The organism is Polyangium fumosum, assembly GCF_005144585.1.
Taxonomy (GTDB): domain Bacteria; phylum Myxococcota_A; class Polyangia; order Polyangiales; family Polyangiaceae; genus Polyangium; species Polyangium fumosum.
Genome location: NZ_SSMQ01000046.1, coordinates 57,672 through 101,510, shown reverse-complemented (window position 1 = coordinate 101,510; position 43,839 = coordinate 57,672). Strand labels below are relative to the sequence as shown.

Here is a 43,839-nt window from a genome sequence, read left to right as displayed (position 1 = left end):
CCGCATGCCCGAACTCCTCCTGTGCCCACGCTTCCGCCGACGAGGCCACCTCTGCATCCAACATCTCCCTCGCTAAATGTCGTCAGAGGGGGGGAATGTACCGATCGGAGATGGAACCAATGCTCAGGCCAGGGGCTGGACCCAGGGTTGAAAAACTGCGCGGTGCGCAGTTTTTCAAACAGGCCGACGAAGAAGCCGGGGCGCCAGCCGAACCCGCAGCGCGGCTGTCTCAGTGGGCAACGTCGCTGCTGGTCTTGACCGGGCCTGTTCGATGAGCTGCGCACCGCGCAGTTCATCGAGCTTGGGTCCAGCCCCTGGCTGGTCCGGGTGCAGGGGCGGACAGCCCCTGCTGGGGCCTGGGGCAAAGCCCCAGCGAACCTTCCGTCAGGCGAGCACGACGGACGGGTTTGCCGCAGCGCTGGCCCGCTCGGCGCGCATCTTCGCGAGCTCGTCCTGATAGAGCTGCCGGAGCGACGCGATCTCGGCCGGGAGGGTCTCGGCGCTGAGCCCTGCCGTCGGCCGCGCTTTGAGCACGCGGATCCGCACGTGGCCCGGATCGCTCGTCCAGCGGCTCGGCGGGTGCAGATCAAACGCGCCGTCGATGACGACGGGCACGATGGGCGCGCCGCTGTCGATTGCCAGGAAAAACGCGCCCTTCTTGAAGGGGAGAAGCTCGTGGGTCTTCGCGCGCGTGCCTTCCGGCGAGATGAAGACCGTGAGCTTGTCGCGCTCCATGCGCTTGCAAGCGGCGGCCATCTGGCGGCGGCTCCGGGCGCTGTTGCGCCTGTCGAGAAAAACGAAACCGCAGAGGTACATCGTGAGGCCGAGGATCGGGTAGTAGAACATCTCGCGCTTGACCGCGGCGACGCTCCCGCTCGGCATGATCGACGCAATCAAAAACGAGTCGAGCAGCGACCCGTGGTTGAACGTCGCTATCTTCATGGTGTTGGGGTCGAGGTTCTCGGCGCCCTCGACGGAGACCGTGACCCGCGCCAGCCAGAGCATCGATCGCCCCCACGTCCGCACGATCCACGGCGACAACGTGCGTGAAAAAAGGCCCAAGGTCAGCAGCGTGATCGTCGAGCCCACGATCCCGATCCCGATCCCACACACCCAGCTCGCGAGGAGCTGCCAGAAGCGGCGCATCCGCGGATGCTTTCACGGATGCGAGGGCAAAAACACCAAGAACGGCATGGGTTGGCAAAAAAGTTACTTTGCCACGGCCTACGAATGAGGAGAGCGCGACCGACCCGAACCGGTACAACTCTCGCAAGGCGGCCGGGCGTGCGACAGAAGCAACCAGGAGGAGCTCGGCGGTCCATCGCGCTCGAGGCGTTCCGGCAGAGGGGGGCAACCATGGCAAGCAAGCAGCAGGCAGCCGATCAGCAAAGCCTGTTCACCGATGATTTGTTCTACTTCATCCTGAGGCTCCGAAAGTCCCGTATCCGGTCGGTCGCGGAGCGCGTGCGGCGCATGTATCCGGACGAGTCGCCGGAGCGGCAGGCGCGTCGTCTCATTGCATCGACCTCGGCGATTTCGTTTGCCGCGGGCGGCCTCGTTCATGCGCCCGCCGCCGTCCCTGGGTTCGGTATCGTGTACGAAGGCCTGGGGTTCGTCGCTGGCGCATCCATCCTTACCCGGATGCACCTTTACCTCGTCCTCGAAATAGCGCTGCTCTTCGGGAAGGACATCGACCAATCCGAGCGTGTGAAGGAGCTCGTGGCCGTGCTGGCGGCTTGTGCCGCCGGCGCCGCCGCGCCGGTGGCTGTCGCGCTGACGTTGAATCCGGCCTTCGCCGTGCCTGCGGGAGCGCTCGCCGCGACGGCCGTCACCCAGGCGATCGGGGAATCGGCGATCCGCCGTTACAAGCGCGCGACGGCGCCCGAGGCGGCCCCGGTCCCCGCGCCCGCGAGGGGATGACGCGGCCAAGCGCTTCGGCGAGGGATCCGCACCGGGAGGGAGAGCGGGCGAGAGGCTACGCCTGCTCTTTCCGCAGCACCAGGAGGCCGCGGGAGCGGTCGGAGGCGGAGTCCTTGTCGACGCAGGCTTTGTACATCCGCTCGACGGGGCACTTCCAGAAGCGGGTGTACTTGCGGGGATTGACGTCACCCACGGTGAGCTCGCCGGTCTCCGTGTCGTAGTCGGCCAGGAGCGCGAAGTGACCGCCGCCGAGCGCGGTGTCGTGCGCGATGTTGACGTTGAAGTTGAGCAGGTGGATGTCCTGCGGATCGGAGGCGGCGCGGGCCATCTCGTTCTTGAACCAAGAAAGCGTCGCCTCGGGCCGGTCGAAGTGCACCACCCGCACCGAGACGGGCAGCTTGCTGGTCCGCATCAGGCGCAGCGCCGTGTCGTAGGTCTCGGCCAGCGTCATCCCGTCGTCGAGCACCGACGAGACCGGCAGCCGCGTGGCGTAGAAGATGTCATCGATCGCCGTGGGAAAGCCGAGCACAGTGAGCCCGTAGGCCAGCGCCGTGACGTTGCAGCAGCGGATGGGCTGCTGGAACTCGACCATGCTGATGCGTTCGAGATCCTTCGACGACTTCGGCGATTCGATCATTTACGGTCTCCTCCGGCTGCGAACTCTGAAAAATAGATGGGAAGGCGCGCGAGTATCACGGAGCGGGGCCGTCGTCGTCAAGAGGCGCGCGCGCGGGGAGCGCACCCCGATGGAATCGAGTCGAAGCGGAGGTCCCTCGACCTCCGACAGGAGGTCCCTCGACCTCCGACAGGAGGCCGGTCCTCCCCGTCAGGAAGTCGTCGGCCTCTGCCCGGAAAGCCTCCACCTCCGCCCCGAGGTCGCCCTCCTCCGCCTGTTGATGCTCCACCCCCCGGAGGAGCGGACCCATCTCCCCCAAAGGGTGCCCCCCTCTCCCCCCGGAAAATCGTTCCTCTCCGCCAGGACGTCCCCCGCCTCCGCCACGACGTCGCCGACCGCCGGCAGGAGCGCATGTATCCCCGAAAGGACGTCCCCCGCCTCCGCCAGGAGCTCACCCACCGCCGCCCGCAGGTCGCCGCTCCCCTGCCTGTACCGCCTCTCCACCATTTTGTTGCCAAGGTGCGCATACCCCTACGGTTCCGACGTACACATCCGAGGGAACACCACTCAGGAGCAATCATGGCGCACGTACCTGCATCGCAATTTACAGGGAAACTTTCCATCGATGCCACCGCGGCCAAGGACATCCTCTTCGACCTGGCGCCGGGGGCCGGGCGAATGCTCAAGCACGCGCAGGAGGGGATCCAGGACGTCCTTATCGAGCTGCCCAGCGCGCTGACGAAGTACGCCGCGACGCTCGGCGTCTCGTTCGAGATCGTCGCGCGTATCGCGACCTCCACCACGAACATCAAGCTGCTCGAAGAGCAGCTCGGCGATGCCCGCAAGCTGGTCGAGGTCCTCGAAGAGAGCATCGCTTATCACGAGGATCAGCGCGAAGCCGAGTTCTCGCAGCTCGCCGAGACCGTCAAGCGCACCGCGGCCCGGAAGGACCCCACCGTCGAGGCTGCATTCGAAAAACTGCTGAAATACGTCGCGCAGGTCGGCGTCAAGGCCGCGGCCACCCGACGCAAGAACGAGGAGGCGGCCCGAGCCGCAGCGGGCAAGGCAGACGACCACACGCCCTGAATGCCGAGGGGGGGCGAGACCTTCGCCCCCCGCTCCCCCCATCAAAACAGCGTGAGCTGCTTCTTCCGCGGATCCGGCCCCTTCTTCGGCAAATCCGCCGTCTCCTCCGTGACGAGCCGCTCCTCGATCTCCCGCAGGAACGGCGAGGCCTCCGTCGCCGCGGGTTTGCCGTGGCGAACGCGTTCACGCGCGTAGGAGAGGAAGAGGCGCTCTCTCGCGCGCGTCATTCCCACGTAAAAGAGCCTGCGCTCCTCGGCCACGTCGGCCTCGTCCTCGCGGCCTTTGAATCGCAAGGGCAAGAGGCCGTCCTCGCAGCCCACGACGAGCACCACCCGGAATTCGAGGCCCTTCGAGGCGTGCAGCGTGAGCAGCGAGATCCGATCCGCCCGCGGATCCCAGGTGTCCACCTCCACCTCCAGCGCCACCTCCAGGCGAAACCGCTCGGCGTCCTCGCCCGATCGCGCTGCAATCGCGAGCAGCACCACGAGCGCCGCATCGACATCGGCCTCCCCGAACGCCGGCGCCTCCACGCCCTCCTCGGGCGCAGGCGCGAGCGGGGCCGTTTCCTCGGGCCCCTGCGGCGCCGCGATCTCCTCGCGCACGCGCGCCGCGGCCGTCTGGAGCGAAGGGCCGAGCGGCGCGCCCGGCGTGGAGGTCGCGACGAACGACCGCACGATGGCCATCGCGGCCGCCCGCTCCAGCACCCGATCGTGCGTGCGCCGCTGGAAGGGCATGCCCGAGCGGCGCAGCGCCTCGACGAGCGCGTGGGATTGCGCGTCGGTCCGGTACAGGATGGCCACGTCGCCGAAGGCGTGGGTCCCCTCCCCGTCCTCGGGCCCGACGCGGCCCGTATCCATGGAGAAGAGCGAGGTGCCGCCGACGAGGCGCTCGATCACGTGCACGACCCACTCGGCCTCGGCGCGCTCGGTCCGCGCCTCGTGCGTCACGATGCGGCTCCGATCCTCGATGAGCGGGCGGAGCACACGCTCGCCGACCGTCGGCGAGGGCGCGATGACGCCAAGGGCCGCATCGACGATCGTGCGTGTGGAGCGATAGTTCTTGCCGAGGCGCACCACGCTCGCGGCGGGATAATCCTCCCGGAACCGGAAGAAAAACGAGACGTCCGAGCCGCGGAACCCATAAATGGCCTGGTCCGGATCGCCGATCGCGCAGACGTTCTGCGGCTCGCCCGCGAGGAGGAGCAAGAGACGGTATTGCCGTTCGTCCACGTCCTGGAATTCGTCGACCGAGACGTGCACGAATCGCTCGCGCAAGGCCACGAGCACGTCGGGGCGGGATTCGAGGAGCTCCACCGCGAGCGTGACGAGGTCGTCGAAATCGACGAGGCTCCGCGCCGCGAGCCCCTCCTCGTACGCGGCCCAGGCGCGGTCGAGGTCGCTGCCCGGGGGATACTCGTCCGGGGGACGTTGCAAGGCCTCGGCCCGGCGCGCCACGCGCCGCTTCCATCGTGAGATCGCTGCACAAAGCTGCGTGGCTTTGCGTTCGGTCACGGAGAGCGCCTGCGCCACGAGCTGGACCCGCTCGCGCTCCCCCGCGATGCCGATCTCCGCGCGGTCGCCGTATTCACGCAGGATCAGGAGCCCGAGCGCGTGGAACGTCATCGCCGGCACGCGCGCGCCCACGTCGCCGAGCAGGACCACGAGCCGCTCGCGCATCTCGTCGGCCGCGCGGCGCGTGAACGTGATCGCCAGGATTCGCTCGGGCAAGATGCCCTGATCCTGGACGAGATGCGCGATCCGATGCGTGAGCGTGCGGGTTTTTCCCGTGCCCGGCCCCGCGACCACGAGGAGCGGCCCCCGTACGACCTCGGCCGCCGCGCGTTGATCGGGATCGAGGCCGTCGAGGAGCGAGGGAGGGGCCTCCGGTGTCGTGGGCTCGACCCGCGGCGCGAACAGCGACACCGCGGGCCCCTCTTCCGTGCCTTTTTTCTTGCGGCCAGGTTTGTCGGCGGCGGCGGCGCGCGCCGGCTTTTTCGAAGGCGGCGTCGGGCGCGGTTCGTCCTCGAAGAGCAGCGCGACCACGGGGCGGCGCTTGATCTCGTCCGGCGAAAAGAGCCGGATCGTCCCGTATTCGCCGTCGTAGCCGGCGTCGCGAATCACGCGCCCCGCGCGCATCCGCGCGATCCCCTCCGACAAGAGCGACGAGCCCGCCCGCGTGATGTCTTCGAGCGGCGCCTCCTCCAGAATGAAGAGCTCCGGCCCGAGCCGGGAGAGCAGCCCCCGGTAGCTCTGCTCCACGACCTGGCTCGACGGCCCCACGGACGAGAGCTCGGCGAGGACCTCCGGCAGCGGCACGACGCTGCGAAAATCGGGGGCGTTCTCCGGCCTGTACCCCTCGTCGCGATCGGCGAGCGTCTCGACACGGCTCAAGACGCCCACCGTGACGGGCCGCCCGCAGGCCGGACAAAGCTCGCCGCGCGCGAGTGTCTCCGAGGGTTCGAGGCGCACGCCGCACGCCCGGTGCCCGTCGAGGTGGTATTTGCCCTCCTCGGGGAAAAACTCCATCGTCCCGACGAACCCCTCGCCCGTCTCCAGGGCGCGGCGGAGCGAGAAGTAATCGATCGGACCGTCGAAGACCGTGGTCTCGCGCCCGAGCTTGGGCGGCGAATGCGCGTCCGAGCTCGACACGAGGCGGTAGCGGTCGAGCCGGGAGAGCCGCCAGTTCATCGCCGGGTCCGAGGACAAACCGGTCTCCAGGGCGAAGACGTGGGGCGCGAGGTCCCCGTAACACTCCTCGACCGCGTCGAACCCGGCCTTCGAGCCGAGCACGGAGAACCAAGGCGTCCAGATGTGCGCCGGCACGAGGTAACTGCCCGGGCCCGACGCGAGCACCATCTCGAGGAGGTGCCGCGCGTCGAGGCCGAGGATGGGCCGGCCGTCGGCGCTCAAGTTGCCCACGCGGGCGAGCGCCGCGACGAACCGCTCGGCGGCTTCGAAATCGGGCACGTAGACGAGGTGATGCACCTTCCGGACGCGATCGCCTTTCTTGTAAATGGTCGAGATCTCGACCGAGAGCATGAAGCGCACGGTCCCTCGGCAAGGGCCTTCGAGCCGCGCCGAGACGGCCTGCTCGATGTCGCTTTGCAGCCGAAAAAGCCCTGGTTCAGCCGGCACGAGCTTCTGCTTGAGCTCCGCCATCCACGCCGGATGCGTGAAATCCCCGGTGCCGACGACGGTGATCCCCTTGCGCCGCGCCCACCAGGCGAGGTGAAACAGATCACAATCGGAACTCGTGGCACGAGAGTATCGCGAGTGGACGTGGAGGTCCGCGTGGTATCGCATGTTTGTCCTTCGGGAACCCCTTACGCCGCACTTAGTCGAGATCCACGGCTTCGTCAAGCCATGGGTGTTCGAAATGGTTTGGCACCTGGAACCCCAGGTTTGGCCCCATGGAACCGGCGGCCGCGGCGGTTTCCCGGACGGACCGGTCGCTCCCGACGTTGGCGCGCAGCGGACGAGGACGACGAGGGCCGTTGTGAAAGGCGCGCTTCCCTGGTACGCACGAAAGGAGGTCCGGATGAGCGACGATCGATACCACCGCCGCCTCTTCTTGTTCCTCGGCGTGGCGAGCTTCTTCGAGGGGTTCGACACGTTCGCCCTCACACAGCTCCTGCCCGCGATCCGCGCCGAAATGGGCCTCTCGCCGAGCGACGCGGGGTGGCTCGTCGGGGCGATCTGCGCCGGCTCGATCCTCTCCTACGGCCTCGTCCGGTACGCCGACCGCGCCGGGCGGCGCGGCGTCCTCGCCTTCACGATCCTCGGGTACGCCGTCTGCACCGCGCTCACCGCGCTCGCCCGCGGGCCGTTCACGTTCGGCGCCGCGCAGATCGCCGCGCGGTTTTTCCTCATCGCGGAGTGGGCCCTCTCCCTCGTCGTCGCCGCCGAGGAGTTCCCCGCCGATCGCCGCGGCCTGTACATCGGCGTCATCAATGCGCTGACCGGCGTCGGCGCGATCGTCTGCGCGGGGATCACGCCCGCGGTGATCAGCTCCCCCCTCGGCTGGCGCGGCATCTACGTGCTCGGGACGGCGCCGCTCTTCCTGCTCGCCGTCGCGAGGCGATCCCTGCGCGAGACACGCCGCTTCACCGAGCAGGTCGAGGGCACGAGCCTCGCGAAGAGGCCGTTCACGCAGATCCTGTCCCCGCCCCATCGAAACCGGATGCTGCTGCTCGCGGTGATCTGGATGCTCACCTACGCGTGCACCACGAACGCGATCATGTTCTGGAAAGAGCACGCGATGGGGGAACGTGGCTTCACGGAGGGGCGCGTGGGGCTTTACATCTCGATCGCCGCCATCGCCGGGCTGCCGCTCGCATTCATCTCCGCGAAGCTGCTCGACACCCTCGGCCGACGCGGCGCCGCCGTCCTCATTTATCTCTCGGTCGTGGCGGGCACGGCCGGTTGTTATCTCGGCAGCTCCTCGGCGGTCGTCCTGATCTCGCTCGTGTTCGCGATGGGCGGCATCACCGCGACGGCCTCCGTGCTCGCCGCCTACAACACGGAGCTCTTTCCCACGGAGCTGCGCAGCGACGCTTTCGGGTGGTCGAACCACCTCTTCGGCCGGACCGCCCAATGCGTCACCCCCGTCCTCGTCGGGTACGCCGCCGAATCCGTGGGATGGGCCAAGGCCGTGTCTTCCACCGTCGTCTTCCCGGCGCTCGCCCTCGCCCTGATCCTCCTCACGATGCCGGAGACGCGCGGTCGCGAGCTGGAAGATATCGCCTGAATCGCGTGCTATCGTGCGCGCATGGCCGACGCGCCCGATCCCCCCGCGGAGACGAGCCCCCCCGGGCGAGGTGAATTCAAAGTCCAGACCTATGGCCCGGCCACGCGGGCGCTCGCGGTGGCGTTGCGCCTCGCCGCCCTCCTCAACGTCCTTTACGTCGCCGCGCACATCGCCACCGATATCGTGACCGGATCGAGGACCGCGCCGCCGCTCGCCGTCGCGCTCGGCATCACGTTGTTCTCCGGCGGCCCCCTCCTCCTCGCGCTGCTCCTCGGCCGAATCCATCGCGGCAAGGTCAAGATCGAGGCCCACACGCTCGCGCTCACGCTGCGCCGGGAGCGATTCGAGATTCCCTTCGATTCCATCCAGGCCATCCGTCCGTGGCGCGTGCCGCTGCCCGGTTCGGGCCTCCGGCTCGTGCTCGGCTCGAATCGCTCGTTCCAGCGCCGCCTCGTGCTCCGTGATCCCGCGCGTTTGCTCTCGGCCCTCGGCGAACACCTCCCCGCGGCCCGCGCCACGCTCGATCACCCCGCCCTTCGTTTCGCGGAGGCGCGGCGCACGCACGGCCGAAGGAGCTTGCTTTACCTGGTGGCGAAATACGGGCTGATCCCGCTCGCCCTGGCGATCGTCCTTTTCCGCCTGCACCAGTACATCATGTATGGCGGGCCCTTCGGGCAATATCACCTCTTCGGCCTCGGCCCGTACCTCGGCGCCTTCCTCATGCGATGGGTGGGCGTGCTCGGCGCGCTCGTCGTGTACGCGGGCCTCGTGCGTATCGTCGTGGAGGTGGTCGCGCTCGGCGCGACGTACCTGCTCCCCCTTCGCGCGAAGGGCCTGCGCCGCGCCGCGGAAATCCTCACGGACATCGCGTATTTCGTGCTGATCCCGGCATACGTCCTCGTGCACCTGCTCGCCTGATGCGGCGACCCCTGATAGCCTCGGGGCCATGGGTGAAACGACGGAAGGTCCGTACCGCGTTGCCTCGCCCGGGAGGCCCCATGGGCCCGAGGCGGAGGCCGCGGCCGCGTCGGAGCTCGCGCGGCGGGCCATGCGCCTGAACAAGCTCGTCATCGTGCCCTGCATCCTCCTCGGGCTCGGGCTCGGCATCGTGGGGTATTTCCTGCTGCGCCAGCTCCAACTCGAGCTCATCGGGCGGCACATCCCGTGGGTCACGGGCGTGCTCGGCGTGGCGGGGCCGCTGAGCGGGTCGTTTTACGTCGCCGCGCGCGTGTCGGCGTTCCTCATGGCGCGGCGGCGGGGCCCGTGGATCGAGGACGTCGCGGCGCGGTACGGGGTTCCGGTCGAGGCGCTCGAGGATTACGTGGCTTTGCTCTGAACCACCACGCGTGCCCGAGGAGGAGCGCCGCGAGCGTGAGCAACGCAGGCGCGCGCAGGTGCCCGAACGCGACCATCGGCGTCACGAGACGTGTGCCACGCGGGACGTCAGCGGCGAGCGTGTCCTCTTCGTCGAAGCGTGTCCGCGCGAGGATTTCGCCGTCGGGCGCGACGACGGCCGAAATGCCGGAGTTCGTGGCGCGGACCTGCGGCAGGCGTGTCTCGATGCTGCGGAACGCGGCGGAGACGAGGTGAAGCCTCGGGGCACGCCCGTCCGGAAACCATGAGTCGTTCGAAAGCGTGACGATGAGATCCGCGCCCTTCGCCGCGGCCTCGGCGACGAACCCGGGGAAAAGGACGTCGTAACAGATGAGCGGCAGCGCGGTGAGGGCTTCGTGCCCGGACGAACCCACCCGCACGACCTCCGGTCCCGGCCCCCGCTTCCAGTGCCCCGCCCAGGGCATCATGCTGCGCAGCGAGGGAGAATCGAGCACCGGCGGGACCCACTCGGTGAATGGAAACAGCATGTGCTTGCGGTACGAGGCGCGCTGCACCTTGCCGTTCGCGTCGTTCGTCAGAAAAAACGCCGCGTTGAACTCGTCGTCCCCTTCGCTCTCGTACGATCCGAAGACCAGCGGGACGCCCGTCTTCGCCACGTATGCGCCGATTTCCTCGTCGAAGGCCGCGCCTGCTTCGCTCTTCGGCGCGCCGAACGTCGTCGGATAGACGGTCTCGGGCCAGACGAGGAGGTCGAGTCGTTTCTGGATGCGAATCATGTCGGAGAGCTTGACGTGCGCGTCGAGAATCGTGCGGACCGTCTCGAAGGCGCCCTTCTCGGCGCGGAGTTTGTCGTAACTCGTGATGTTCGCCTGGACAATCCCGACCGCGATCGGAGGGCTGCCGTTCGTCTCGGCGAGCGCCGCGCGCCGCGCGCCGCCAACCCCCACGCCGGCGAGGACGGCGAGGACGGCGAGGGCCGCGGGCGCGGCCGGAGGGTCGAATCCGCGCGCCTTGGGCGCACGCGCGAGGCGCACGATCGAGAGCGCGAGGCCCTCGTTCACGAGGAGCAGGAGGAAGGAGAGCCCGTGCGCGCCGACGATCTCGGCCCCCTGGCGCAACGACGCGGCCGGGTGGAGGCCAAGCCCCACGGTATCGAAAAAGAGCTTGGGGAAGACGAGCTCGACGCCGACGTACGCGGCCGCGGCCGCGAGGGCGGCCCGGAGCGCGGGGTGCGGCCTGTCGGCGCGGCGCACGGCGAGGCGCACGAGGGCAAACACCACGAATTGGGGTTCGAGCACGGGCGCGAGGAGCAAAAAGAGGGGCCAGACGAGGCTCGGCGAGGTGCCCGCGTACGAGGCCGCGGTTTCGGGGAACCAGGGAAACACGAGCGCCACGGAGAACACGCTCATCCCGAGGCCCGAGAAGAGCGCGTCGCGAAAACGCTCGGCGCGTTCGAGCGTGAGGAGCCAGGGTACGAACGTGACGAAACACGCGAGGTACGACGCGCCCGCCGTGCGGCTGCAAACGCCGAGCAGATACGCCGAGGCGAACGCGCCGAGCGCGAGGACGAGGAGCCGATCCCGGAGGCGCTTCGAGGTCCAGAACCGGCGCAGGCGCTTCGGGAGGGGGCGCGCGCTCATGGCTCTTCGTCCGCGGATTTGTCTTCCTCGACGCCGGTTTGTCCGGGATCGGCATTCGAAGGGGGGCCCTGTTCGTCGCGGTCCGCGTAGGCGTCCGCCGGGACCTCCAGGGTGGCGAGGGGCAAACCCTCCGGGGCCATGTTCGGCGGGACGACACGATCGGTCGGAAGGGGGATCACCTTGCCGCTCGCGTCGACGAGCTCGTAATCGGGGTGGTAGAGCAAGATGGCTTCGAGCATCTGGCCCTTGTCGGTCGCCTGGTAATGCCGCACGTAGCCGGGCGGCAGCGGAAAATCGTCGGGGACGACGAGGCCCTGCTTGATCCGTTTCGTCCCGGGCGCGGGGAACGCGTGAATGCCCGTCTTGCCTTTGGCTGCGGCCCCGGCAGGATCGGCGCCCTCCTCGGCAATCACGTCCGAATCGTCGGACGCGGAAGGTTCGTCCGGGGAATCCTCGGCTTCCGGATCCGGATCCTCGGTGCCGATCGCGCGGGTCTTCGGCGTGGTGTCCGCCGCGGGGGCGGCTCGCGCGGCCAAACGGAGCGTCGGCGCGCCCTGGGGTCGCGCGGGTGCGCGGGCCTCGGTGGTTTGTCCGGATTTCGCCGTCGCACCCGAAGCCACCTCGGCGGGCGTCTCTGTGGTCCATTTCCACGACAGAAACGCGAGGACCCCTGCCGCGACGAGGCCGAGGGCGATCGGCCCGAGGGGAAGACCGCCCCGCCGGAGCTCGACATGAACGACGCCGTCCCGGTCGACGGACCGGCGGACGGCTCCACGCGAGCGTTCGGCGGGGCGATGGTTCGTCATGGATCGATCAGGGGGCGAGCGGATGGAAGAGCGCGTGCGCCCAGCCCGCGCGCTCATGGCCGAACCGGTTCCAGATCGGGTTCTTGCCGCCCACGATCTGCGCGCCCGAGTACTCCGGCGCGCCCGAGCCGGAGCCCGTGCCGCCGAGGAGGCCCACGTAAATGGTGGCGCCCGAGTACGTGGGGTGCGTGTTGTCGGAGAGGATGTAGTCGAAGCTCGTGCCTGCGCTCTCGTAATGGCTGTTCGCGTCCCGGATCGTGCCGCGCAGCGTGCTCGTGATACGTTTCACGTACGCCTCCTCGGTTTCGCCCGGGATGTAGCGGAGGCCGTCGACGTCGACCTTCCCGTCGCCGTTGGAATCGTAGTCGGCGCCCATGTACTCCGCGAACGCGTCGACGCAGTCGAAGCCATACTGCGCCGCGAACTTGCATGCGCGGTAATTGCTGCGCGCCAGGCGCGGGAACATGGCGTCTTGCTTGTTGATCTTCTGCCCCGTCGACGCCTCCGTGCAGCTCGACATGCCGTTGTCGGCGTCGTAGCCCGGATAGTAGAGGTTCATGATCATCTTCTTCTTCGTCGCGGCGTTCGCGTTCGCGTTGATGAACTGCATCGCGAGCTCCTGGTACTTGGTACAGTTCGCGAGCGCGGTGTCGAGGACGCCGTAGTTACACGTGCCGCTCTGGTCGGCGAAGCTGTCGCGCGCCTGCAAGAAGTCGTTGCCGCACATCTCGAACGTGACGACGCGCGTGTTCGCCGCCTGCATGTGCGACTTCTCGTTGACGATCTTGTTGTTGTAGATGTCGTCGGCCTTCGCGCCCGACTTCGTGCGGCGGATGACCTCGATGTCGCTGTTCCAGCTATTCGAGAGATATTCACCCTGGACCCACGTGGCGGCGCGCTTGTCGACGTTCGAAAGGCTTCCGTTGTAGCCGGCGAAGATGGAGTCGCCGTACGCGACGACGCGATATTTTGCCGTCGTGCCCGCGCGGTCGATCGTCCACGAGCTGTTCTGCGTCAATGTATTGGCCAACGCTTCGCGGCCGCCCAGCAGGATCCCGAGCGAAAGAACGGCCTGGCCGAGGCGAACGGTCGCAGAATTGCAAAGGGTGCGCATGACATTCCTCTCCTTCTGTTCGCCGGCGGGACGCCGGCGAGCCTTCCCGGTGCGCCGCAGGCGGAACTTGCCGCCAGAGGCGAGGCGACCCTCGAAAAGGAGACGAGCCCCGCGCGAAACACGCGCAGGCGTCGCCCAACGATTCACTCGTGAATCGAACAAGAAAGCCGAGGAGCGCCGGCGCGTGGACACGGGAAACCACGGGCCGGCGCTCATTCAAGAACGAAAAGCCAGGAATGTCAACGCTCGAAATGCAATGGATTGCGTGAGGTTGCCATGGGCTCGCGCGCGACCACCGCGTAACTCCCGACGCATTGCGAAATGGAGCCGCGCCCCTTCGCTGCTACACTGCGCGTCGTGCCCGATCCCTCATCCGAGCGCTCGCCCTCTCCCCTCAAGAAGATCCTGGGCTCGCTCCTCGGCCCGTATCGGCTCCTCGCCTACCTCGTGGCCACGACGCTCGCCGTCGCGCTCGTCGTGTACGGGCCGAAGCTTCTGTTCCCACCGCCAGAGCACGTGATCACGGAGCGGCCGACACCGTCCCTGCTCACGGCGATCCGCGAGGTGTCACGGCTGGAGACAGCCGAGGTGCACGTGGAGAAGGTCGTCGACCTGACCGACCGGCAGAGCGCGTTCTTCGGGCTCGTCGAGGCGAAAGACGCGCTCCTGCTCGTCGCGGTCGGGCGCGCGGTCGTCGGCGTGGATCTCGGCAAGATGCGCGAGACGGACGTGGCGTTTGATCCGAAGACGGGCAGCGCGCGGATCGATCTGCCCGAGCCGGAGGTGCTCTCCGCGTCGCTCGACGAGGACGGGACGTACGTGTTCGCGCGGTCGACGGATCTGCTCGCGAAGCGGAACGAACAGCTCGAAGCGAGCGCGCGCAGGCAAGCGCAACGCGCGATCGAGGCCGCCGCGCGGAGCCCCGACGTGATGGGCCGCGCGCGGGCGCAGGCCGAGAAGCAGGTGTCGGCGCTGGCGCGGGCGCTCGGCGCGAAGCAGGTCGAGGTGCGGTTCCGATCCGGAGATCGGTGAAGTCAAGCCACGAGGCGCAGGCTCGCCTCGAACGCTTCCTCACGAGCGATTCGCTCGACGTCGGCGGCGGGCCCCCCGAACGCGCGCGCCTCGGCGTCCTCCGCACCGACCTCGGCGGGCGCGGAAAGGCGCGCCTCCTCGAACGATCGCCGTCGCTCCACGCTCTCCATCAGCGCATCCCGGACCGGCTTGCCTCCGGCGGAAAGACAAAACGCGACGATTCGCTCCGAGAGATCCGCATGGCCCTGCTCGTCGCGGGCGATCACGGAGAGCGCCTCGCGCGCGGGCTCGTCCGTCGTGTCGCGCAGCGCGCGCCGTGCCTCGGCCGCCGCCGCGCCCTCGCCGACGCAGCCGTCCCAAAACGAGTCGAGGGCGAGCCTGCGGAGGAGGGAGGAGAGGTCTCGATCGGTATTCTGGGGCGTAGGCGGGAGCAACGGCGAGAGGCGCGCCGACGACCATTCGTTCGCGAGCACCGCGCAAAGCGCGGTGTGCGTCGCCTCCTCCTTCGCGGAGACGAGCGCCCGCGAGATCAGGGCGGCCGGCGCGCCCGCGCGCGAGAGATCACGGGCGAGGGCGAGAAACGCCGGGACCGACGCGCATTCCGCGCTCACCGTGCGCGCCCAGTGGGAGAGCAGCCGCTCCCGCGCGCCGCGCGAGAGGGCGCGCCCCTTCGTCCTCGGCCGCGTGGGATCGCGCGGCCCGACGAGCAGCGGCGCGAGGGTCGCCTCCGCGTTCGGCTCCGGGCGCAGCGGGCGGCCCGAGACCACCTGGAAGCATTGGACGAAAAGGCAGGGCCCAGGCCCCCGGATGTCGCCTCCGACGATGAACTCGCTCTGCATCCCCTGCGTGACGGCGATGCTTCCTCGGAACGAGGGGCCCGTCTCCAGAACGAGGGGGTTGAAGAGCGGTACGATGCCGAGGTGGATCCCGACGCCGCCCGGCTCCTTGCCCTCCGTCGACTTCGTGCGGATGGTGGCGCCGAACTCCGTGTCGAGGTCCAGGACCACCTGGCTGAGCAGGTTCGCATGCGCGCCGAACGCGAAACGACCCGCGCCGCCGAGCAAATACGTGCCTTGAAAAAAAGCGCCGAGCCCGACGTGCGCGTCGTGCGGAAATCCATCCGGTGCGTCCTGGTAGTACGTGTACCGCAGGTCGCCACCAATGCCGAACGCAGCTCGCGCGCCTATCGAATACGACAGCGTAAGGCCCACCGACATGCCGTGCGCGCCGTCGCTGCCCAGCGCCGCGGACGGCACCAGCGTCACGGCGCCCGCTATCGCGAGCGCGCCAAGAGTCGAGGGAATCACGGGAAAAGAATGCTGCATACAAGCCTCCAAGAAAGCTCTGGTGTCCTGGCACCCAAGTTCATTGGATAACGGTCCGCGGCGTGGCTGTCGAGCGTTGCCCTACGGCTCGCGCTCTGCCCCATCCCCATCCCGACGTGACATTGACGAACGGCTGGCCAGCGCCTCTCCATGTCTGGCAGCACGCGGCGCGCGGCTCCCCCCCACCCTCCGTCAACCCGGTCGCTTCCCCACGTACGCCCGCGCGCGCACGACGCCGCGCTCGTGGAGCGGCACGATCGAGGGCGCGAAGCCGGCCTTGCGTAGCTCGGCGAGGAAGGTGTCGGCGGGATACCCGCTCCACACGGCGTAGGCGCCGCCGGGCCGGAGCGCGTCAAACGCGAGGCGCAAGCCCGCCTGCGTGTAGAGGCGCGCGTTCGTTCGGAACGACGCCCAGCCTGGGCCGTTGTCGACGTCGAGCAGGATGGCGTCGAGGTCCGAACGACGGCCGATCTCCTCGGCGACGTCGGCGTGCACGAGCTCGACACGCGGATCGTCGAGCACGCCCGGGGCCACGTGCGCAAGCTCGCCGCGCACGATCTCCGCCACGGCGCGCAGTTTCTCCACCACGATGACGCGCGTCTCGGGGCCCACGGCCGCGAGCGCCGCGGCGAGCGTCGCGCCGAACCCGAGCCCGCCGATCAGGATCGACGCGGGTGAACGGTCGTTCCGTACGACCCCGGCGAGGGCGCCGAACGTACGTTCGGTTTCCAAGGCTTTGCTGGAAAGGATGGGAGTTTGGCCGAGCAGGAGCTCGTGATGCGTGCCGAGATCACGGAGCACGAGCGTCTGACCGGCCTCTTCGAGGACACGAACGACAGCAACCACCCCCGGAGTTTACCCCGCGCGGACGATTTCTCGTACACTGCGCGCCGCAATGGTCGAAGAAGTGAAGGCGAGCGCGAACGCGGCGCCTCCCGCAGAGCCGGCGAGCGGGGGGCAGAAGCCAGGGGGTTCGGCGAAGGACGCTGGAGGCGAGCCGAAGGTGTCCATCGGCGTGCTGAAGGAGATCGAGCCACGCGAGCGGCGCGTGGCAGCGACGCCGGCGTCCGTCGGGCGGCTCGTGAAGATGGGCCTCGCCGTGATCGTCGAGAGCGGGGCCGGCGCGTCCGCAGGGTTCGAGGACGCAGCGTACGCCGAGGCGGGCGCGCAGATCGTGCCGAAGGCGGCCGACGTGATCCGCGAGGCGGACGTGATCACGAAGGTCCGGCCACCGGGCGCGCACCCGGAGACGGGCGAGCACGAGGCGGATCAGCTCCGCGCCGGGCAAAAGCTCATCTCGTTCCTCTGGCCCGCGCAGAACAAGGAGCTCGTCGAGCGTCTCGCCAAACGCAAGGCGACGGTGCTCGCGATGGACGCGGTCCCGCGCATCACGCGCGCGCAGAAGCTCGACGCGCTCTCCGCGACGGCGAACGTGAACGGCTACCGGGCCGTGATCGAGGCGGCGTCGCACTACGGGCGGCTGCTCGGCGGGCAGGTGACGGCCGCGGGGCGCATCAAGCCCGCGCAGGTCTTCATCATCGGCGCGGGCGTCGCAGGGCTCGCGGCGATCGGCGCCGCGCGCGCCTTGGGAGCGATGGTGAAGGCCTTCGACACGCGCCCCGTCGTGCGCGAGCAGGTCACGAGCATGGGCGCGGAGTTCGTCCCGTTCGAGTTCCAGGGCGAGACGGGCGAAGGCCAAGGCGGCTACGCGAAGGAGGTGAGCGACGCGTACCTCGCGGCCGAGCAGCAGCTCATCGCGGAGCACTGCCGGACGAGCGACATCGTCATCACGACCGCGCTGATCCCCGGGAAAAAGGCGCCCGAGCTCATCACGTCGGGCGCGGTCGTGGGCATGCACCGCGGCTCGGTGATCGTGGACCTCGCGGCCGAGCAAGGCGGTAACTGCGCGCTCACCGAGCGGGATCGCACGGTGGAGCGGTACGGCGTGACGATCGTGGGGCACACGGATCTCACGAGCCGGATGGCGCTCCAGGCGAGCGAACTCTACGCCATGACGATCGTGAACCTGATCGACGAGATCATGGGCAAAAAGAAGACGTGGGAGCTCTCGCTCGACGACGAGATCCAGCGCGGGATGCTGGTCTTGCTCGACGGCGAGCTGAAGTGGCCGCCGCCGCGCCCCGAGATCCGAGGCGGCGCGCCCGCGCCCGCGCCGAAGCCGCCCGCGCATGCGCCGAAGCCGGAGGTGCCCGAGAGCCCGTGGCCCGGGCGGATCGGCACGGCCCTCGCGCTCGCGTTCCTCACGCCCGTGGGCCTCTTCGGCAGCCAGGAGCTCGTGCAACACCTGACGGTTTTCCTGCTCGCGTGTGTCGTCGGCTGGCACCTCGTCTGGAACGTGACGCCCGCGCTCCACACGCCGCTGATGAGCGTCACCAACGCGATCAGCGGCATCATCGTGATCGGCGGGATGCTGCTCGCGGCGAACGGCGGCGGAGGCGGCGCGCCCGTCGCGGCGCTGCTCGGCGCGGTCGCGGTCTTGCTCGCGTCGATCAACGTGGCCGGTGGTTTCCTCGTGACGCAGCGGATGCTGCGCATGTTCCGGAAGTGAGAGGCCGATGCGAATCACCCTCGTGAACGTCGCTTACCTCGTCGCGAGCCTCTTGTTCGTGCTGTCCCTCCGCGGGCTCAGCGCGCAACAATCGGCCCGTCGCGGCAACCTCCTCGGCACGCTCGGCATGCTCCTCGCGGTCGCCGTCACGCTCGGCGCCGTGGTGGCGCCGGACAACAAGGCCCTCGCGGCCGGCCCCTCGGATCTCGGCCTCCTCGCCGCGTCGATCGGCGTGGGCGCCGTGATCGGCGCGGTGCTCGCGGCGCGCGTCGCGATGACGAGCATGCCCGAGCTCGTGGCGGTGCTGCACAGCTTCGTCGGCGCGGCCGCGGCGCTCGTGGGCATCGGGAGCGAGATGAACGGCGTGCGCGCCGGCGGGGCGCCGGATGTCGCGCACCACGTGGAGATCCACGCGGGCGTGTTCATCGGCGCCATCACCTTCACCGGCTCGGTCATCGCGTTCCTCAAGTTGCGCGGCACGATCGGGTCGAAGCCGCTCGTGCTGCCCGCTCGGCACGCGCTGAACGCGTCCTTGGTCTTCGCGTGTATCTTCCTCGCCGTCGCGGCCTTCCGCGGGGGCGAGGCCGTGCGCGTGCCGTACCTGCTCGCGTCCACGGGCGTCGCCAGCGTGCTCGGCGCGCACCTCGTGCTCGCGATCGGCGGCGGCGACATGCCCGTCGTCGTCTCGCTGCTGAACAGCTACTCGGGCTGGGCAGCGTCCGCGGCGGGCTTCATGCTCGGCAACGATCTGCTCATCGTGACCGGCGCGCTCGTCGGCAGTTCGGGCGCGATCCTGAGCTACATCATGTGCAAGGCGATGAACCGCTCCATCTGGAACGTGGTCTTCGCAGGCTTCGGCGATCAGGGCGGCGTGGTGCCGGCGGCGAAGAAGGGCGAGCCGGCGAAGAAGGTGAACGAGACGAACATCGACGGCGCGGCCGATCTGCTGCTCGGGGCGAAGAACGTGATCGTGGTGCCCGGCTACGGCATGGCCGTCGCGCAGGCGCAACACGCGGTCAAGGAGATCACGACGCTGCTCGAGCGGCGCGGCACGAAGGCGCGATACGCGATCCACCCCGTCGCGGGCCGCCTGCCCGGGCACATGAACGTGCTGCTCGCCGAGGCGAATGTCTCGTACGAAGCCGTGAAGGAGATGGAGGAGATCAACGAGGACTTCGAGGAGACCGACGTCGTCGTCGTCATCGGCGCGAACGACATCGTGAACCCGAGCGCGCTCGATGATCCCGGGAGCCCGATCTACGGCATGCCCGTGCTCGAAGTGTGGAAGGCCGGGCGCGTGATCATGCTGAAGCGCGGCATGGCCGCGGGCTACGCGGGCGTCGACAACCCGCTCTGCTACCTCGACAACACGCTCATGCTCTTCGGCGACGCGAAGGCGAGCGTGCAGAAGCTGCTCCACGCGGTCTCCGCCCGCGCCGAACAACAAGCGGCCTGATCCAGGCCGCGCGATTCACGAACACCACGTCGTCTCTCATGCGCGAGATCGATCTCCAAGAAGCAGGCGCGACAGCGCGGGCCGCGGTGGAGGCCGCGGCCGCCGCGAGCCTCGTGCACTTCCGGCGCGGCGTCCGGGTGGAGACGAAGCCCGATCGAACGCTCGTCACGGCCGCGGATCGTGACGCCGAGGCGGCCATCTTCGGCGTCATCCGCGCGCGCTTCCCCGATCACGCCCTGCTCGGCGAGGAGACGGGCGCGCACGAAGGCGCGGACGCCGAGGCGCGCTGGATCGTCGATCCGCTCGACGGCACGCGGGGTTTTACGCGCGGCGGCTCGTTCTGGGGGCCACTCGTGGCCCTCGAACATCGCGGCGTGGTCGTGGCGGGCGCGATGGCCCTGCCCGCGCTCGGCGAGACGTACTGGGCGGCCCGGGGCCTCGGCGCGTTCCGTCGCGTGGGCGAGGAGCCGCCCGAGCGCCTCGCCGTCTCGGGCATCACGGACCTCGCGGACGCGACGCTCTCCCTCGGCGAACCCCGCTGCTTGCTCGCCCCGCCCCTCGGCGAGCGCGTGACGCGCCTCGCGCTGTCCGCGGCGCAGGCACGTTGTTACGGGGATCTGGCCGGCTGCGCGCTCGTGCTCACGGGCCGCGCCGAGGCGTGGATCGAGGCGGGCGTGCAGATATGGGACATCGCCGCGCTCGCCGTCCTCGTCGAGGAGGCGGGCGGGCGGTTCACCGATTTCGAGGGCCGTCCGACCGTCGCCTCGGGCCATTGCGTGGCCTCGAATGGCATACTGCACGAGCGCGTCCTCGCCGCGCTCGCCTGATCTTCCAGAATCCACGACACGCGGGTACGATCGCGCGCATGTCGGACGACGCTGGCTGGATCTTCGACCACGTGAAAACGCTCGTGCGCGCGGGGGCCTCGAAGAAGGAGCTCTTCGATTCGGTGAAGGCGATGTGCGCCGATCCGAAGTACGACGCAGTCGCCCCGAAGGTGCGCGGCTACGCGGCGAAGGTATGGAACCAGGCCGAGGCCGAGGAGCGCGGGTGGAAGGACGTGAGCACGAACGACCGCATCGACGCGGCCTTCGAGGACCTCACGAAGCGCGGGGTCTTCACCGCGCAGAACTTCACTTGCTGTAGCTCCTGCGGACACGGCGAGGCCTGGGGCGCGATGTCCGAGAGCGGCGCGCGCGGATACGTGTTTTATCACCAGCAGGACACCGAGCGCGGCGTCGAGGGCGGCGGGCTCATGCTCGCATATGGAGCGCACGAGGAAGGGTCCGTCGCGATCGAGGCCGTGGGCCGCGAGATCTGTGACGCGCTCGATCGGTTCGGCGTCCCCTGGACGTGGAACGGGAGCTCCGACACGCGGATCGAGATCGAGCCGTTCGAATGGCGAAAGCGGCGCGCCTCGGCGCGGCCGCCGATTCCGCTCGGCACGCGCGGAACGGTCCTCCCCCGCCCCGAACGCAGCCCCGCCGAGGCCGAGGATCTCGACGGCGCGCCCGCTCCGCCCGCCGAACCTCTGCCCGCGGTCACGCTGCGCCACGGAGACGGCCGCGAATGGTCGGCCTGGACCGAATTCAACGCCCTCCGCATCCGCATCAAGGACAGCGACGGCGACATCGTCGAGCGCAAGCGCGCCTGCCGCGACCCCCGCGCAGAGCTCGACGGGATCGTCGCCGAGCTCCGCGCCGACGGTTTTTCCTGAACGATCATTCTGCCGGCTTGGGGAGGTGAACCTCGCAGCTCGCCCACGCCTCCGGCGGCGCCCATCCCCCCGTGAAGAGGACCGATCCGTCGTCGAGCAGCGCCGCCGCCATCACGGCGCGCGGGCTGCCCAGCGCGGGCGCGAGGAGCCACGTGTTCGCCGAGGGATCGTAGATCTCGACCGAGGCGAGCGTGCTTCCGTTGTCATTCTCGCCGCCGGCGACGAGCACGCGGCCGTCGGGCAGCCCGAGCGCCACGTTCCCGAAGCGCGTTTCGCGCATCGGCGCAGCGCTCGTCCACGCATTCGTGGCCGGGCTCCACCGCTCCGCCGTCGCCACCGCGTGAATGCCGACGATCCCGCCCGCGACGAGGACCCCGCCGTCCGCGAGCAGCGCCGCGACGTGCCCGCCGCGCCGCGCCTGCAAGGGGCCCGTTTGTCGCCACCGATCGAGCCGGGCCTCGTAGATCTCGGCCGTCGCGAGCCGGACCGAACCGCCGACGCCTGCTGCCACGAGGATGTTTCCGTCGGGGAGCGCGGTCGCTGTGAACTCGGAGCGCGGCGCGGACATCGGCGCCGCGGGATGGAATACGCCGTCCTTTGGATCGAACACGTCGACGAGCGCGAGCATCCGCGCGCCGTCGTAGCCCCCGGCGACGAGCACGCGGCCGTCCGAGAGCAAGGCCGCAGCGTGGTCGATCCGCGGCGCCCGCATCGAGCCGACGCGCTTCCACGCATTCGATGCCGGATCAAAGACCTCCGCGCTGTCGAGTGGTGCCCCCGGCGCCCCCTCGCCGCCAGCGACGAGTACGCGGCCGTCGGCCAGACGGATCGCAATGTGATGCGCCCGCGCTTCCGACAAGGTTCCAACCGTAACGAATTGCGCTGCGACGGGATCGTACACCTCGGCGGTGGCGAGGTACGAATCTCCGTCGAGGCCGCCGACGACGAGGATGCGGCCGTCGGGGAGCGTGGTGGCCGTATGCGCGCGCCTCGGCACCGTCATCGACGCCACGCTCCACAAACGCCCCGCGTTATCGCGCGGGGAGCGAATACGAGGCCGAAGCAAGCGTGCAGGCGCGGGCAATCGGGGCGGCGCGAGTCCGACGGAACCGGAGGCGGCATCCGCAGGCAGAGCAGCATGGAGGAATACGATTCCGAGACCGAAGATCAGGGAGCGAGCGTGTGGGTGTCGCATTTCTCTCGCTCCGCACGCCCTGGCAAGAGCCGCGCCCGTTCGCGGCATCGCGCGGCGCGAGAAAGGAAGGTGCACGAGAACGGGGAGAGCTGTGATGTGTGGAGGTCGCGAACTGTGCCTCTGGCTTGACCAAGGGCCGCGCAAGAGCGCATTGTCTTTTTTGGCGTACGAGAAAGAGGAGGAGAGCGACGACATGCCAGCACGGGGAATGAAGGTGCTCGTCACGGGCTCGACGGATGGTATCGGGCGGGCCACGGCGAAGCTGCTCCTCGAGCGGGGCAACGAGGTGATTCTCCACGGGCGATCCTCCGAGAAGGTGCGCGAACTGGCGCACGAATTCGAGCTCGTCACGGGCACCCGCCCGCGCCACGTCGTCGCAGATCTGAGCTCGCTCGCTTCGGTCGCGTCGATGGTCCGCGCGCTCGCCGCGGAGCTGCCCGCGCTCGACGTGATCATAAACAACGCGGGCGTGGGGCCGGGCAAGAAGGGCGACGCGCGGGAGGAGACCGAAGACGGGTACGAGAAACGTTTCGCCGTGAACTACCTCGGGCCCGTGGCGCTCACCGAGCTCTGGCTCTCGCTTTGCCAGCGCCCGCCGAAGGCCATCCTCAACGTGACCGTCTCGGGGCAGGAGACGCTCGATTTCGAGGATCTCATGAGTACGCGAGGGTACGAGGGGCTGCGCGCCTATCGAAGAAGCAAGCTCGCGCTCATCCTGTGGACCTTCGATCTCGCGCAAAAATACCCCGACCTCGCGATCAACGCGGTGCACCCCGGGGCGATGCTGGACACGAAGATCGTGCGCGAGACGTTCGGCCAGTCCTGGGGCAAGCCGGAGGACGGGGCCCGCGCGATCCGGGTCGTCCTCGAGCGTTCACTCGACGAGCAGCTCACCGGCGAATACTTCGACGTCGAACGGCCCGCGCGCGCCAACGCACAGGCCTACGACGACCGCGCCCGCGGAGCCCTCCGCCGCGCCACCGAGCCCCTGCTCGCGCCCGTCCTCGCGGCGCGCTGACCTCCGATCCGAGCCAGCCCTTTTCGTCCCCCCGGCCGCGGGCGCTGAGCATGGGTCTCATCGCAAGCCGCCGAGCCGGGGCGCTGCCCGGGCCCCGCGGGGGCTCTTCGCCCCTCGACCCGAACCAGGGCCAGCCCTGGACCCTTTGGGGAAGAACTGCGCGATGCGCAGTTCTTCCCACAGGCCGTTGAGACCACGTTGCCGGCTGAACCGTCAGCGCTGCCGTCTTGGCTGGCGGGGTCGCTCGTGGTCTTGACTCGGCCCGTTCGATGAACTGCGCGATGCGCAGTTCATCGACCCTGGGTCCAGCGCCTCGCTGGTCCGGGTCCCGGGGCGGATAGCCCCGGGTGGGGCCTGGGGCAACGCCCCAGCGAGGCGGCCCCGAGATGAGACCCATGCTCAGCCGTGGGCGGGAGCGGGATCCGTCCGCGCGGGGCCGCCCCTGGGACGCCCCTGCGGATCGATCGTGCACGTTCGGGAACCTTGGGTCCGAACGGCTGTCGTTCGAGGCGAGCAGGGAGGAAGCGCCGGTCGAATGTGGGGCTCGGCCCCGTTCATCGGCTCCCTCACGAAGAAAATAGGCTCCGAGCACGAAAAGAAAACCCCCCGAGCCTCTCGCGGGGGCATTTGCCCGCCTCGGCGGGACGGCACGGCAGGAAAGGCTGGCTCACCATGGAAGGCAAGCAAAAGGTCGCGCTCACGTTCGCGCTGTATCAGAATGACGCGCTCGTCCGTCGCGAGACGGTGACGCAAGACATCGTCAAGGTCGGAAAGGATCCGAAGAGCCACCTGCGGGTGGACGATGAACTCGCCTCGCGTATGCACGCGGTCATCGAGGTCGCGTCGCCCGAGGACATCACCCTGATCGATCTCGGCAATGAGCCGGGGACGCTCGTCAATGGCGCGCGCGTCAACAAGGTGAAGGTCAAGGCGGGCGATCAGCTCCAGATCGGCGGCACGAAGATCCTGCTGGAAAAGGCCGAGCCCGTGGCCGTCGCCGCCGGCGCGGCGAAGCCCGGGGCAAACCCGTTCGCGTCGCCCTCGGCGAACCCGTTCGGCGCCCCCGCGGCTCCCGCGGCGTTTGGCGGGGCGAACCCGTTTGGCGCGGCGGCGGCGGCGAGCCCGTTCGGCGGCGGCGATCCGTTTGGCATGCAGAACCCGTTCGCGCAGCCGAAGCCGCCCGCACACGACGAGGTCCCGCACGACGCGCCCGAGGGTTCGTACACGTACCAGCTCGTCAAGAGCGGCCCGGACGTCCCGTCGGACGAGGTCGAGACGCCGTCCGCGTCGGTCGAGGTGATGGTGCTTTGGGATCAAACGGTCCTGAATGTCGCGCACCTGACGCCGCCGCGCTCGTATTACGTGGGCGAGGAGGAGACGAAGAACTTCAAGTGTGATTACTTCGTCCCGCAGGAAAAACTCGGCACGACGCGCGCGCCCGTGGTGCTCGCGGATCGCGGCGGGGCAGTCTCGGTGGTGCTCCTGCCGCGGGCGAAGGGCACGATCGAAATCGCCGGTCAGCCGAAGATGACGGTGCAGCAGGCGATCGACAGCGGAAAGACGCAGCCGTGCGCGGAGCTCTCGGGCGCGTTCCAGATGACGCTTCCGCCCGGCTCGAAGGCGCGGATCGAGGTGGACGGGCTGATTTTCCAGGTGTCTACGGTCAACGCGGGCCGCGTCGTCGCGGGCCACGTGCAATTCGACACGCAGAATTATCTCTATCACGGCCTGTCGACGGCCGTGCACGTGGGCCTGCTCGCCGCGATGGCGTTTTTCATGCCGCCGATGGGCGCGACCGACGATGACGGGGTCTCGGACGATCAAAAGTTCATGATCCAGCAGTTCCTCAATGCCGCGGCGGAGAAGGAGCAGGAAGAGAAGCCGACCGAGATGACGGCGGAGAACAGCGCCGACAACAAGGAAGGCGGCACGGGCACGAAGGCGAAGGGCGAGGAGGGTTCCATGGGGAACCCGACCACGAAGGCGTCGGGCAATCGGTATGGCGTGCAGGGCCCGGCGGACAACGCCGATCCGCACATCGCGCGGCAGGCAGCGCTGCGTGACGCGGCCGAGTTCGGCATGATCGGCCTGCTCAATGCGGGCGCCGGCGGCGATCCGAATGCGCCGACGGCTCCGTGGGGCCGCGACGATTCGCTCGGCAATGACGCGATGTCGGCGCGCGGCAACATGTGGGGCGACAACATCGGCGACTCGTTCGGCGCGGGCGGCCTCGGGTTGTCCGGTATCGGCGAGGGCGGCGGTGGCCGCGGCGAGGGCATTGGCCTCGGCTCGATCGGCACGATCGGGCACGGCGCGGGCACGGGCACGGGCCAGGGCTTCGGCTCGGGTCACGGCAAGCTCTCTGGCTCGCACCGCACGAAGCCCCCGCAGGTGCGCATGGGCGCCACGAGCGTGAGCGGCCGGCTCCCGCCCGAGGTCATTCAGCGCATCGTGCGCCAGAACTTCGGCCGATTCCGTCTTTGCTACGAAAATGGCCTGCGGAACAACCCGAACCTCCAGGGCCGCGTGGGCGTTCGGTTCGTCATTGGCCGTGACGGCGCCGTGTCGAACGTGGGCAATGGCGGTTCGGACATGCCGGACGGCGGCGTGGTGTCGTGCGTGGTCCGCGCCTTCTATGGTCTGTCCTTCCCGCAGCCGGAAGGCGGCATCGTGACGGTCGTGTATCCCATCATGTTCAGCCCCGGCGGCTGAGCCCCGTCAAACCGTGGGGGAGGCCCTCTCGCGGAGGGCCTCCCAGCACCGGTCGTCGAACCATTTGCTCAAAAAATCCAGCAACGCGCGGGTACGTCGGGGCAATCCTTTGCCCTGGGCCGTGACCGCGTGAATGCCGATCTCCCCCCGGCGATGGGCCTCGAGCACGAGGACGAGCCGGCCCGCGGCGACGTCGGACGCGACCATGAACATCGGAATGACCACGAGGCCGAGGCCGGCGATCGCCGCCTGCACGAGGGTGGCGCCGTCGTTCACGGTGAGGTTCCCGTGCACGGGAATGGCCTCGTCGCGGAACCGCCATTCGCCGCTCGCCGGGACGAGCGCATAACGCAGGCAGTTGTGGTTCACGAGGTCCTCGGGTGTCTCGGGTGTGCCTAGACGTTCGAGGTACGAAGGCGCGGCGACGACGACGATCCGGTCCGTGGCGATGCGCCGAGCCACGAAGCTCGCGTCCTTGAGCCGGCCAATGCGGAGGATCAGGTCGAAGCCGCCCTCGATGACGTCGACGAATCGATCGTCCAGCACGAGGTCGATCTCGACCTCGGGGTTCTCGCGGAGGAACGCGGCGAGCGCCTGGACGAGGTACATCCGCGCGAACGTCACGGGTGCGCTGATACGGATGCGGCCGCGGATCACCTCGCTCGCGGCGGAGACGGCGTCCTCGGCGGCGCTCGCGGCTTCGAGGATCCTCTTGCAATGCTCGTAGAAGCGCAGGCCCTCGTCCGTAAGCGCGAGCTTGCGCGTGGATCGGCGCAGGAGCTCGACGCCGAGGCGTTGTTCGAGCCCCGCGATCCGCCGACTCACGGCAGACTTCGCGATGCCGGACTGCGCGGCGGCGGCCGTGAAGGAGCGCGCCTGCACGACGCGCGCGAAGAGGGCCATGGAGGCGAGGGACTCGAGGTCGAACGACATCCCGGCACGATAGCAGGAGGGCGCCCGACGCGGCGCAGGATTGTTGCCCGGAGGAGAACAGTGCTTGCGCCCGGCCTCGCCTAATCGAGGGGGCGACCGCGCGTTACACAAGAGGGGCAAAGGAGATCGTCATGAAGCGACTTCTCGAGACCCAAGAGCAGAACCTCGCCCTCTTCGTGCAGCGCCTCGTCCTCGCGCTCGTCGTGTTCCCGCACGGCGCGCAGAAGCTCTTCGGCTGGTTCGGCGGATATGGCTTCTCGGGTACGATGGGGTTTTTCACGAACACCATGCACCTGCCCGCGCCGCTCGCCCTCCTCGTCATCCTGGGCGAATCGGCCGGCGCGGTGCTGCTCGCGTTCGGCGCGTTCTCGCGCGTGGCCGCGTTCGGGATCACCTCGATCATGCTCGGCGCGATCGTGACCTCGCACGCCCAGCACGGGTTCTTCATGAACTGGTTCGGCGCGCAGCAAGGAGAGGGCTTCGAGTATCACCTGCTCGCGCTCGCGTTGAGCGTGCCCGTGATGGTCTTCGGCGGCGGCAAGTACGCGCTCGATTCGTGGCTCGTCGAGAAGCTTGCGCCCGCGCCGCGGCTGGCCAAAGCTCTCGCGCACGGCTAACGCGCACGGCACCAAACGAAGGAGCACGCCATGTCGCAACTCACCCTCATCAGCCACGAGCTTTGCCCTTACGTCCAGCGCGCCGCCATCGTGCTCGCTGAAAAAGGGGTCGCCTTCGAGCGGATCGACATCGATCTCTCGAACAAACCCGACTGGTTCCTCGCGATCTCACCGCTCGGCAAGGTGCCCTTGCTCCGCGTGCGGGACGAGAGCGGCAAGGACGCCGTGCTCTTCGAGAGCCTCGCGATCTGCGAGTACCTGGAGGAGACGCAGCCGGGACCGAAATTGCACCCGGAGGACCCGATCGAGCGAGCCCGTGACCGCGCCTGGTTCGACCTCGCATCGGGCCTGCTCGGAGACATCTGGGCCCTCGAAACGACGAAGGATGCCGAGGTGTTCGAGGCCAAGCGCAAGGCGATCGTGTCGAAGGTGGAGATCCTCGAAGGCGCGCTCTCGGACGGGCCGTATTTCCGCGGGCGCACGTTCAGCATGGTCGACGCCGTCATCGCCTCGGCGTTCCGATACTTCGAGGTGATCGACGCGATCCGGGACACGCGCGTGTTCGAGAAGGCGCCCCGCGTGCGGGCCTGGAAGGCCGCGCTCGCGGAGCGGCCGAGCGTGAAGGGCGCGGTGCCTGCGAATTACCCGGACAAACTGCGCAAGTTCCTCGCCGGGTACGACGCCTATCTGTTCCGCCTGGCCCCCGAAGGCGCCTGAGCCGCGCCGCCGGTCAGCCCATCGGGGTGCAAAGCTCGACGAGGAACCCGTCGAGATCCCGCACATAAGCAACGGTTTGTCCCCAAGGCTTGGTCTTGGGCGCGCTCACCGCCGCGGCGCCCGCGGCGACGGCGACCTCGAAGGCCGCGGGGACGTCGGGCGTGGTGAGCGCGATCTCGACCGCGGCCGCAAGCTCGGTCGGCCGGCTCGCGCGAAACGAAAAACCGTGGGAGCCGGCGAGGGATTCGCTCACGAAGGCGAGCGCGGTGGAGCCCGTCTCCATCTCCGCATATTGGTTCGATTCGTGGACGAACCGCCGCGTGAGCCCGAAGGCCCGCTCGTAGAACACGACGGCCGCCTCGACATCTTGCACGTAGAGAATGACGTACCCGAGCTTCATGGCGGCGGCTTGTATCACGGGCCCGGCGCGGGGTTCAAGGGGGGTTTGTCACGGTTCTTCCCGGTGCGCGCGATCCGCGATTTCGAGGCCACGCGCGCGGGCCGCGGCCGCCGAACGCGCGTCGACGAGGTGCACGACGCCGGCGTCCTCGGAGAGGGCGCGCATACGATCGAGGAGCGCCTTGTCGGCCGCGACGGCGCGGCGGTGCTGGCGGAGATGCTCGGCCCACGAGGCGACGAGAAACGTCTCGACGAGCCGGTCCTTGCTGCCGAGGTCTTCATAAAGCGCCCAATCGATGGCCCCGTCGCGGCGCCGGAGGGATTCGAGATCCGCGGCGAGCGAGAGGAATTCGACGCGGTGTTCCGGCCGGACGACATACCGGCGCTCGACGAGCACGGGGCCGGCGTCGATGTCGATCGGGGCTTCGATCACGGGCTCGGGCCATGCGTCGAAGCTCGCGACATCGTCCTTCCGCGCGGCGCCGAGTTTCCAGCGGAGCGCCGAGAGCAGGCCGAGGAGGACGCAGGCGGCGGCCACCGAGAGCGTCGCGGCGCTGCCGATACGCCCGGCGAGCGTGCCCCACCCGAAGCTGCCGAGCCCGAGTCCGCCCTGAAACACCAGGAGGTAAAGGCCGAGCGCGCGCGATTGCACCCAGCCCGGCGCCGCCGAGCTCGCGGCGACGTTGAAGCTCGACATGATGCTGATCCACGCGACGCCCGTGGCGAGCATGGCTGCATAAAGCAAGGCCTCGATCCGGACGTGTGCGAGGAGGCTCATCGAGCCGGCATAGACGACCGTTGCAATGGCGACGAGGCCATCGGATCCGAGTTTTTGACGCGCGCGTGGCATGACGGCGGCGCCGGCGAGCGCGCCCGTGCCAATACAACCGAGCAGGATGCCAAACCGCAGGGGGGTCATGTGGAGCTCGCGTCGCGCGACGACGGGGAGCAGCGCCCACAATGCGCTGCCGGCCACGATGAAGGCCGCTGCACGAAAGAGGACGGCACGGAGCGCAGGTGCCCGGCGCGCAAAACGAAGGCCTGCCACGATCGCGCCCACGATACGCTCGGGCGGCAAGGTCGCCTTCGTGGCGGGCGGTTTCCAGCGGAGCACCTGAAGGACGACGACGAAGAACGCGAGCGCGTTGAACGTATACACGGGCCCGCTGCCCGCGAGGGCGAGGCCGATACCGCCGATGGCGGGGCCGAGCGCACGCGCGACGTTGACGGCGACGCCGCTCAAGGTGACGGCCGAAGCGAGCTCGGCCTTGTCGACGAGCGACGGGAGAATGGCCTGCCAGAGCGGCGCCGAGAGCGCGGAGCCGAGGCCGAGGGCAAACGTGAGCGCGAGGAGGCTCGTCGGACCGAGGAGCCCGGCAAACGAGAGCGCCGCGAGCAGGGTCGAAACGAGCACCATCCACGCGGCGAACGACGCGAGGAGCCTCCGGCGATCGAAGATGTCGCCGAACGCCGCCGCAGGCAAACCGATCAGGAAGACGGGCAAACTCGAAGCCGTCTGGAGCAGCGCCACGTACACGGGCGCCGTCCCAAACGACGTCATGTCCCAGCTCCCCGCCGCATTCTGGACCCAGAGCCCGACATTCGAGGCGAGTGCGCCGAACCACAAGGATCGAAATACCTCGCGGCGTAGCGGCGCCCACGCGTCGGGCGCCACGGGTTCACTTGTCGCTGCCATCATCGCGGTGGTTCTCTCTCGACGCGGAGCCTGTCGAGCATGGGCCGAGCCTAGCACGACGCCGCTTTCTTGCGTGTCCGGTCGGACGATGCACTTCCCCGTGGACCCGGGGCGCGCGCTCGGACAAACTGCGGCGCGCGTCAGGACGACGCACGAGGGAGGTCGAACACATGACCGAGACGAAGACGTACACGGGCGGGTGTCACTGCGGGAAGGTTCGTTACGAGGTGAAGGCCGGCATCCAGGATGTGGTGTCGTGCAATTGCTCCATTTGCATGAAGACGGGCTCGTTCCTGGCCTTCGTGCCGGCCGCGGCGGTCACGGTCCTCTCGGGCGGGGACGTCGTCACGGATTATCAGTTCGGCAAGAAACACATCCACCACCAGTTCTGCCCGTCCTGCGGGGTGCGCTCGTTCGCGCGCGGCGCGATGCCCGACGGCACCGAGATGTACGCGATCAACGTGCGCACGATCGACGACGTGGACCTCAGCGCGTTCAAGGTGAAGGAGTTCGACGGGAAGAGCCTCTGACGAGGCGCGAACGCGCTGTATCGAGTCACGTCTCCAGGTTGCCGACCACGCGCTGCAAAAGGCGCACGAAGAGCGCCTTCTCCTCCGCGCGGAAGCCGGCCATCGCTTTCTACTCCAACGAAATCAGTGCCGCCTTCGGCCGTCAAGGCGAAGGCGGCATCCCCTCCACGGTCTTCGAACGCGACGCGCCCCCGCTCGCGCGCTCGCAGGGCGGATTTCGGCTTGATCAGGCCGTGCGGGGCGCTCGGAGCGCGAAGGACGACAGGCAGGTGACGAGGCCAAAGCCCGCGATCGAGAGCCACGCGGGAGCATACTGAGAGGCCAGGGTCGCCGTCCCGGTGAGCGCCACGAAGAGCGCGACGCCGACAGCCCCGCCGAGCTGGCGCGCCGTGTTGAGAATGGCGGTGCCCGTCGCGTATTCGGACGCCGGGAGGGATGCCGTTCCTCCCGCGAGGAAGCCCGTCTGCGCGATCCCCGCGGCCGCACCAAAGAGGAGCGACGCGGGCAGGAAGTGCGTCGGCCATGCAGGCGCCTCGTCAAGCATTGCGTACCACCAAAACGACGCGAGGACGAAGAGGCAGCCCCCCAGGATCGTCGCATACCTCGGCGACACGTTTCGCCGGCCCGCCACGAGCGCGGTGACGGCCGCCGTCGCGGGTCCCCACGCGAATCCCGCGCCGGCAACGAGCGTGTCCCAGCGCCAGACCGAAGTGAGGAACAACGTGCCTCCGAGGAGCATCATCGCAAAGCCGATGTAAAAGCAGCCCATGCCGATCGTGGCGACCGCGAATGTCGGGATGCGAAAGAGTCGCAAATCGAGCGCGGGGGACGCGGATGTCCGGCAGCGCCATACGAACCACGCGAGGAGGACGACGCCGACGGAGGTCGTCACGACGAACCGCGGGCTGGCGAGGCCCCACTCCGGGGCATAGGAAATGGCCGCGACGATCGCGCCGATGCCGAGCGCGAGCAAGGAAGAGCCCCAAAGATCCGGCGTCTTCCCTCCCCCATAATCGGTGTCGACGAGCCCTTTGCTCCGCCAGGTCGCCACGGCGACGAACGGCACGTTGATGAGGAAAATCAGGCGCCAATCGAGATGGACGAGCGCACCGCCGACGACCGGGCCGAGCGCGGCCGCGACCGCGCCGGTGGCCGCCCACACGCCGACCATTTGCGTGTGTTTGTCGCGCGGATAGGCCGCGAGGACGAGGCCGAGGCTCGTGGGAACCATCATCGCCGCGCCGACGCCCTTGATGGCGCGCGCGAAAACCAGCATCGCGACGCTCGGGGCGAGCGCGCACGCCGCGCTCGCGATGCCGAACACGACGAGGCCGAGGCGAAAAACACGCTTGCGCCCATACCGATCGGCGAGTCGACCCGAGGGGATCATCATCGCGGCGAAGAGGATCGAGTATGCGGAGAGGACCCAGGAGAGCGCCTGGTTCGTCGTGTCGGGGAAGCTCTCCTTGATCGACGAGAAGGCGATGTTGACGACGAAGAGATCGAGCGACGAAAGGACGCTCGCGATCCCGACGACGAGCAACGTCTCGATGGGTCGAGGTTTCGAGGAGGAGGTCGTCACGGGGTGGCTCCTTCGAGCTCGGCGAGGAACGCGCCCAGCCTTGGGGCCCATACCTCGGGGTGCGCTTGCGTGAAGTGGCCGAACGATGCGGTCGTGCCGGGCTGGATGACGTATTTCCCGCGAGGAACACGCCGCATGCTCGATTCGAGGATGCCGAGCGAGACGGGATTGAACTCGTCGTCGGCGAAGTTGAGCGCGAAGACGCGGGTGCGAATGCGCTCCAGCGCCGGGCTCGGGTCGTAGTCGCGCGAGGCTTCGAGCGCGTAAAGGATGTCGTTTGCGTCCATACGAGCGGCCTGCGCGGACGCATCGCGGACGAACGTGTCGGCGGCGTCGCGGTCGGGCACGGTCTCGTGGAGGTGGGGGACGCCGTCGAGCATCATGCGGAAGACGGGGAATGCCTCGGTCCACCCGCGCGGCGGGCTCGTGTAGTTGCCGTCGGCCCACGTGGGGTCCTTTCGAATGTGCAGGGCCACGAAGCGTCGCCAGATCAGGTTGCGCCCCGAGATGGGCGCCGGGAGGGCGACGATCGGGACGATCGCGTCCATGAAATCGGGGTAGCGCACGGCCCATTGCCACGCGTTCATCCCGCCCATGGACAGCCCCACGATGGCGTGGAGATGGTCGAGGCCGAGCGCCTCGGTGACGGTGCGGTGCTGCAAGCTGACGATGTCCTCGTATCCGTACGAGGGGAACCGCGCGCGCATCCCGTCGCTCGGCTTGCTCGATCGTCCGTGCCCGAGCGCGTCGATGAAGACGAGGTAATGACGCGCGAGATCGAGCGGTTTGCCCGGCGCATAGAGCGCGTCCGCGAAGGCACGCCCCTGCAGGACGTCGCCGCTCGAGCCCGTCCAGTGGAGCATCAAGACGGCGTTGACGATACGCCCGCGGTCGTCGCGGCGCGGCGTGCCGGCCGTCGCGTAATGGATGCGGACCTCGTCGAGCACGCGGCCGTCGGCGAAATGCACGTCGTGGAAGACGGCCGTGCCGTCGCTCGCCGCGATCACGCCCGCCGAGGTGAAAGGAGCGGCTGTCGTCGGCTGCGGGCTCGACGACGGCCGGGCCGGCGTTTCGGGGGGCGGAGAGGCCACGCACCCGGCGCCGACGAGGCCCAGCGTGACCATCACCCATGTCGATAGGTGCATATGCACTTTTTTGAGACGGCGATTCATCGAGGTCCTCCTTGGGGACACCTTCAGGTGCGAACGGCTTCGACGGCCCGTGCGAGCTGCCGACGAAGCTCGGCGGCGTCTTCCGCGCCGAAAGCGTGTTCGAATCGGGCTTGCGCGCGCGCCCACGCGACGCGCGCCTCCTGGAGCTTCGCCGTTCCCGCCGGCGTGAGCCGGAGCTCCCGGACCCGACGGTCATGCGCGGCGACGCCCATCACGACGAGGCCCTCTCGTTCGAGGGGCTTCAGGTTATGGGCGAGCGTGGTCCGATCCATCACGAGCGCCTCGGCGAGGTCCTGCACCGTCGCCGGGGCGATACGCGAGAGGCGGGAGAGGACGGCGTACTGGGTGGCGCGAAGCCCCGTCCCCGCGAGCTCCTCGTCGTAGAGCTGCGTGATCTGGCGAGCCGCCTGGCGCACGGCGAGGCAGTTGCAGAGGGTCTCGCTGGAGGCGAGTGGTGCTTCCGTGGGCCGGCCACCCGTCGAGGACGCCATGGCCCCTCATCTAAGTGCATATGCACGTGTCTGTCAAGCCAAGCGCACGCGCCCGTCCCGCCCGAGGCGCAGGGGCCCTTCGTCAGTAGCGGTTCTTTTCGTAGTCCTGCTCGAGCGCCCAGCCGATCACGGTCTTCGAGGCGAGCGCGCGCACGGCGGAGGCCGCGAGGCCCTTCTGCTTGTTTAGCTTCAGGTGGTCGATGCAGACCTCGGCCATCTTCGGCAGCTCGCTGCGGGGTACGTGGCGTGACGTGTTCCAGAGCTGTGCGTCGCGCACGGCCGCGCTGGGGACGAGGCGCGCGAATTCGACGTCGAGCAGCATCGAAAGCTTCGGCGGTTTGTTCTCGACCACCATCGACGAGAGCAAGGTCGGGTCGGTGGTGAGCGAGGCGCGGCCCGAGAGCTCCACCACACGATCGTCGCCGGGCCGGAGCGCGAGCAGCGCGACGCGTGGCTGTTCGAGCAGATTGTGGAACGTGTCGGTGCGCCGGTTGCCCGGTCGGTCCGCCACGGCGAGCCGGCCTCGTGCGTCGACTTTGAGGAACCCCGGCGGATCTCCTTTGGGGCTTGCGTCGCCGGCGCCCTGCGCATCCCACGAGGTCAGCGTCACGAAGGGTGTGTGGGAGAGGAACGCCAGCACCTCGGCGTCGGCCAGCGGCCCCGAGGGAGCGGCGAGCCGCGGGAGCGAGGTTTCCACCGGCTTTTCCCACAACGAGGACCGCAGAATCGACTTCGCGCAGTGCATGAAGGCCTCCTCGACGGTGACCGTCAGCTCCGCGCCGTCGAGGGAGGGCCGGCCATTCACGCGCAGCGTCTCGCCCAGCCCCGGAATGAAGAAGAGGAGCGAGCACCCGGTGCGAACATCGATGGCCGCGGGCTCGGGCAACGTAAAGCGCAGGTGCGTTCCTTCGATGGAGCGCGCAAAGCCTGGGGGGCCTCCCACCGGCCACGCGCGCGCGCGGCCGTCGGCGTCCGCGAAGCCCAGCACGGCGAACGGCGAGCGCGCGAGGAGACGCACGCAATGCACGTCGAGCATGTCGATGGCCTTCATCAAGACCGGAAGGGGTCTGCTGCCAACGACCTGCTCCAGCGCTTCGATGGTCTTCAACTCCACACCCTCATCCTGCGCTTCTTGATGATGACTTGCAACTTCATTTTGTTCGGGCGCGTCCGCCGCATTTTTCTTGCAGTTAGTGAATGACTAACTAAGGATCAGGGCCGTGCCGCTCTCTGCCGAGTCCGAAGCGACGTTCACCCGCATCCTCGACGAAGCCGAGGCGCTGTTCGCGACGCGCGGTTATCGGCGTACGCGGCTCTCGGAGGTCGCCGCGGCCGTCGGGGTCAGCGAACCGGCGCTCTACCGTTACTTCCGCGGCAAGGACGCGTTGTTCGAGCAGGTGTTGCGGCGCGCCGCCGCCTCGCCGGATCCTTACGAGCCCCCTCAAAAACTCCCGGTGCCGAACCCCGAGCCCGGCCAGATCGAGTCCTTCCTGCGCGCCTTCTTCGAAACGAGCCGCCGCGTGGCAGCCCTCGAGCACGCGCTCCGCGGGCCCGCTCCCAGCACGACCGCCGAAGCGCGCACGGAGCTCGCCGGGGTCGTCGGCGGGCTCTTCGACCTGGCGACGAGGTATCGGGCGGGGGCGCGCATCATGAATGCGAGCGCGCTCGAATCCCCCGAGCTCCGGCATATCTGGGACGAGAACGTCCGCGGGTATTTGACGGGCGCCGTGGAGCGCTACCTCGGCCAGCGGTCGGCCGAGGGTCTGCTCGTTTTGCCCACGGATTCGAGCGACGCGGCCTGCGTCCTCGCCAGCCTCGTGACGAGTTACGCGGTGCAAGAAGTCGATCTCGGGCTGCCCGGCTCCGTCGAGCACCGGCGCGAGGTCGTCGTCGCGTCCGTCGTCGCCATGCTCGAACCCAGAAAGGTCATCCGATGAAGCTGCCCATCTTTCTGCGCACACGCCGCTGGGACGACGAGATCGCCCGGCTCGATCCCGAGCGCGATTACGAGGCCATCATCTTCGCGCTCTCGAACCATGTCTTCCCGTTCGAGATCCTCCTCGCGATGGAGATCGCGCAGCTCAGGACCTTCACGATCCCGACCATCAGCAAGCTGCTCCATGCGACCGGGCAGTACGAGCGCGAGGGGCCGAAGCGGCTCGACGACACGAAGGCCATTCTCAGCGAGATCCACCGGCCCGGCCTCGAATCACGCGCGAGCCGCGAGATGGTCGAGCACCTGAACCGCATCCACGGGCTCTACCGGATCTCGAACGACGATTTCCTCTACACGCTGAGCACCTTCGTCTTCGATCCCATCCTCTTCATCGACAAATGGGGCCATCGGCCCATGACGGAGAAGGAGAAGGACGCGTTTTACTTCCTCTACCGGCGGCTCGGCGAGCTCATGCACATCCGCGACATCCCGCAGAGCCGCGCGGCGTTTTTCGCATGGCGGCAGGACTACGAGCGCCGCGCGCAACGCTACACGAGCGAGAACGAGGCTGTCGCGCGGGGTCTGCTCATCGCCGTGCAGGGCCTCTTGCCGCCGGCACTCGTGCCGATCCTCGAACCCGCGGTCGTTTTCCTCACGGCGGATACCGGGTTCCGCGACGCGCTGGGGCTCCGCGAGCCCGACCCTGGCCTCGCGCGCTCCCTTCGCGTGTTCTTCGCCGTCTATCGCCGCGCCGCGCGCCACGTCTCGCTCTACGAGGAGCGTAAATTCGAGGACAGCGACATCTACCGGAACTACCCGACCTACCCCGAGGGGTATGATCGGCTCCGCCTCGGCCCCACCAAAGTGCTCGAAATTCTCGCAAAGAGGGGGGCCGAGCGAGCCGTCGCCGGAGAGTAGAGCTACCCGCGGGCGAATTCAGTCGAGGGCGAGGCGGATGGCCCGCTCCACCGCGGAGGCCTGGCCGTCCGTACGGCGGGGGTCGAAAGGCCCACGCGGCAGCAAGGCGGGCTGGGCGAGGAAACGTGGAACGCGGCCACGATGCGGCTGCGCCGCGTGCACCAGGAAGGGGTGGCAGAGGTAAACGGTCCCCGCGCGGCCCGTGGCGAGCGCCTCGGGCAGGTGCGCGGATTCGCGGAACTCCGTGCTCGCCAGCTCGCCCAGCGTGAGGCCACGCTCTCCGTGCGGCGCGAGGCGGCGCGCGATTTCGACGTGCGAGCCGACGCGAAGGCGCGTGGGCGCGTCGTCGTCGCCGACATCGGAGAAAAGAAAGAGCATCAAGAGCGCTCGCCCTCTCGATGAGACGTTGGCGCGCCATTCGAGAAAGTTCGGCTCATTCTCCCAGCCGAAGCTGGGATCGATATGCCATCCGCAATCCCCCGGATCCTCGGGCGACGGGAAGCGAAGGGGGAACGTTCCAAGGCTTACGCGGGGCAACCAGCGATCGACGCCGACGAGCGAATCGAAGGCGCTGAGGAGCTTCGAGGTGTTCGCAGCCGCTCGAAAGGGCGGCGCGGCGAGCTCGCCGAGACGAACAACGGGTCGGGTCCAGGTGGACGGCGCGTCGGGCGCACAGCCCGCTGCGAGCCACAAGACGGCGCGACACGCATCGGCGATGTCGCGGGGGAAGGCGTCGTCGATACGGACGTAGCCTTCGTGGACGAATTGATCAATTTGCGCTTCCGAAAGCGCAGCCTGACGATCGGGCATGACGATTCTCCTGCAAATGGGCCAAGACGTGGCGCGCACTTGCTCCGATGGGGGGGGCAAGCGCACACGGCGAGTCATGCGGGCCTGGGGGCCACGCTCAGCCGAGCAAGAAGACCGCGAAGCGCATCGTCATCGAGACAGAGGATGCCGCTCCTCACGCACCAACGCAAGCGATACGTCGCCGGGGCGTTCGATAAACGCCGCAACGCGCGTCGGGGCTGCCGCTCGTTCCCGATCACCCTGGGCGCGCCGGTTGCCGAACCGAGTACTCGGTGCCCGCGCGGAAGGGGATCGTCATCGACGCGAAGCCGTGGCGCGGATCGCGCACGTAGGCGACGTAGTCGCGGTAGTCGGCCTTGAAGACGCCGACGTTGTCGGTCACCACCACGGCGCCCGGACGCAGGGCCGGGGCGACGAGCTTCAGCACGTCGAGGGCGCGCAGGGGAAACCCATCGTTCAGCATGAAGTCCACCTCGCCGAGGTCCGCCTGCAGCGTGTCCATTGCGTCCCCCACGCGAATCTCGGCGAAGGACGCGAGCCCTGCCTCCTCCAGGTTCGCCTGCGCGCGCCGCGCCTTCTCCGGCACGAGCTCGGTGCCGATGACGCGGCCGCCGCCGTTGTCGCGTACCGCCGCCGCCAGCCACAATGTCGAGACGCCGAAGGACGTGCCGAACTCGACGATCGTCCTGGCGTGGAGCGCCCGCGCCGTCAGGTAGCAGAAGGCTCCCTGGTCGCGCTCGATTGCGATGTATTTGTCGGCGAAGTCGCGCTCCGTGCCCGGGGCGTCGACGCGGCGGCCGAGGAGCATCCGCGGCAGCTTCGGCAGGAAGTGGAGGAGGACACTCGGCACCTGCCGGTCGGCCTCGTCGTGGAGACGCCGCAGCACGGCGCGCACCCGCGCGTCGGGCAGGACGGTCAAGGGTTCGGTTTTCATGATGGGCCTCGGGTCAAGGACACACATTCTCGGAGCATTCGCTCGCCCTCCTCCCAGGCATTGCCTGATGCCCGAAGGCGCGGTGGAAGGCGCAGCCATGGGGGAGCATCCAAGCATCTGGCGCCGTTGACCGCATTGCGAAATCATGACAAATTGTTTTGCAAAACGGCCATGGCAGCGAAGCGGCAGAATGCGACAGCGGCACGGGGCGCGCCTCCGGCGGGCTGGACGGTTCACGGAGACGTCCAGGTGACGAACGAGCCCGCGGCGTCTTCGCTCGCGTCGCTCGCGAGCCGTTTCGCGCTCGAGGCCCCTGGGCGTGTGAAGACCGCGATCGCGCGGCCGGCGAACGCGATGGGGCTCAGCATGGCGAGCGGCGGGCTCGAGAGCGAGCCTCACGCGCACCGCGAATCGCAGCTCATGTACCTGGTGCGCGGGGAGCTCATCTGCGAAGCGTCGAGCGCCCTCTGGATCGTGCCGCCGCAATCGGCGCTGTGGATCCCCGGGTCCGTGACGCATCGGATCCGCGCGCGCGCGCCGCTCGAGGGTTACAGCGTCTTCCTCGAGCCCGGCGCGGCGCCGAATCTCCCGCAGGATTGCTGCGCGGTGTCGGTGACGCCGCTCTTCCGCGAGCTCTTGCTTCGCCTGGCGACGCGCCCCGCGCTCTACGACCTCGAAGGACCGGACGCGCGCCTGGTGAGCGTGCTCCTCGACGAGCTCGCGACGGTTTCGATCGAGAAGCACCGCCTGCCGATGCCGACCGATCCGCGGCTCCGTCGTTTGGTGGATGCGATGACCGCCGATCCGGCGAACGGCGCGACGACGAAGACGTGGGCGAAGCGAATCGGCGTCGGCGAGCGCACCTTGAACCGTCTCTTGGTCGAGGAGACAGGCTTGAGCTTCGGCCGCTGGCGCCAGCAGCTCCACATCATCCTCGCCCTCCAGAAGCTCTCCCGCGGCGCGACCGTGCAAAGCGTGGCGCTGGACCTCGGCTACGAGAGCGCGAGCAGCTTCGTGACCATGTTTCGCAAAGCTCTCGGGACGTCGCCCGCGCGGTACATGGCGAGCCGCCTGGCCACGCTGGCTTGAACGTCGTCAGCGGCGCCTTCACGCCCTCGGCGCTCGCGACGCGAAAACGGGGGGGAGAAACACAACGGCCCCGGAGATGGCTCTCCGAGGCCGGTAGGAACGTGGTTCGCGCTTCCGCGAACCTGCTTGATTGGCTCCCCAGCGCAGTCTCTGGCGCGAACTTTCGGACCGTGTTCACGGCCGAGGTTGGGAAGCCAGCGAACTCGAGGGCAGGCAGCTTCAGTAGCTTGTCTCCTCCCCCGGTGGTCGGTCATGTGGCCCTGGCGGCGGAGTTCCAGAATCTTCTTGACACCGGGGACGTTCGTTCTCGGACCGAGCTCGCGGAACGCTTCGAACTGACCCGGGCGCGGGTCACGCAGCTGCTCAACCTCCTGAGCTTGGCGCCGGAGGTGATCGCGTTCGTTCGGGCGCTGCCGCCGGGAACGCCTGCGCGGCAGGTGACCGAGCGTGGTCTACGGCGTCTCACGAGTCTGCCGGTCGCCAAGCAGATCGCGCGCGCCAAGGCGTGCCTGCCAGGGTTCGCCGCGTTCCTCACGAGCAGCGTCGAGCCGGCCACCACGCGTGGGGTGGAGCGCGCGACGAAGCGGTGCTCAGGACAGCAACGATGATGCGGAAGCACAGAGACATGCAGATGAAGGACAAGAAGAACGGCTCGAGGTTCACGACGCGCATGAGGAGTCAGAGCCACGAGAACGTCCGCGAGATCCCGCTCGTCGACATCGTGGTGCCCAAGCGCCGGGCGCGGCGGCTCCGCGACGTCACGCCGCTCGTCGAGTCGATCGGCCACGTCACCGTCCCCGCCGCGACGTCCGCGGAACAGCAGGCTACGACGGGCTGAGTGGACCTCCACGCCCGCGAGCATGCGCGCCGCGGAGGCGTCCCGCCACGACGGGGTTCATGCAGGGGATACCGTCTCGCGAGTCCCGGATCGGGCGTGGCGCCGATGCGGGTCGCGCCTTGCCGCGACGGTCCCCGTCACGCGTACTTTTTGCCGCGCCTTCTACCTATCTTTAGAAAGTCGATCAGCACCTTGAGCTTGGGGGCGAGGTTCAGCCGGCTCGGGTAGTAGAGAAAATAGCCCGGGATGTGCGGGCAATACCCATCGAGCACCCGCACGAGTCGCTTCTCGGACACGAGCCCGCTCACCATGTCTTCGAAGACGTAGGCGAGTCCGACGCCCTCGACGGCGGCGTCTACCAATACCGACCCCTCGTTGGTCACGACGCGGCCGTCGACGACCAGGTCGAACTCCTTGTCGCCCTCGACGAACTTCCACCGGGCGACTGCGCCCGTCGACATGCGCAGACCAATGCACTCGTGCCCGTGAAGCTCGCGCGGATGCGTGGGCTTGCCTCGGCGCGCGAAGTAGTCCCCTGAGCCGACGACCACGAGGCGCTGGTCCGGGCTGACGCGAACAGCGATCATCTCGCGATCGAGGCTGTGGCCGAGGCGAATCCCCGCGTCGAAGCCTTCGACTACGATGTTCGACAGCGCCTCCTGGAGACAGATGTCGATTCGGATGTCGGGGTACGCGGCGAGAAAGGCCGCGAGCTTCGGCTTGATGACGTCGTTGTAGCCGGTTCGGAGCATCGTCAGGCGCAACAGACCCGATGGGCGTCCGTTCATGGCCATGAGCGACTCGAACGCGGCGTCGATGCCGTCGAATGCAGGCCTGAGCTGCCCGATGAAGTGCTCACCGGCCTCGGTCAAACCGACGTTGCGTGTGGTCCGTTGAAGCAGGCGCACACCGACGCGCTCTTCGAGGGCGCGAACGATCTGACTAACGGCAGATGGCGTCACCCCCAGCTCGGCGGCCGCCGCCCGGAAGCTCCGCTTTTCGGCCACGCAGAGGAGGGCCCGAAGCCCGGATAGGTCGTCACGCATTGTTTAGCCTGGCTACATATAGCATGCACGATTCCGCGCGTTCTCTTTTTAGTTGGGCGAGACTAGTGTCTCCGAAGCGAACAACGCAGAGGAGAACACTCATGACGCCCGCACTCCCCAAACCCATAGCCGCCTATGTCGAGGCAAACGCACAACTCGATGTGGACGGCATGCTGAAGCCTTTTGCCACCGATGCGGTCCTTTTGGACAACGGAAAACGTCACGAGGGCCACGCCGAGCTGCGAACCTTGTTTGAAGACGAGGTGATCGCCGTCAAGGCGATCTTCACGCCGGATGCCGTTCGCCACGAGGACGGTCAGGTCGTGGTCGAAGGTCTTGCCCATGGCGACTTCAAGGGCAGCCCGATCCGCTTCACCTATCGCTTCACGCTCGAAAACGACGCTATCAAAGCACTGGGGATCACGATATGAACATCAAAGCTAATCCCTCGGAGTTCGCTGGAAAACGTGTGCTCGTCAGCGGCGGCAGCAAGGGTCTGGGCCGCGCCACCGTCGACCGCTTCCTGGCCGGGGGCGCCCGGGTTATCACCGCAGCCCGCGGAACCCTGGAGCCCATCGACGGCGTCGAGTTCGTCCGCGCGGATCTGACGACGGCCGAAGGCGGCGAGACCCTGGCCAAGGCGGCGCTCGAGCGTATGGGCGGCGTCGACATCCTCGCCCACGTGATCGGTGGCTCGGCCTCGCCGGGCGGCGGCTTTCTCGCGCTGACGGACGATCACTGGCTCGCCGAACTGAGCCTGAACCTCATGGCCACGGTCCGCCTTGATCGCCTCTTGGCTCCGCAGATGATGGAACGGGGTGCCGGCGCGATTGTGCATATCACCTCTATCCAATCCATCCTGCCGCTCCCCGAATCGACCACTGCCTACGCCGCCGCAAAGGCCGCGCTCAGGACCTACAGCAAGTCGATCTCCAAAGAGCTGGGGCCGAAGGGCGTGCGGGTCAACGCCGTCTCCCCCGGCTGGATCATGACCGAGTCGTCCGTCGACATGCTGAAGCGTCTGCAGGCCGCCAATGGCGGCACGGTCGAGGAGGCGCGGCAAGGAGTCCTTGATGCTCTGGGCGGTATCCCGATCGGGCGTGCAGCCGAGCCCGAAGAGGTTGCCGATCTCATTGCCTACTTGGCTTCGGATCGCGCCGCCGCGATCCACGGCGCCGAGTTCATCATCGACGGCGGCACCGTCCGGACCGTCTGACGTGGGCGTCTGCGCCGGGACGCTGTACCGGTGGCGGCATGATAGGCTGCACGGCGTTCTGGTGAAGGACGAACCGGTCCCCCGGGACCGGTGAGCGCCCGCCCAAAGCCCTGCTTCGGAGGCGAAGTGCGCCGCAGGCGAACGAAGACTCCGGATTCGGCGCGGCCCGCTGGTGGCTCTTTCGGCGCCTGCCGCCCGCGATGGCGATCCCGTTTGGACAGAGTTCGGTTGCGGTGCCCGTCGCGCACAAGGCTCCCACGTGCGCGCCGCAGCCCCCGAACGCGCCCACGCCCCGGACCACTGCGCTCGGCGCGCCACGCGCCAACGTGGGGGCGCCCGTTCCGCGCTCGCATGGGACAGCGCCGCGTTGGTCAACAGTCCCACCCTGCGCGGGACAGTTGATCGCCGGGGCACTGTCCCGGAAACGGAGCGTCGGCTGTTAACCGCGTCTCGGCTTCTCTCTCCCCACGGGACCGAGATGAGAGCGCGAAAGCCGTCCCGCACGCGCTCGCCGCGCTCGTCTTCACGCACGCGGCGCTCTCCGTGCGATCGCCATCCTGGCGCACGCGACGCTCGCCGAGGCGCAAACCCTCGGGGAATCAGGGGAGAAAAGGCAACGGCCCCGGAG

The 43,839-nt window shown here is 68.5% G+C and carries 41 protein-coding genes; 22 read left to right on the top strand and 19 right to left on the bottom strand.

What is annotated here, in order from left to right; all coding sequences use genetic code 11:
* Positions 1 to 384: 384 nt before the first annotated feature.
* Positions 385 to 1,146, bottom strand: coding sequence for a lysophospholipid acyltransferase family protein (locus tag E8A74_RS34370; protein ID WP_136933301.1), 762 nt, complete (start codon positions 1,144 to 1,146; stop codon positions 385 to 387).
* A 210-nt stretch (positions 1,147 to 1,356) separates the two neighbouring features.
* Here E8A74_RS34370 and E8A74_RS34365 point away from each other — a divergent pair, with 210 nt between their 5' ends.
* Positions 1,357 to 1,920: a hypothetical protein gene (locus E8A74_RS34365; RefSeq protein WP_136933300.1), complete on the top strand. Its 564-nt coding sequence runs from the start codon at positions 1,357 to 1,359 to the stop codon at positions 1,918 to 1,920.
* A gap of 55 nt (positions 1,921 to 1,975) precedes the next feature.
* Here E8A74_RS34365 and E8A74_RS34360 read toward each other — a convergent pair whose 3' ends face one another.
* Complete coding sequence (locus E8A74_RS34360) at positions 1,976 to 2,557, bottom strand: phytochelatin synthase family protein (RefSeq protein WP_136933299.1); 582 nt, start codon at positions 2,555 to 2,557, stop codon at positions 1,976 to 1,978.
* A gap of 558 nt (positions 2,558 to 3,115) precedes the next feature.
* Here E8A74_RS34360 and E8A74_RS34350 point away from each other — a divergent pair.
* Positions 3,116 to 3,622, top strand: a complete 507-nt coding sequence (locus tag E8A74_RS34350) for a hypothetical protein (RefSeq protein ID WP_136933298.1) — start codon at positions 3,116 to 3,118, stop codon at positions 3,620 to 3,622.
* A gap of 41 nt (positions 3,623 to 3,663) precedes the next feature.
* Here the strand turns inward: E8A74_RS34350 and E8A74_RS34345 are convergent, their stop codons facing one another.
* A complete protein-coding gene (locus E8A74_RS34345) occupies positions 3,664 to 6,924 on the bottom strand; it encodes a UvrD-helicase domain-containing protein (RefSeq protein ID WP_136933297.1) in 3,261 nt (1,086 codons plus the stop codon).
* A 235-nt stretch (positions 6,925 to 7,159) separates the two neighbouring features.
* Here E8A74_RS34345 and E8A74_RS34340 point away from each other — a divergent pair, with 235 nt between their 5' ends.
* The 3 genes from E8A74_RS34340 to E8A74_RS34330 are packed head-to-tail and all read left to right on the top strand — an operon-like array spanning position 7,160 to position 9,704.
* On the top strand, positions 7,160 to 8,368 hold the full coding sequence (locus tag E8A74_RS34340) for an MFS transporter (RefSeq protein WP_136933296.1): 1,209 nt from the start codon (positions 7,160 to 7,162) through the stop codon (positions 8,366 to 8,368).
* A gap of 21 nt (positions 8,369 to 8,389) precedes the next feature.
* Positions 8,390 to 9,286, top strand: coding sequence for a hypothetical protein (locus tag E8A74_RS34335; protein ID WP_136933295.1), 897 nt, complete (start codon positions 8,390 to 8,392; stop codon positions 9,284 to 9,286).
* A 28-nt stretch (positions 9,287 to 9,314) separates the two neighbouring features.
* Positions 9,315 to 9,704 carry a hypothetical protein gene (locus tag E8A74_RS34330; RefSeq protein ID WP_136933294.1) on the top strand — a complete coding sequence of 130 codons (390 nt, stop codon included), beginning with the start codon at positions 9,315 to 9,317 and terminating at the stop codon, positions 9,702 to 9,704.
* On the opposite strand, the gene lnt is transcribed toward E8A74_RS34330, so the two are convergent.
* Genes lnt through E8A74_RS34320 form a run of 3 tightly spaced genes read right to left on the bottom strand, consistent with a single transcriptional unit; the run spans position 9,610 to position 13,263 of the window.
* Positions 9,610 to 11,343 (bottom strand): apolipoprotein N-acyltransferase, encoded by a 1,734-nt coding sequence (gene lnt / locus E8A74_RS34325; RefSeq protein WP_170229584.1) that lies wholly within the window; start codon positions 11,341 to 11,343, stop codon positions 9,610 to 9,612. The genes E8A74_RS34330 and lnt overlap by 95 nt on opposite strands.
* A complete protein-coding gene (locus E8A74_RS53050; protein ID WP_170229583.1) occupies positions 11,340 to 12,149 on the bottom strand; it encodes a hypothetical protein in 810 nt (269 codons plus the stop codon). Before E8A74_RS53050 ends, lnt begins: the two co-directional genes overlap by 4 nt.
* A 7-nt stretch (positions 12,150 to 12,156) precedes the next feature.
* Positions 12,157 to 13,263 carry an SGNH/GDSL hydrolase family protein gene (locus E8A74_RS34320; protein WP_232379884.1) on the bottom strand — a complete coding sequence of 369 codons (1,107 nt, stop codon included), beginning with the start codon at positions 13,261 to 13,263 and terminating at the stop codon, positions 12,157 to 12,159.
* Between the two features lie 357 nt (positions 13,264 to 13,620).
* Between E8A74_RS34320 and E8A74_RS34315 the strand changes: the two genes are divergently transcribed.
* Complete coding sequence (locus tag E8A74_RS34315) at positions 13,621 to 14,295, top strand: DUF4230 domain-containing protein (RefSeq protein WP_232379883.1); 675 nt, start codon at positions 13,621 to 13,623, stop codon at positions 14,293 to 14,295.
* 2 nt (positions 14,296 to 14,297) lie between these two features.
* Here the strand turns inward: E8A74_RS34315 and E8A74_RS34310 are convergent, their stop codons facing one another.
* Positions 14,298 to 15,602, bottom strand: a complete 1,305-nt coding sequence (locus tag E8A74_RS34310) for a hypothetical protein (protein WP_170229582.1) — start codon at positions 15,600 to 15,602, stop codon at positions 14,298 to 14,300.
* A gap of 210 nt (positions 15,603 to 15,812) precedes the next feature.
* Positions 15,813 to 16,466, bottom strand: coding sequence for a polyamine aminopropyltransferase (locus E8A74_RS34305; protein WP_136933290.1), 654 nt, complete (start codon positions 16,464 to 16,466; stop codon positions 15,813 to 15,815).
* Positions 16,467 to 16,515: 49 nt separating this feature from the next.
* On the opposite strand from E8A74_RS34305, the gene E8A74_RS34300 reads away from it, so the two are divergent.
* The 4 genes from E8A74_RS34300 to E8A74_RS34285 are packed head-to-tail and all read left to right on the top strand — an operon-like array spanning position 16,516 to position 21,362.
* Positions 16,516 to 18,189, top strand: a complete 1,674-nt coding sequence (locus E8A74_RS34300) for a Re/Si-specific NAD(P)(+) transhydrogenase subunit alpha (RefSeq protein WP_232379882.1) — start codon at positions 16,516 to 16,518, stop codon at positions 18,187 to 18,189.
* A gap of 7 nt (positions 18,190 to 18,196) precedes the next feature.
* Positions 18,197 to 19,645, top strand: coding sequence for an NAD(P)(+) transhydrogenase (Re/Si-specific) subunit beta (locus E8A74_RS34295; RefSeq protein ID WP_136933289.1), 1,449 nt, complete (start codon positions 18,197 to 18,199; stop codon positions 19,643 to 19,645).
* A 38-nt stretch (positions 19,646 to 19,683) separates the two neighbouring features.
* Entirely contained in the window at positions 19,684 to 20,472 is a 789-nt protein-coding gene (locus tag E8A74_RS34290; protein ID WP_136933288.1) for an inositol monophosphatase family protein, read from the top strand.
* Between the two features lie 38 nt (positions 20,473 to 20,510).
* The gene (locus E8A74_RS34285) at positions 20,511 to 21,362 is read left to right on the top strand and encodes a DUF6891 domain-containing protein (RefSeq protein ID WP_136933287.1); all 852 of its coding nucleotides are present in this window, start codon (positions 20,511 to 20,513) and stop codon (positions 21,360 to 21,362) included.
* A gap of 4 nt (positions 21,363 to 21,366) precedes the next feature.
* Here E8A74_RS34285 and E8A74_RS53045 read toward each other — a convergent pair whose 3' ends face one another.
* Positions 21,367 to 22,365, bottom strand: coding sequence for a Kelch repeat-containing protein (locus tag E8A74_RS53045; protein ID WP_170229581.1), 999 nt, complete (start codon positions 22,363 to 22,365; stop codon positions 21,367 to 21,369).
* Between the two features lie 385 nt (positions 22,366 to 22,750).
* On the opposite strand from E8A74_RS53045, the gene E8A74_RS34270 reads away from it, so the two are divergent.
* On the top strand, positions 22,751 to 23,575 hold the full coding sequence (locus tag E8A74_RS34270; protein WP_170229580.1) for an SDR family NAD(P)-dependent oxidoreductase: 825 nt from the start codon (positions 22,751 to 22,753) through the stop codon (positions 23,573 to 23,575).
* A 672-nt stretch (positions 23,576 to 24,247) separates the two neighbouring features.
* Positions 24,248 to 26,287 (top strand): AgmX/PglI C-terminal domain-containing protein, encoded by a 2,040-nt coding sequence (locus E8A74_RS34265; protein ID WP_136933014.1) that lies wholly within the window; start codon positions 24,248 to 24,250, stop codon positions 26,285 to 26,287.
* Between the two features lie 6 nt (positions 26,288 to 26,293).
* Here the strand turns inward: E8A74_RS34265 and E8A74_RS34260 are convergent, their stop codons facing one another.
* The gene (locus E8A74_RS34260; RefSeq protein ID WP_136933013.1) at positions 26,294 to 27,220 is read right to left on the bottom strand and encodes a LysR family transcriptional regulator; all 927 of its coding nucleotides are present in this window, start codon (positions 27,218 to 27,220) and stop codon (positions 26,294 to 26,296) included.
* 131 nt (positions 27,221 to 27,351) lie between these two features.
* Here E8A74_RS34260 and E8A74_RS34255 point away from each other — a divergent pair, with 131 nt between their 5' ends.
* Entirely contained in the window at positions 27,352 to 27,837 is a 486-nt protein-coding gene (locus E8A74_RS34255; protein ID WP_136933012.1) for a DoxX family protein, read from the top strand.
* A gap of 30 nt (positions 27,838 to 27,867) precedes the next feature.
* Positions 27,868 to 28,554 (top strand): glutathione S-transferase family protein, encoded by a 687-nt coding sequence (locus E8A74_RS34250; RefSeq protein WP_136933011.1) that lies wholly within the window; start codon positions 27,868 to 27,870, stop codon positions 28,552 to 28,554.
* 13 nt (positions 28,555 to 28,567) lie between these two features.
* On the opposite strand, the gene E8A74_RS34245 is transcribed toward E8A74_RS34250, so the two are convergent.
* Complete coding sequence (locus E8A74_RS34245; RefSeq protein WP_136933010.1) at positions 28,568 to 28,954, bottom strand: VOC family protein; 387 nt, start codon at positions 28,952 to 28,954, stop codon at positions 28,568 to 28,570.
* A gap of 48 nt (positions 28,955 to 29,002) precedes the next feature.
* Entirely contained in the window at positions 29,003 to 30,652 is a 1,650-nt protein-coding gene (locus E8A74_RS34240) for an MFS transporter (protein ID WP_136933009.1), read from the bottom strand.
* A 167-nt stretch (positions 30,653 to 30,819) separates the two neighbouring features.
* Here E8A74_RS34240 and E8A74_RS34235 point away from each other — a divergent pair, with 167 nt between their 5' ends.
* The gene (locus E8A74_RS34235; protein WP_136933008.1) at positions 30,820 to 31,179 is read left to right on the top strand and encodes a GFA family protein; all 360 of its coding nucleotides are present in this window, start codon (positions 30,820 to 30,822) and stop codon (positions 31,177 to 31,179) included.
* Positions 31,180 to 31,405: 226 nt separating this feature from the next.
* On the opposite strand, the gene E8A74_RS34230 is transcribed toward E8A74_RS34235, so the two are convergent.
* The 4 genes from E8A74_RS34230 to E8A74_RS34215 form a co-directional block, all read right to left on the bottom strand.
* Entirely contained in the window at positions 31,406 to 32,761 is a 1,356-nt protein-coding gene (locus E8A74_RS34230; protein ID WP_211365491.1) for an MFS transporter, read from the bottom strand.
* Complete coding sequence (locus E8A74_RS34225) at positions 32,758 to 33,933, bottom strand: alpha/beta fold hydrolase (protein WP_232379852.1); 1,176 nt, start codon at positions 33,931 to 33,933, stop codon at positions 32,758 to 32,760. The genes E8A74_RS34230 and E8A74_RS34225 overlap by 4 nt, the downstream gene beginning before the upstream one ends.
* Before the next feature lie 23 nt (positions 33,934 to 33,956).
* On the bottom strand, positions 33,957 to 34,424 hold the full coding sequence (locus E8A74_RS34220) for a MarR family winged helix-turn-helix transcriptional regulator (protein ID WP_136933007.1): 468 nt from the start codon (positions 34,422 to 34,424) through the stop codon (positions 33,957 to 33,959).
* Between the two features lie 82 nt (positions 34,425 to 34,506).
* Positions 34,507 to 35,538: a pyridoxamine 5'-phosphate oxidase family protein gene (locus tag E8A74_RS34215; RefSeq protein ID WP_232379851.1), complete on the bottom strand. Its 1,032-nt coding sequence runs from the start codon at positions 35,536 to 35,538 to the stop codon at positions 34,507 to 34,509.
* A 106-nt stretch (positions 35,539 to 35,644) separates the two neighbouring features.
* On the opposite strand from E8A74_RS34215, the gene E8A74_RS34210 reads away from it, so the two are divergent.
* Positions 35,645 to 36,361 (top strand): TetR/AcrR family transcriptional regulator, encoded by a 717-nt coding sequence (locus E8A74_RS34210; protein ID WP_136933006.1) that lies wholly within the window; start codon positions 35,645 to 35,647, stop codon positions 36,359 to 36,361.
* Positions 36,358 to 37,278 carry an oxygenase MpaB family protein gene (locus E8A74_RS34205; RefSeq protein ID WP_136933005.1) on the top strand — a complete coding sequence of 307 codons (921 nt, stop codon included), beginning with the start codon at positions 36,358 to 36,360 and terminating at the stop codon, positions 37,276 to 37,278. Before E8A74_RS34210 ends, E8A74_RS34205 begins: the two co-directional genes overlap by 4 nt.
* 18 nt (positions 37,279 to 37,296) lie before the next feature.
* Here E8A74_RS34205 and E8A74_RS34200 read toward each other — a convergent pair whose 3' ends face one another.
* Both E8A74_RS34200 and E8A74_RS34195 read right to left on the bottom strand, forming a co-directional pair.
* Positions 37,297 to 38,088 carry a phytanoyl-CoA dioxygenase family protein gene (locus E8A74_RS34200; RefSeq protein ID WP_136933004.1) on the bottom strand — a complete coding sequence of 264 codons (792 nt, stop codon included), beginning with the start codon at positions 38,086 to 38,088 and terminating at the stop codon, positions 37,297 to 37,299.
* A 235-nt stretch (positions 38,089 to 38,323) separates the two neighbouring features.
* On the bottom strand, positions 38,324 to 39,022 hold the full coding sequence (locus E8A74_RS34195; RefSeq protein ID WP_136933003.1) for an O-methyltransferase: 699 nt from the start codon (positions 39,020 to 39,022) through the stop codon (positions 38,324 to 38,326).
* 249 nt (positions 39,023 to 39,271) lie between these two features.
* On the opposite strand from E8A74_RS34195, the gene E8A74_RS34190 reads away from it, so the two are divergent.
* From E8A74_RS34190 to E8A74_RS34180, 3 genes are all read left to right on the top strand, one after another.
* Positions 39,272 to 40,111, top strand: a complete 840-nt coding sequence (locus tag E8A74_RS34190) for an AraC family transcriptional regulator (protein WP_136933020.1) — start codon at positions 39,272 to 39,274, stop codon at positions 40,109 to 40,111.
* Positions 40,112 to 40,353: 242 nt separating this feature from the next.
* Positions 40,354 to 40,719: a hypothetical protein gene (locus E8A74_RS34185; RefSeq protein ID WP_136933002.1), complete on the top strand. Its 366-nt coding sequence runs from the start codon at positions 40,354 to 40,356 to the stop codon at positions 40,717 to 40,719.
* Positions 40,716 to 40,949 (top strand): hypothetical protein, encoded by a 234-nt coding sequence (locus tag E8A74_RS34180; protein WP_136933001.1) that lies wholly within the window; start codon positions 40,716 to 40,718, stop codon positions 40,947 to 40,949. Before E8A74_RS34185 ends, E8A74_RS34180 begins: the two co-directional genes overlap by 4 nt.
* Before the next feature lie 137 nt (positions 40,950 to 41,086).
* On the opposite strand, the gene E8A74_RS34175 is transcribed toward E8A74_RS34180, so the two are convergent.
* Positions 41,087 to 41,995, bottom strand: a complete 909-nt coding sequence (locus E8A74_RS34175; protein WP_136933000.1) for a LysR family transcriptional regulator — start codon at positions 41,993 to 41,995, stop codon at positions 41,087 to 41,089.
* Positions 41,996 to 42,096: 101 nt separating this feature from the next.
* On the opposite strand from E8A74_RS34175, the gene E8A74_RS34170 reads away from it, so the two are divergent.
* On the top strand, positions 42,097 to 42,426 hold the full coding sequence (locus E8A74_RS34170; RefSeq protein ID WP_136932999.1) for a nuclear transport factor 2 family protein: 330 nt from the start codon (positions 42,097 to 42,099) through the stop codon (positions 42,424 to 42,426).
* Positions 42,423 to 43,211 (top strand): SDR family oxidoreductase, encoded by a 789-nt coding sequence (locus E8A74_RS34165; RefSeq protein ID WP_136932998.1) that lies wholly within the window; start codon positions 42,423 to 42,425, stop codon positions 43,209 to 43,211. The genes E8A74_RS34170 and E8A74_RS34165 overlap by 4 nt, the downstream gene beginning before the upstream one ends.
* Positions 43,212 to 43,839 lie beyond the last annotated feature (628 nt).

Excerpts from the sequence above, each read along its gene's own strand:
- E8A74_RS34200 (WP_136933004.1), bottom strand. The coding sequence starts at position 38,088 with ATGCCCGATCGTCAGGCTGCGCTTTCGGAAGCGCAAATTGATCAATTC.
- E8A74_RS34225 (WP_232379852.1), bottom strand. The coding sequence starts at position 33,933 with ATGAATCGCCGTCTCAAAAAAGTGCATATGCACCTATCGACATGGGTG.
- E8A74_RS34195 (WP_136933003.1), bottom strand. The coding sequence starts at position 39,022 with ATGAAAACCGAACCCTTGACCGTCCTGCCCGACGCGCGGGTGCGCGCC.
- E8A74_RS34320 (WP_232379884.1), bottom strand. The coding sequence starts at position 13,263 with ATGCGCACCCTTTGCAATTCTGCGACCGTTCGCCTCGGCCAGGCCGTT.
- E8A74_RS34295 (WP_136933289.1), top strand. The coding sequence starts at position 18,197 with ATGCGAATCACCCTCGTGAACGTCGCTTACCTCGTCGCGAGCCTCTTG.
- E8A74_RS34285 (WP_136933287.1), top strand. The coding sequence starts at position 20,511 with ATGTCGGACGACGCTGGCTGGATCTTCGACCACGTGAAAACGCTCGTG.
- E8A74_RS34340 (WP_136933296.1), top strand. The coding sequence starts at position 7,160 with ATGAGCGACGATCGATACCACCGCCGCCTCTTCTTGTTCCTCGGCGTG.
- E8A74_RS34250 (WP_136933011.1), top strand. The coding sequence starts at position 27,868 with ATGTCGCAACTCACCCTCATCAGCCACGAGCTTTGCCCTTACGTCCAG.
- E8A74_RS34335 (WP_136933295.1), top strand. The coding sequence starts at position 8,390 with ATGGCCGACGCGCCCGATCCCCCCGCGGAGACGAGCCCCCCCGGGCGA.
- E8A74_RS34220 (WP_136933007.1), bottom strand. The coding sequence starts at position 34,424 with ATGGCGTCCTCGACGGGTGGCCGGCCCACGGAAGCACCACTCGCCTCC.
- E8A74_RS34360 (WP_136933299.1), bottom strand. The coding sequence starts at position 2,557 with ATGATCGAATCGCCGAAGTCGTCGAAGGATCTCGAACGCATCAGCATG.
- E8A74_RS34170 (WP_136932999.1), top strand. The coding sequence starts at position 42,097 with ATGACGCCCGCACTCCCCAAACCCATAGCCGCCTATGTCGAGGCAAAC.
- E8A74_RS34290 (WP_136933288.1), top strand. The coding sequence starts at position 19,684 with ATGCGCGAGATCGATCTCCAAGAAGCAGGCGCGACAGCGCGGGCCGCG.
- E8A74_RS34240 (WP_136933009.1), bottom strand. The coding sequence starts at position 30,652 with ATGATGGCAGCGACAAGTGAACCCGTGGCGCCCGACGCGTGGGCGCCG.
- lnt (WP_170229584.1), bottom strand. The coding sequence starts at position 11,343 with ATGAGCGCGCGCCCCCTCCCGAAGCGCCTGCGCCGGTTCTGGACCTCG.
- E8A74_RS34235 (WP_136933008.1), top strand. The coding sequence starts at position 30,820 with ATGACCGAGACGAAGACGTACACGGGCGGGTGTCACTGCGGGAAGGTT.
- E8A74_RS34180 (WP_136933001.1), top strand. The coding sequence starts at position 40,716 with ATGATGCGGAAGCACAGAGACATGCAGATGAAGGACAAGAAGAACGGC.
- E8A74_RS34300 (WP_232379882.1), top strand. The coding sequence starts at position 16,516 with ATGGTCGAAGAAGTGAAGGCGAGCGCGAACGCGGCGCCTCCCGCAGAG.
- E8A74_RS53045 (WP_170229581.1), bottom strand. The coding sequence starts at position 22,365 with ATGACGGTGCCGAGGCGCGCGCATACGGCCACCACGCTCCCCGACGGC.
- E8A74_RS34365 (WP_136933300.1), top strand. The coding sequence starts at position 1,357 with ATGGCAAGCAAGCAGCAGGCAGCCGATCAGCAAAGCCTGTTCACCGAT.
- E8A74_RS34370 (WP_136933301.1), bottom strand. The coding sequence starts at position 1,146 with ATGCGCCGCTTCTGGCAGCTCCTCGCGAGCTGGGTGTGTGGGATCGGG.
- E8A74_RS34260 (WP_136933013.1), bottom strand. The coding sequence starts at position 27,220 with ATGTCGTTCGACCTCGAGTCCCTCGCCTCCATGGCCCTCTTCGCGCGC.
- E8A74_RS34255 (WP_136933012.1), top strand. The coding sequence starts at position 27,352 with ATGAAGCGACTTCTCGAGACCCAAGAGCAGAACCTCGCCCTCTTCGTG.
- E8A74_RS53050 (WP_170229583.1), bottom strand. The coding sequence starts at position 12,149 with ATGACGAACCATCGCCCCGCCGAACGCTCGCGTGGAGCCGTCCGCCGG.
- E8A74_RS34330 (WP_136933294.1), top strand. The coding sequence starts at position 9,315 with ATGGGTGAAACGACGGAAGGTCCGTACCGCGTTGCCTCGCCCGGGAGG.
- E8A74_RS34175 (WP_136933000.1), bottom strand. The coding sequence starts at position 41,995 with ATGCGTGACGACCTATCCGGGCTTCGGGCCCTCCTCTGCGTGGCCGAA.
- E8A74_RS34245 (WP_136933010.1), bottom strand. The coding sequence starts at position 28,954 with ATGAAGCTCGGGTACGTCATTCTCTACGTGCAAGATGTCGAGGCGGCC.
- E8A74_RS34350 (WP_136933298.1), top strand. The coding sequence starts at position 3,116 with ATGGCGCACGTACCTGCATCGCAATTTACAGGGAAACTTTCCATCGAT.
- E8A74_RS34165 (WP_136932998.1), top strand. The coding sequence starts at position 42,423 with ATGAACATCAAAGCTAATCCCTCGGAGTTCGCTGGAAAACGTGTGCTC.
- E8A74_RS34345 (WP_136933297.1), bottom strand. The coding sequence starts at position 6,924 with ATGCGATACCACGCGGACCTCCACGTCCACTCGCGATACTCTCGTGCC.
- E8A74_RS34205 (WP_136933005.1), top strand. The coding sequence starts at position 36,358 with ATGAAGCTGCCCATCTTTCTGCGCACACGCCGCTGGGACGACGAGATC.
- E8A74_RS34265 (WP_136933014.1), top strand. The coding sequence starts at position 24,248 with ATGGAAGGCAAGCAAAAGGTCGCGCTCACGTTCGCGCTGTATCAGAAT.
- E8A74_RS34270 (WP_170229580.1), top strand. The coding sequence starts at position 22,751 with ATGCCAGCACGGGGAATGAAGGTGCTCGTCACGGGCTCGACGGATGGT.